This window comes from Rhodococcus ruber, assembly GCF_027270735.1.
Taxonomy (GTDB): Bacteria; Actinomycetota; Actinomycetes; order Mycobacteriales; family Mycobacteriaceae; genus Rhodococcoides; species Rhodococcoides rubrum_A.
This window is the reverse complement of sequence record NZ_JAPWIJ010000001.1, coordinates 1-57,671: the sequence shown is the minus strand read 5'-3', so window position 1 is coordinate 57,671 and position 57,671 is coordinate 1. Positions and strand designations below refer to the sequence as shown.

The 57,671-nt window shown below is 64.0% G+C and carries 46 protein-coding genes (1 of these 46 running past the window's edge); 18 read left to right on the top strand and 28 right to left on the bottom strand.

Going from position 1 to position 57,671, the window contains the following annotated elements; genetic code table 11:
- Window positions 1-4,325: the 3' portion of a MobF family relaxase gene (gene mobF / locus O4220_RS00235; RefSeq protein WP_269601564.1), read on the top strand. Its footprint begins 235 nt before the window's first position; only the last 4,325 of its 4,560 coding nucleotides appear in the window; its start codon lies beyond the left edge, outside the window; the stop codon is at window positions 4,323-4,325.
- 91 nt (window positions 4,326-4,416) lie between these two features.
- On the opposite strand, the gene O4220_RS00230 is transcribed toward mobF, so the two are convergent.
- Window positions 4,417-4,833: a hypothetical protein gene (locus O4220_RS00230; RefSeq protein ID WP_269601563.1), complete on the bottom strand. Its 417-nt coding sequence runs from the start codon at window positions 4,831-4,833 to the stop codon at window positions 4,417-4,419.
- 364 nt (window positions 4,834-5,197) lie between these two features.
- On the opposite strand from O4220_RS00230, the gene O4220_RS00225 reads away from it, so the two are divergent.
- The gene (locus O4220_RS00225; RefSeq protein ID WP_269601562.1) at window positions 5,198-6,298 is read left to right on the top strand and encodes a LysR family transcriptional regulator; all 1,101 of its coding nucleotides are present in this window, start codon (window positions 5,198-5,200) and stop codon (window positions 6,296-6,298) included.
- 354 nt (window positions 6,299-6,652) lie between these two features.
- Complete coding sequence (locus O4220_RS00220) at window positions 6,653-7,033, top strand: hypothetical protein (RefSeq protein WP_269601561.1); 381 nt, start codon at window positions 6,653-6,655, stop codon at window positions 7,031-7,033.
- Between the two features lie 42 nt (window positions 7,034-7,075).
- Here O4220_RS00220 and O4220_RS00215 read toward each other — a convergent pair whose 3' ends face one another.
- The 3 genes from O4220_RS00215 to O4220_RS00205 form a co-directional block, all read right to left on the bottom strand.
- Window positions 7,076-8,254, bottom strand: coding sequence for a protein kinase family protein (locus O4220_RS00215; protein WP_269601560.1), 1,179 nt, complete (start codon window positions 8,252-8,254; stop codon window positions 7,076-7,078).
- 203 nt (window positions 8,255-8,457) lie between these two features.
- On the bottom strand, window positions 8,458-9,180 hold the full coding sequence (locus tag O4220_RS00210) for a CAAX protease (RefSeq protein ID WP_269601559.1): 723 nt from the start codon (window positions 9,178-9,180) through the stop codon (window positions 8,458-8,460).
- A 147-nt stretch (window positions 9,181-9,327) separates the two neighbouring features.
- Window positions 9,328-10,539, bottom strand: a complete 1,212-nt coding sequence (locus O4220_RS00205) for a hypothetical protein (RefSeq protein ID WP_269601558.1) — start codon at window positions 10,537-10,539, stop codon at window positions 9,328-9,330.
- A gap of 133 nt (window positions 10,540-10,672) precedes the next feature.
- Between O4220_RS00205 and O4220_RS00200 the strand changes: the two genes are divergently transcribed.
- The 9 genes from O4220_RS00200 (at window position 10,673) to O4220_RS00160 (ending at window position 20,016) form a co-directional block, all read left to right on the top strand.
- The gene (locus tag O4220_RS00200; RefSeq protein WP_269601557.1) at window positions 10,673-11,047 is read left to right on the top strand and encodes a DUF2384 domain-containing protein; all 375 of its coding nucleotides are present in this window, start codon (window positions 10,673-10,675) and stop codon (window positions 11,045-11,047) included.
- Between the two features lies 1 nt (window position 11,048).
- Window positions 11,049-11,645 carry an RES domain-containing protein gene (locus tag O4220_RS00195; protein ID WP_269601556.1) on the top strand — a complete coding sequence of 199 codons (597 nt, stop codon included), beginning with the start codon at window positions 11,049-11,051 and terminating at the stop codon, window positions 11,643-11,645.
- Window positions 11,646-12,094: 449 nt separating this feature from the next.
- Window positions 12,095-12,625, top strand: a complete 531-nt coding sequence (locus O4220_RS00190; protein ID WP_269601555.1) for a cupin domain-containing protein — start codon at window positions 12,095-12,097, stop codon at window positions 12,623-12,625.
- Between the two features lie 46 nt (window positions 12,626-12,671).
- Window positions 12,672-13,667: a fumarylacetoacetate hydrolase family protein gene (locus O4220_RS00185; protein WP_269601554.1), complete on the top strand. Its 996-nt coding sequence runs from the start codon at window positions 12,672-12,674 to the stop codon at window positions 13,665-13,667.
- 89 nt (window positions 13,668-13,756) lie between these two features.
- Window positions 13,757-14,890: a PucR family transcriptional regulator gene (locus O4220_RS00180; RefSeq protein ID WP_269601553.1), complete on the top strand. Its 1,134-nt coding sequence runs from the start codon at window positions 13,757-13,759 to the stop codon at window positions 14,888-14,890.
- A 146-nt stretch (window positions 14,891-15,036) separates the two neighbouring features.
- Window positions 15,037-16,341, top strand: a complete 1,305-nt coding sequence (locus tag O4220_RS00175) for an MFS transporter (protein WP_269601552.1) — start codon at window positions 15,037-15,039, stop codon at window positions 16,339-16,341.
- Between the two features lie 57 nt (window positions 16,342-16,398).
- A complete protein-coding gene (locus O4220_RS00170) occupies window positions 16,399-17,631 on the top strand; it encodes a thiolase family protein (RefSeq protein WP_269601551.1) in 1,233 nt (410 codons plus the stop codon).
- Between the two features lie 3 nt (window positions 17,632-17,634).
- Window positions 17,635-19,188: an AMP-binding protein gene (locus O4220_RS00165; protein ID WP_269601550.1), complete on the top strand. Its 1,554-nt coding sequence runs from the start codon at window positions 17,635-17,637 to the stop codon at window positions 19,186-19,188.
- Between the two features lie 15 nt (window positions 19,189-19,203).
- Entirely contained in the window at window positions 19,204-20,016 is an 813-nt protein-coding gene (locus O4220_RS00160) for an SDR family NAD(P)-dependent oxidoreductase (protein WP_269601549.1), read from the top strand.
- A 34-nt stretch (window positions 20,017-20,050) separates the two neighbouring features.
- Here O4220_RS00160 and O4220_RS00155 read toward each other — a convergent pair whose 3' ends face one another.
- The 3 genes from O4220_RS00155 to O4220_RS00145 form a co-directional block, all read right to left on the bottom strand.
- Window positions 20,051-21,232 carry a PucR family transcriptional regulator gene (locus tag O4220_RS00155; RefSeq protein WP_269601548.1) on the bottom strand — a complete coding sequence of 394 codons (1,182 nt, stop codon included), beginning with the start codon at window positions 21,230-21,232 and terminating at the stop codon, window positions 20,051-20,053.
- 183 nt (window positions 21,233-21,415) lie between these two features.
- Complete coding sequence (locus O4220_RS00150) at window positions 21,416-22,969, bottom strand: class I adenylate-forming enzyme family protein (RefSeq protein WP_269601547.1); 1,554 nt, start codon at window positions 22,967-22,969, stop codon at window positions 21,416-21,418.
- A gap of 5 nt (window positions 22,970-22,974) precedes the next feature.
- A complete protein-coding gene (locus O4220_RS00145; RefSeq protein ID WP_269601546.1) occupies window positions 22,975-24,207 on the bottom strand; it encodes a thiolase family protein in 1,233 nt (410 codons plus the stop codon).
- A gap of 455 nt (window positions 24,208-24,662) precedes the next feature.
- On the opposite strand from O4220_RS00145, the gene O4220_RS00140 reads away from it, so the two are divergent.
- Window positions 24,663-25,715 carry an alpha/beta hydrolase gene (locus O4220_RS00140; RefSeq protein WP_269601545.1) on the top strand — a complete coding sequence of 351 codons (1,053 nt, stop codon included), beginning with the start codon at window positions 24,663-24,665 and terminating at the stop codon, window positions 25,713-25,715.
- 71 nt (window positions 25,716-25,786) lie between these two features.
- Window positions 25,787-26,413 (top strand): nuclear transport factor 2 family protein, encoded by a 627-nt coding sequence (locus O4220_RS00135; RefSeq protein ID WP_269601544.1) that lies wholly within the window; start codon window positions 25,787-25,789, stop codon window positions 26,411-26,413.
- Between the two features lie 170 nt (window positions 26,414-26,583).
- Here the strand turns inward: O4220_RS00135 and O4220_RS00130 are convergent, their stop codons facing one another.
- The 15 genes from O4220_RS00130 to O4220_RS00060 form a co-directional block, all read right to left on the bottom strand.
- Window positions 26,584-27,189, bottom strand: coding sequence for a hypothetical protein (locus tag O4220_RS00130; RefSeq protein WP_269601543.1), 606 nt, complete (start codon window positions 27,187-27,189; stop codon window positions 26,584-26,586).
- Window positions 27,190-27,193: 4 nt separating this feature from the next.
- Window positions 27,194-28,966: a type IV secretory system conjugative DNA transfer family protein gene (locus tag O4220_RS00125; RefSeq protein WP_269601542.1), complete on the bottom strand. Its 1,773-nt coding sequence runs from the start codon at window positions 28,964-28,966 to the stop codon at window positions 27,194-27,196.
- Entirely contained in the window at window positions 28,963-29,844 is an 882-nt protein-coding gene (locus O4220_RS00120) for a hypothetical protein (protein WP_269601541.1), read from the bottom strand. The genes O4220_RS00125 and O4220_RS00120 overlap by 4 nt, the downstream gene beginning before the upstream one ends.
- Window positions 29,841-31,355 carry an ATP/GTP-binding protein gene (locus O4220_RS00115; protein WP_269601540.1) on the bottom strand — a complete coding sequence of 505 codons (1,515 nt, stop codon included), beginning with the start codon at window positions 31,353-31,355 and terminating at the stop codon, window positions 29,841-29,843. Before O4220_RS00115 ends, O4220_RS00120 begins: the two co-directional genes overlap by 4 nt.
- Window positions 31,356-31,398: 43 nt before the next feature.
- A complete protein-coding gene (locus tag O4220_RS00110) occupies window positions 31,399-32,973 on the bottom strand; it encodes a hypothetical protein (protein WP_269601539.1) in 1,575 nt (524 codons plus the stop codon).
- A 97-nt stretch (window positions 32,974-33,070) separates the two neighbouring features.
- A complete protein-coding gene (locus O4220_RS00105) occupies window positions 33,071-35,365 on the bottom strand; it encodes a hypothetical protein (protein ID WP_269601538.1) in 2,295 nt (764 codons plus the stop codon).
- Window positions 35,365-36,108, bottom strand: coding sequence for a hypothetical protein (locus O4220_RS00100; RefSeq protein WP_269601537.1), 744 nt, complete (start codon window positions 36,106-36,108; stop codon window positions 35,365-35,367). The genes O4220_RS00105 and O4220_RS00100 overlap by 1 nt, the downstream gene beginning before the upstream one ends.
- 55 nt (window positions 36,109-36,163) lie before the next feature.
- Window positions 36,164-36,577, bottom strand: coding sequence for a hypothetical protein (locus O4220_RS00095; RefSeq protein WP_269601536.1), 414 nt, complete (start codon window positions 36,575-36,577; stop codon window positions 36,164-36,166).
- A gap of 68 nt (window positions 36,578-36,645) precedes the next feature.
- Window positions 36,646-38,067, bottom strand: a complete 1,422-nt coding sequence (locus tag O4220_RS00090) for a MinD/ParA family ATP-binding protein (protein ID WP_269601535.1) — start codon at window positions 38,065-38,067, stop codon at window positions 36,646-36,648.
- Between the two features lie 53 nt (window positions 38,068-38,120).
- Window positions 38,121-38,738, bottom strand: coding sequence for a hypothetical protein (locus tag O4220_RS00085; protein WP_269601534.1), 618 nt, complete (start codon window positions 38,736-38,738; stop codon window positions 38,121-38,123).
- Entirely contained in the window at window positions 38,735-39,385 is a 651-nt protein-coding gene (locus O4220_RS00080; RefSeq protein WP_269601533.1) for a hypothetical protein, read from the bottom strand. Before O4220_RS00080 ends, O4220_RS00085 begins: the two co-directional genes overlap by 4 nt.
- A 55-nt stretch (window positions 39,386-39,440) precedes the next feature.
- The gene (locus O4220_RS00075; RefSeq protein WP_269601532.1) at window positions 39,441-41,066 is read right to left on the bottom strand and encodes a peptidoglycan DD-metalloendopeptidase family protein; all 1,626 of its coding nucleotides are present in this window, start codon (window positions 41,064-41,066) and stop codon (window positions 39,441-39,443) included.
- Window positions 41,067-41,150: 84 nt separating this feature from the next.
- Window positions 41,151-43,325 carry a cutinase family protein gene (locus O4220_RS00070; RefSeq protein ID WP_269601531.1) on the bottom strand — a complete coding sequence of 725 codons (2,175 nt, stop codon included), beginning with the start codon at window positions 43,323-43,325 and terminating at the stop codon, window positions 41,151-41,153.
- 3 nt (window positions 43,326-43,328) lie between these two features.
- A complete protein-coding gene (locus O4220_RS00065) occupies window positions 43,329-43,997 on the bottom strand; it encodes a hypothetical protein (protein WP_269601530.1) in 669 nt (222 codons plus the stop codon).
- A gap of 45 nt (window positions 43,998-44,042) precedes the next feature.
- Entirely contained in the window at window positions 44,043-45,368 is a 1,326-nt protein-coding gene (locus tag O4220_RS00060; protein WP_269601529.1) for a hypothetical protein, read from the bottom strand.
- Window positions 45,369-46,484: 1,116 nt separating this feature from the next.
- Between O4220_RS00060 and O4220_RS00055 the strand changes: the two genes are divergently transcribed.
- Window positions 46,485-46,946, top strand: a complete 462-nt coding sequence (locus O4220_RS00055) for a helix-turn-helix transcriptional regulator (RefSeq protein WP_332112789.1) — start codon at window positions 46,485-46,487, stop codon at window positions 46,944-46,946.
- A 95-nt stretch (window positions 46,947-47,041) separates the two neighbouring features.
- On the opposite strand, the gene O4220_RS00050 is transcribed toward O4220_RS00055, so the two are convergent.
- Window positions 47,042-48,046 carry a GAF domain-containing protein gene (locus O4220_RS00050; protein WP_269601528.1) on the bottom strand — a complete coding sequence of 335 codons (1,005 nt, stop codon included), beginning with the start codon at window positions 48,044-48,046 and terminating at the stop codon, window positions 47,042-47,044.
- A gap of 52 nt (window positions 48,047-48,098) precedes the next feature.
- Window positions 48,099-48,914, bottom strand: coding sequence for an SDR family NAD(P)-dependent oxidoreductase (locus O4220_RS00045; protein ID WP_269601527.1), 816 nt, complete (start codon window positions 48,912-48,914; stop codon window positions 48,099-48,101).
- A gap of 346 nt (window positions 48,915-49,260) precedes the next feature.
- On the opposite strand from O4220_RS00045, the gene O4220_RS00040 reads away from it, so the two are divergent.
- Window positions 49,261-50,436, top strand: a complete 1,176-nt coding sequence (locus O4220_RS00040; RefSeq protein ID WP_269601526.1) for a site-specific integrase — start codon at window positions 49,261-49,263, stop codon at window positions 50,434-50,436.
- Between the two features lie 160 nt (window positions 50,437-50,596).
- Here O4220_RS00040 and O4220_RS00035 read toward each other — a convergent pair whose 3' ends face one another.
- Window positions 50,597-51,253 carry a TetR/AcrR family transcriptional regulator gene (locus O4220_RS00035; protein WP_269601525.1) on the bottom strand — a complete coding sequence of 219 codons (657 nt, stop codon included), beginning with the start codon at window positions 51,251-51,253 and terminating at the stop codon, window positions 50,597-50,599.
- Window positions 51,254-51,350: 97 nt separating this feature from the next.
- Here O4220_RS00035 and O4220_RS00030 point away from each other — a divergent pair, with 97 nt between their 5' ends.
- Entirely contained in the window at window positions 51,351-52,049 is a 699-nt protein-coding gene (locus tag O4220_RS00030; RefSeq protein ID WP_269601524.1) for an alpha/beta fold hydrolase, read from the top strand.
- A gap of 13 nt (window positions 52,050-52,062) precedes the next feature.
- Window positions 52,063-52,533 (top strand): DUF6640 family protein, encoded by a 471-nt coding sequence (locus O4220_RS00025; protein ID WP_269601523.1) that lies wholly within the window; start codon window positions 52,063-52,065, stop codon window positions 52,531-52,533.
- A gap of 495 nt (window positions 52,534-53,028) precedes the next feature.
- On the opposite strand, the gene O4220_RS00020 is transcribed toward O4220_RS00025, so the two are convergent.
- The 3 genes from O4220_RS00020 to O4220_RS00005 all read right to left on the bottom strand — a co-directional run bounded on the left by O4220_RS00020 (window position 53,029) and on the right by O4220_RS00005 (window position 57,059).
- Window positions 53,029-54,414 carry an NAD-binding protein gene (locus tag O4220_RS00020; protein ID WP_269601522.1) on the bottom strand — a complete coding sequence of 462 codons (1,386 nt, stop codon included), beginning with the start codon at window positions 54,412-54,414 and terminating at the stop codon, window positions 53,029-53,031.
- 345 nt (window positions 54,415-54,759) lie between these two features.
- Entirely contained in the window at window positions 54,760-54,999 is a 240-nt protein-coding gene (locus O4220_RS00015; RefSeq protein ID WP_269601521.1) for a DUF3263 domain-containing protein, read from the bottom strand.
- Between the two features lie 962 nt (window positions 55,000-55,961).
- Window positions 55,962-57,059, bottom strand: a complete 1,098-nt coding sequence (locus O4220_RS00005) for a Glu/Leu/Phe/Val family dehydrogenase (RefSeq protein WP_269601520.1) — start codon at window positions 57,057-57,059, stop codon at window positions 55,962-55,964.
- Window positions 57,060-57,671 lie beyond the last annotated feature (612 nt).

Sequence of the window (57,671 nt, the reverse complement as noted above, 5' to 3'; positions counted from 1 at the left end):
AGATGAAAGCGCTGTTCGGTAGCGGGCTGCATCCGAACGCCTCGGCGTTGATCGAAAAATCAATTACCAAGGGCGCGAACGAGAAGGCCGCGCTCAAAGCGGCCCGACTCGGCCGTAAGTTCCCCGAATTCTCCAACGACATCGAACTTCTCCGCGAGCACAAGACGGCGGTGGGGGAGTTCCGCAGCGAGCACGGGCACGCGCCGTCGAAAGCGCAATCGCAGCAGATCATGGACGAGGTCGGAACCTGGTTGTTCACCGACGGCCACGGCCGCCCACCGGAAGATCAGCGCGAGCTCCGGTCCTGGATCAGCGCGCAGAAGTCCCGCGTCCGCCAGCCCGTGGCCGGCTACGACCTGGTGTTCACCCCACCGAAAAGTGTGTCGGTGATGTGGGCACTCGCCGACGACGGCACCCGCCGAGAAATCGAGCGCATCCACAAAGAGACCGTCACCGACGCCCTCGACTGGATCGAAAAGGAAGCGTGCTTCACCCGCACCGGCAACACCAGCCAGGAAGTCCAGGACACCACCGGTCTGGTCGCGACCCTCTACGACCACTACGACTCCCGCGCCGGGGATCCGAACCTGCACACCCACGCCGTCGTCTCGATCAAGGTGTGCACCGAGTCGGACGGCAAATGGCGCGCCCTCGACGGGTCGATCCTGCACCGGTACGCGGTGCCGGCCTCGCAGCGCTACAACGCCACCATCATGTCCAAGCTGCACACCGAACTCGGTTTCTCGCTCGCTGCCCGCTCCACCGGCCACGGCCGGCAGGACGTCATCGAAATCGAGCAGGTCCCGCGCGAGCTGTGCGAGATGTTCTCCTCGCGCCGCGGCCAGATCGAAACGCGCAGAGACCAGCTCGTCGCGGAGTACCGCGCCGAACACGGCCGGATGCCGTCCCCGAAAGCGATGTACTCGCTCTACCAGCAGGCCAACCTCGACACCCGCGCCGGCAAGCAGGAACCGCAGACGCTGCGCGAGATGCAGAACGCATGGCTCACTCGGTCCGCGCAGATCCTCGGCACACCCGCAGGCGTCGACGCACTCGCCGCGCAGTGGCAGCAGATCCAGCGGGCCCATGCCGCCGGCATCCGGGGAGTGGGCGAGCACATGCGCCCGCTCGACTCGCTCGATATCGAAGCGGCCCGCGTGGTCGAACGGTTGGAGAACGCACGATCGAACTGGGCGATCACCCACGTTCACTCCGCGGTCGATGCGAATTTCGCCGCTGCCGCGTTCACCGACGACACGGCCCGCCGCGCCGCCACCGCCGCCGTCGTCGACCGTGTCCTCGCCACCTCGGTACACATGCCGCTCCCCGAGCTGCCCGCACCGCCGACAGCGCTGCGTCGCCGTGACGGCGAGTTCATCCTGACCCGCCCCGGTACCGCCCTGCACACCTCCCAGGGCGTTCTGTCCGCAGAACGTTCCCTCCTCGACGCCGCTCAGACCCCGATCGCGTACATCGCCCCGCAGGCCGCGCTCGACAAGGTCATCACCGCCGCCGCGACAGGCAAGGACGGGCGCACCCTCAACGCCGGGCAACGCGAAGTCGCCGAACATTTCGTCGGTAGCGGCACCCTCGTTGCGGTCGGTATCGGACCGGCCGGCACCGGCAAGACCACCGCCATGAAGGCCGTCGCCGACACCTGGAAGAGGGCCGGATATCAGGTCATCGCCCTCGCCCCGTCGGCCGTCGCAGCGGAAACCCTCGGCGAGGAAATCGGGGTCACCGCACACACTCTCGCCACCCTGACGTACCCGTGGCGCGGCGTGGACGGCGGACACGCGGGCACGCTGCCCGAGCACATCGACATCACTGCCGGTGCGATGCTGCTCGTCGACGAAGCGTCCCTCGCCTCGACCAAAGACCTCGCCGCCATCACCGAGATCGCCGCAGCCAAGGGCGCGGTCGTGCGCCTGCTCGGTGACCCGAACCAGCTCGACGCCGTCGAAACCGGCGGCACCCTACGGCTGCTCGCCGAAGAGACCCGCGCGCCCGAGCTGACCACTGTCGTGCGGTTCGGCGACGACACCGAACAAGCCGAGAACTCCCTCGATCTGCGGCACGGCGACCCGGCAAGCCTCGGCATGTTCTACGACCGCGGTTGGGTCCACGACGGCACCGCCGCCGAGATGAAAGACGCCGCAGCATCGGCCTACCTCGCCGACGTCGGGGCAGGAAAGTCCTCGATCGTCATGCTCTCCACCCGCGACGACGTCCGCGAAGTCAACCTCGCGATCCAAGCCCACTTCCGTGGACACGGAGCCGCCGACGCCGTTCACACCGTGAGACTGTCGGACGAGCTCGACGCCGGAGTCGGTGACACCATCCTGACCCGCCGCAACACCCGCGCTCTACGCACCAAAGGCGGTCGGCGTCGGAACATGTTCGTCCGCAACGGCGACCTGTGGGCCGTCACCGCTGTGGGCAACGACGGCTCGCTGACCGTCCGCAGCAAGACTCACGACGGCACGATCACCCTGCCGGCCGACTACGTGCGCAGCAAGACCGAACTCGGCTACGCCGCCACCGTGCACCGCAGCCAAGGCATCACCGTCGACACCTCGCACACCGCCGTGAGCGCGACGACCAACAGAGCCGGGCTCTACGTCGCACTGACCCGCGGGCGCACCAACAACGAGCTGTACGTGCCCGTCGAACCGGGCGTCACACTCGACACCGAGGGAATGCACCTCTCGGAGATCGACACCCCGAACTCCCGCGAGGTCCTCACCGGCATCCTCGCCAACGACAACGGCCACAAGGCCGCGATCACCGCGATACTCGAGGCCGCCGAACACGCGAACAGCCCCGACCGGCTCCGCGAGGCATACCTCGCCGCGCACACCCGATTGCGGGATCACTGGCTCGACACTGTCCTCGACCGGGTACTGCCGGCAGCGCTTCTGGCGACCGCGCAGGCCGAACACCCCGGAAGCCTCGCAGCACTGCGCGCGACCCTCGCCGAGATCCACGACCGCGGCGACAGCGCCCGCCACGTCCTCGTCGACGCACTGGCCGCCGGCGAGCTCCACACCGCACGCGACGTCGCGAGAGTGCTCAACTCACGGATCATCGAGGCACGCAGCTCCACCGACACCACCGACACCACCGACACGGTGGCCGGCGCTACCGGGCGACCGGAACACGAGCTGCCCCCGCTCCCGCCGCGCACACCCGGCACCGACAAAGAGCTCGACGATTACGCCCGACTCGTCGCCGACCGCTACACCACCGTTCGGCCGGCACCCGCCGAGACCGATGGCATCGGCCGACGGATCCGCGACTACGACGCTGCCCGCGCCGAACTCGACGCTGCACGAGTCCAGCGCCCCATCCAGGCCGCATTCGACCCCGCGACCGCCGAACGACTCCTCGCCGAACCCGGTGTGCACCGCCTCGGCCGACACCTGCGCACCGCAGCGCTCGCAGGAATCGAACCCCGCGAGGTACTGGCCTGGCACGCCCAGCAGCTGACCACACGCGGCGACGACGTCACCGCCCGCGCCCTCATCAAAGACCTCGTACCCGCCGTCACCGACGCAGCCGAACGCGCGAACACCAGGTGGCTCGCCGAGCACGAAGACACGATGCGCGAGCACTTCCCGATTGCGATGGCCACCGCAGCACGCGGCGACGATCCCCGGTGGAACACCGCGATCGCCCGAATGCGGGAACTGACCGCACACGGTGGCTATCACCTCGACGAGCTGTGCCGCGACATCCACACCGCCACACACCCCGGCGTCCTCGCCGGAGGCATCGTCGACGCACTCGACGACATTGCGCCCACACACCGGACACCGGTCGACCAGGACGCACCGCACTGGGTGCCCTCACCGGACCTCGACGCCCACCTCGTCGATCCCGTCCTGGGCGAGCAACTCGACAACCGATACGACGACATCGCCGCCGAGCACGCCGCCGCCGTCGACCGGATCGCCGCCGCCGCCGACCCGGCCTCGACCCCGGACCTCGAATTCACCCGCCACCTCGAACAGCGGCCGGACGACGACGCCACCCTCGCGACCGAATGGAATCGCACCGCCGCAGAGATCGCCGCCTACCGAGACTGCTACCAGGTCACCGACACCACCTCGATCGCCGGCGACCGACCCGAGAACCGGGCCGCGCACGCGCCGTACAACACCGTCCACACGAACATCGACACCCTGCACGACCACATCGAGCAGCAACGACGCAACGAGCACGAAGAACAGCAGCGACTACAGCGCGAGGACGAGAACATCGAGCACCACCACACCATCGCGCAGCAGAACATCGAACACCAGCGGCGCGGCCCGCGGTTATGACCTGTGAGTCGACTGCCTCCGGCAATGCAGAAAGCCGGCGGACGAACGGTTTGGCACCGTACGTCCGCCGGCTCTCTGCGGCGGAGAGACGTTAGAGCTTCGTATCGTCCGAGATCATCTCGGTGACCATTCGTCCCGGTAACAACCACATGCCGATCAAAGACAGAGCGACGATTCCGGCAATGACCCCTGCTTCCGCCAGTGCATCTTCGACTACCGCGAAGCGGTATGTCGTCGCCGCTGCTGCGCAGAACGTGGGCAACCACGGAATATTCAGACGCTTACCCGCGACTGCCAGGACGAGACCGAGCACCCCCGCAGCGACGAGGCACACAGCGAACAACGAAGGTGCCATGGTGCGGTAGGAGAAGCCGGGGATCGTATGCAGCACCGTGAGGGCTGCACCGGCACCCACCACCGTCTGCATCGTGGGTTGAATCTGGGGGAGATTGACATCCAGCCTGAGGTTGAACCTCAACAGGGCCTTCGGCGCGTTATTGTTCGACATGGCACACCTTCTTCCGGGAGATGTTGCTATCAGTGGCGTTCCTGGCCCACCAGGAGCGCCACTTCCATGTCTACAGGGTGCCGAGGTATGGCACACCCCCTGTGAGCTGCGCAAACGCGACGATATTCGGTAGTTCTGGGCCACTGCTCCGCTAGGGCGGCAAGGTCGACGGGTTTCGGTAGCAAGCCCACTTTTATACGCCGAATCCCACTCAAAGCCGCTCGATCGGACCTGAAACTGGTCTCAGTTCCGATTTGTCGTTGTCGATTGGCGCTTTAGAGCGCGTAGTTCCGTTGCTACGGGCTTATTATCGTTTTGGGCTTTTCCGGCGGGTTGAACCTGACGGCTACCGGGAGGGTTGAACATGTCGACCATCGGCGGGGGTACCCCAAGTGGGTTCAAGACTGACTTGGAGATTGACAAATCTGTCGACCAGCTCACGGCAGCCAAGATGCGGGTGCTGGTTGATGTAGTCAGGTTCGAAAGCGTCAAGCGCGCGGCGGCAAACCTCAATTACGACACGTCAACCATCACCAAAGCATTACGTGAGCTCGACATGATGTTCGGCCCGCTCACATCCACATCGCGAGGCAACTCGATTGTCAAAATTACGGATCTGGGACGAGAACTCGCAGTTCAATTCAAGGAGATACTGGATCGTCAGCGTGCGGTGGTCGCGCAGCGTCGCACCACTTCGATTCGATACCTGCCTCATCACTCTCCGACGGTGCTGCCAGCGGCTGCTCGCCTGCAAACGATGGGGCATCCGCTCGACCTGAGTGTGCTCGGTGAGCACCACCGGAGCGTTGCGCACTTCGTCGATCGGGCCTTGAGACCGCTGGTGGCGGGTCTTTTCGATGTCGTGGTGGGCATGGACATCATCGATCTGGCGGGCAGGAGTGGTAGCACGGCGTCCTACAACGAGGTGTCGGCTGAGCTGGAGCAGACAACCCTCTACCGTGCGTGGCTACAGGTCATGGTGCCCGAGGACAGCAAGCACGCAGCGGATGGATACATCACCACCAGCGATCTAGTTGATGTTCCGCTTCTTACTGCGCCCAAAGGGACTCGGTCGAGAGAACGTTTGGAGGCGATGTTCGCCAAGATCAAACGCACCCCAGACATCCGCATTGCAGAGTACGAATCGAAGGTTGTCATCATCGGTGCGCAATCCGATATGGGTTGGGCCGTAATGCCATCAGATGTCGCACTGCAATTCGACGGCAGCTGGGAGCAAGCTCCCCTTGCAGGATCGGCCGCCGCCCGATGGCGATGGGTCGACCTCGTGGACGAACCCGGTGCTGAACCGAACTACTACAACGTCGTTGCCCATCTTGCGAAGCCCAAGGGGAAGGCCCCCAACATCGGGGCGCACTTCTTCATCTCCTTGCTTCAACAGGAAGTGCGGGATGTTATGACTGCATCCGGGCGATCAAACGCCTTGGACGATGCGCGAACCGAATGAACATCACCTCGGCCGCCCAGACGGCCTGGTCCTAGCCTCTTGAGCCAAGCTGCTGTTGCTGCGCGAAGGCGCGATCCAATGCCCTGCCAGTCATCAGGGATGAGGACGGGACGGGGTCTGCAAGGCCACTGTCGCGTGTTTCGCCGACGACACAGACTCTGCAGTTCCCGGATTCCAGGTAGAGATCGTGGTCATGATGGGGTCGACACGGCTCGGCTCGCCAGCGGCACGCGCGTTCGCGAACACGGACACCAGCCGCGGTCCCGGCTGCGTAGTTTCAATGGTCGCGGTCATAGCCGCTCCTGTGAGGTGGACGGGACTTGTACTGTCGGTGCCCGGGCCTACTGTGTGGGCATGTCCGGCGATCTACCGACCAGTCGTCAGCCCGATCCGATGCTGGACGATCTCGCGCAGCTGCTCCTCGAGAAGCTGGACGTGTTGCTCGATCGGCTTACCGACCGTGCATTGGCGTCACCGCGCGCCGGATCGGCTGCATGGCGCTCAGACTGGCTCGACCGAAGTACCGACGACGGCCGCAATCTCGAACGTCGGAGGGTCTTGACCCGCATCGGGCTCGCGTCCAGAGCCGGTCTCACGCCCGGCCGCGACGTCGCGATCGCTCGATCGCTGGGTGTCACTGATGCAGAGCTGCGGGCCGGCGGTGTCGATGCTCGGCCGCGAGCGAAGCATCGACCTCGGCACCACCGCGACCAACTGGCAATGGTCGAGATGTGAGGCGCAGGGGCGTCCAACAAGTCCGGCCGCGCCCACACATTCTCACGCGACCGTAGTATCGCCAGGAACCGCGCCGAGACCTTCCACGTCTGCGATGATTGCGGAAACGCTGGGATAACGCCGGTCGAGGTCGTTGGTCGTGCACCTACGAACAATTCGATTTACGTCGTTGTTGTCTGCCGTGGGAAGCGACTCTTTCCCGGTGAAGATGTAGAACAGCACGAAACCGATCGAGTAGACCTCGTTGAGGACCCCGTACTCTTTGAAGCTGGCGAGCATAGGGTCGAGAATCGTGCCGCGCATTTCGGTCTTGGTGCGAGTGAAGTCTGATGCATGGTCCTTCGCCAGCCCGAAGTCAGACAGTTTGACCAGTGCTGCTTTGCTTTCGTACACCTTCAAGAGCACGTTCTGCAGACTGATGTCTCGGTGGAAGATTTTCTGCTGATGGAGGTAGCTGATTCCGTAGAGGAACTGGAGAGCGATTCGCTTTCGAGTATTGAATCCGAGGGAGTTGTTCCGTGTACGTATGTACTTCCGTAGTGTTTCGTCGCAGAATTCCATCTTGTACTCGTCGCGGATCTCGTCGTACAGGTAGACCTCGACAACATATGGAAAACTGAGGCGCTTCAGTATCTTGAATTCCTCTTTGAAGCGTTGTAGGTCCCTGTCTTCGAGCCCTTTTTTTGCACGTTTGACCGCAACCTTGATTCCATAATCCGGGTCGACGAATGAAAATACATGTGCATACGAACCTTCGCCGATCAGCTGGCGCTTCACCGGTGCGTTCTGCTTTGTGAGTTTTACCGAAGTGTCCGAGCAAACGAAGACCGGGGTATAACGAGTGATCTCGATAGGCTGGAAGTCATCCGGTATCGTGCTGCCACCACCCGACGAGAGCCATGGCCTGCACCGCTGTACCGCGGTGTCGTAGTTTTCGTGAAAAGCGATGTCGAATCCGACTGTACGTAAGGTTCTGATGGTCTCGTAGACCTCGTCGATGAGAGCGATGAGTTCTCGGCTGTTGTCGGCCCAGTAGTGGTGCGTGGACTTCGCCCTGTCGTTGATAGCTACGAAATGGGTTGTCAGCCGTTCGTGGAAGCTGGCAAAGGCAAGCCCGAAGCGCTCTTCGTCTGTGTAGAGGCGGGTGAATGCGTCCGATGCGGGCTCGGAGGCGTATTTTTCGGTCAGATCGGTGAGTATCAACTCCACTGGATCCGGCACGGTTGTCGGCCTTTCTGTCGAAATGGGTGCACAGGTACCGGTTGACTACGTCAAGCTGGTCCTGGGCGTCGTCTCGGCCCATCCCCGAGCATGTCGAGTGCGGGATATGAACTGTCGGTGCTAGCTCTCGTTGCAGACGGCAATCCGCTCACCGACAGTTCGGCAGGGGAGGCAGTGGGCAGGTGACCAGCCGAGGCTGGAGTTCATAGACGGCAGTCGCCGTTGCTCAGGGCGTTTGCTCTGGCAGCAATACAGTCGTGAACCGAGTGCGATTTCTCGATGTACCGTCCCAGATCGGCGTCGAGCCATGTGGCAAGGGTGATGATGTTCTCGATTTGGTGGGCTGCGTCCATGTTGTAGATGCGCTCGTGGTGTGCGACGCGATTGCGTAGCCTCTCGAACTTGCTCAGTGCATCGCGAAGTGGTCCAGGTCTACGAGGGTTGCTGTAGCCCGGAAATGCTTTGTGGAGAAACGGAAGCCACAGGCGCTGGTAGTAGTCCAGCCGCCCTCCATCTGTACGGGCTATGCCTTTGTCGACCAGGGACACCCAGAGCCCGAGTGTCGTCGCACCGACAACATCGTCGCCTGTGGGGGAGGAGCTGCCATGTCGATTGAGCTTGTTTACCGAACGGTTGAGTCGGTCGAGATGACGCGGTAGTAGGTGAATACGAGGATGATCCCCCAAGGCCAAGGTGTGCCACCCGGTGGCCGGTGAGACGCCGAAGTGGGTGCACATCGCGTCGTTCATCAGGTTGCGCATCGCCACTTCGACCAACGCGATCGGACCCAGGAAGCACTCCGACAGCTCTACATTCCATATGTACAGGCGTTTCGCCTGCTCCGGAGACTGCGAATATCGGAGAAACGGCGCGAATTTCGCAGGGCTGACCAACCTCTGCAGATCGAGCGCGGCGGGATCTGACACACCCGGAACCATACCGGCCGCAAAAAAAGTGCCCCTGGGGTCCAGCACCGCGAACGGCCGGTATGCCCAGAGGCTTGCGCTTGCGATTATGCCAAGACCTCGACGTAGGTGTCAACCTCGAGACTCGAACCTCTCATGGTCTGTGACTCATGCAGCGCGCCGACTGCGCCCGTCCAGACGGCGTAGATGCGCGACATGCTGGATAGCGGTCATAGGAGAAGTATCGACCCGCGCAAGTCCGAGAGATTCGTTCGCCCTGTTGATCCGGTTGGCCAAGTCCAGCGCCTTGTCAGCTTTCGTCTCCAGCTCCCGCCACTTCCAGACCGGACGTCCCATGGCGGACAGGTGCGACATCGCGGCAACCCGTGCTGCGACGGCGTGGGCTCGAGCATCCGAGAGCAAAGCAGCACCAGCGGGGGGACAGCAATCGGCATCAGCGCATATCAGTCGCGGCCACAAGGTGCGGTCCGATCGAAGGGCGCTGATGGTGGCCGCTGGAATACTCCGACCCAGCGCAGTGATGTAGACAGGTCTACGGCCGAAGCCATCCCCACTGGGTGGCCGGCGGTATGAACTCATGACCGACGGGAGGTCGCACCTTTCCCGCCACCCCACCCCTGTTTCGTATCCGAGTGCTCCTGCTGCCGAACACACTTCACCGTAAGTCCCTTGTTGCCACGCAATGACAGGATACGAGCGCCTGATCCACTCGGTCGTCGTGATCAGATCCATCAAGCGGTCACCGGGCTTGACCCCCGCCGCGACTTTCGAAGCAGCGAGCGCCACTTCGTTCGGTGCCAACACGTCGAGGGCAGCCATGACGTGTGCAAGCGCTTTCGGTCCCTGCACTGGGTGGAGCAGTCGCCAGCCGACGGCCAGGACGGCAATAACGGGCAGGGCGATCGCGTTCTGGTCGAGGTAGCGTCGGGTCCCGGTCCATAGCGCTGCTTGAACGTCGAGCCACCCGCTATTCGCGTTCTCCATGTGAACGTACGGCGCGATGATCGAGGTTGCGCCGTGCTCGACTTGGTACTCGATGCTCTTCTCGATCAGCGCATCTCGGCGCGCAGGCGAAGCTGCCTCTGACGGTGTCGAGATGGCGTGATCACCGAAAGGTAGCTTTCCCCACGGATGTCCCTCGTGCTGAATGTCCTGAAGGAAAAACGTCTGGGGATCGACCAAAAAGGGCACCCCGGCTCGGCGGGCGATTTCGCCGAACGCGGGTGTCTTCGATGCGGAGTGTGCGTCGACGACGATGCGGTCGGGCACCCCCGCACGGCGGCGTACCCCGTCGAGGCCGAAGAGCCTGTGAAGAAATGGCGCGTCCTGGCCGGACGCTCGTATCAGGACCTCTGTCATGGCTGACCCTTCCATCGGTGCAACCACGGTAGCACGAGATACGACAGAGAACACGCAATTCATTACGCAAGTAGCGCGCAACTATGAATCAGTTGGTGCATACTCGACAGATGACCTCAGGAGGAACCGCACGATGACCGACACACAGCGGCGACAGGATGGCCGCGGCGAAACCTCGGGATCGTTGACATATATCCGGGTGATCGAAGAGGTCACCCGCACGGGGATCACGCAAGCCGAGCTCGGCAAGGTTGTCGGCGCCGCAACCCGGTCAGTACAAAACTGGGCAAACGGGCAAAACTCTCCACGAGGCAAGTCCGTCGTGCGGTTGCTCGATCTGCACACCATCGTCCAAATTCTTTCCGACTCCTACACGGACGAAGGCATAGACATCTGGCTGCACGCGCGGAACCGAAACCTCGACATGCAACGTCCAATCGACCTTTTGATCGACGGTCAGATCGACGAAGTTCTGGACCAGGCCCGCTGGGTCGCGGGAGGTATGTGAAATGGACTCACTTCCCGCCAGATTGGCCGAGGCTCCGCTGGTGTCGGTGGAAGGGCAATGGCAGCGGCATGTCCCAGCCCGCTTTGCGCGCGAAGCAGTCGATGGTCGCTCCGCCAGAGGCAGATGGGGCACCGCAGACGCGTTTCCCGTCCTGTACCTGGGCAGACCGAAGGATTCAGTCGTTGTCGAGGCGTATCGACACCTCGTCGATCCTGTCGACGATCCCGCAATGGCAGCGTCGATACGTCCACGAGTGCTCGTGACAGTCGAGGTCGACGTCACCGAGATTCTCGATCTACGTTCCGCTCGCGGCCGGGCTTCAGCTCAGGTGACCATGGGTCAGCTTCAATCTGACACGAACGACCGAAGCGCCTACGAAGTGTGCCAAAACATCGCGGCCGCAGCCCACCAGCTCGGTCACCACGGCGTGATCACACCGGCCGCCACGAAGCGCGGCGACACCCTCGTACTGTTCACCGACATCCTCCCTGCTAGCCAACGGCCCAGCGTGGTCGGTGTCGAGCCATGGATGCAACTGCCCTCCGACCCGCGGGTCGAAAGCTCGCCAAGCCTTCGGATTGTGCGCGGAACCGACTGACAGCGATCTGCTGTGCAGCAGCGGCGTTATCGACCGCAGACACCGTTCGTCTGCTGAGTTCCACCACGATCAGCAGCTCAACGATAACGATTGCCGATAATGATCTATGCCGGGTGAACGTCTGCATATGCTGTGCGGCAACATGTTTCGCTCTTCACTGCCGCTTTATTACGTGCTGTCTGGCTGAGTACACTTTCGGACATCCTCGCCGAGGCATCGTTAGCCTGCAAGGCCTCGCTCTGTCCCGCGGAACGAACTGGGTCGCTCTGTGTTGGGTCCGCGAACAGTGACACAGCGCAAATATCGGTGTCGTATTAGTACGAGTTCGCGGCATCGAAGTTCGCGCCTTCGCGTCGGGTTCGGGTTCGGTTGCGCAGCTGTCGACCCGGTCCGAGTGACGTCGATATTTCGATACGTGATCTGCAACGAACGGATGGGTGGTGTTCTCCATGAAACGGTATGTGATGGGTGCGAGGTCGGACGGCACCTCTGACGTTCTCATCGAGGACAGCTACGACGTGCTGTCGGTAATCATTCCTGGTCAGGCATCGGCCAAAGACGTTTGGGTCAGTAGCGAGACACCTGCCGATGTGAGCGGCATCGAGGACACGGTCAGCGACACCCTTGTCCATGAGCCGCCGGACACCGGATCCATCTTTCGGGTCCTCAAGGTCGAGCCGGGTGAGAAGAACGAAGGCAACGTGGACGAGTTACTGGCGATGCACGACACACTTGCCAGCGATGTTGTTCCCGATCGCGAATATCTCCAGAGCGCGAAGCATCCCTCGATGCACCGTACGAACACGCTCAATTACATGGTGCTGGTGTCGGGACAGCTCACTGCGCTCACCGAGAACCGGGACGTCGTGCTCCAGCCAGGCGATCTGCTCGTTCAGAAGGGCTGTATGCACGGCTGGAGGAACGACGGGGACGAGACTGCGGTGTTGGTGGCCGCGATGATCGACGCCGAAAGCACCTGAGCACCCTCGTCCGCTACATCGCATTCCGAAGAAAGGATACAAACCTATGTTGCTGGTGTCTTACAGTGACGGCCGCGAAGCTCGATTGGGAGCGGTATCGGGTGAGGTCGTCGTAGACCTCGCTCGCGCAAACGAAGTCTTCGAGCCGACTGCAGTCCGACCCGAATTCAGTTCCATGGTGCCATTTTTCGAGAGCGGGCCACGCGGACTGGAGGCAGGACAGCGGCTGGTCGAATCGGCCTTGGCCGAGGGTTCCGAGACGACGACGCGGCAGCTGCAGCCGGTGACCAGAACGCTTGCTGACGTACAACTGCTCTCTCCCGTGCCACGACCGCGCCGAGTGCGCGACTACCTGACCCACATCGACCATTACACAGGCTCGTTCGGCCGAGACGCACCGCCACCGCTGCTCCAGTTCCCGGTGAGCTACAACTGCAATCACGAAGCCATCTACGGGCCCGAGGACACCATCCCCTGGCCCGCCTACAGTGATCAACTCGATTTCGAGCTGGAACTGGGTTTCTTCGTAGCCAAAGGTGGCCGGAACATTTCGGCGAAATCTGCGGCATCGCATATCGCCGGCATCTCGATCTTCAACGACGTGAGCGCTCGAGACATTCAGGTATTCGAGATGAGTGCTCAGACGGGTCCCGCGAAGGGAAAGAATTTCGCCAACGTGATCGGACCAGGGGTCCTCACCTTCGACGAAGTGAACGTCGACGAACTTGCCGTCACCGCGAGAGTCAACGGCGAGGTGTGGGCCAGCGGTGCCGCCGGTGCTGCCAGCTACTCCTTCGAAGAGGTCCTCGCATGGTCGAGCTACTGCGAGGATGTCGTTCCCGGCGAATTCATCGCTACCGGCACCGTCGGTGGAGGCTGCGGACTCGAACAGGGTCGGTGGATGAATCAGGGAGATGTTGTCGAACTCGAAGCCGAGGGGATCGGCGTGTTGCGCAATCGAATCGGGGTACGTGAAATTGTCCCTGCCGATGCCGGATTGCCGACTTACGAGCTGTACCCACCACGGTTCGGATCGGCGTAGGGGCTCGGCTACGGCAGCGCCCCGAACCGGCGTGCACCGATCACGCGCATACGTTTCCCGCCTCCCGGGCCGTCCGCGATCATGAACAAATGACGCTGCCTCGTGCTACTTCGGCGCTGTTGAGAGCGCTGGAAGTCGACGAGCACGTAGTCGGCCCCACTGTGCGGCGCGTCCGTGAGGAGATTGCGGCCTACGCTGCGGTTTCCGACGCTGCGATCGCCGCGTCAGCTGAACGCAATCTACGCCGGGCGGTACGCACGCTCCGGAACGGCACAGTGCCCGAAATGGCGGACATCTGGGAAGCCGACACCTCCATCAAGGAGAGGCTGCGCGCCGGGGTGCCGATCGAGGATGTGATGGCCGGGTTTCGGGTGTCGATTTCCTGCATTCAGGACCGCCTCATGGAGCTCGCCGCAGAGCTGCAGATCGAGGGATCCGAAGTGGTTCGGCTGACGCGTGTGTTGTGGAAGCTCGGTGATGTCTTCTCGGCCCAGGCAGCATCGAGTTACCGGCAGTACGGCGTGGCGAGCGACCTCGCCGAACAACGTCTCAGGGACGAAGCACTGCTGTCGCTGCTGGACGGACCGATGGCGGCTGAGGCCCTCGACCGCGGGATGGCCGTGCTCGGCCTCGACCCCGAAGAATCGTATGTCCCGTTCATCACTCGCCGAACGGATGCCGCGGGTTCGACAACACTTCAACGAGTCATCGCCGAGCGCTATCGAGGTGAGGTGTGCATCGTGGTGCCCACGGGCCAGCAGCTGTTCGGGTTGCTGCCGCGAGTGCCGGACGCGATCGACGATGTTGTCCTCGCTGTCGGCCCAGCGACCACGCCGGCTCATCTTTATCACGCGTTCTCCGTTGCCCGGCGGGTGCTCGACGCGACTGCTCCGACCGAAGTGGGGGTAGCGAGCCTCGACAAGCTCGGTTGGCGACTAGGGGTACCGATGGATTCCGAACTCGCCGCGTTTCTTCGTACGCGGTACCTCGATCCGTTGCACAGTACGCGCGGCGCGGCCGCACCCATCATCGCGGCGGTACAAGCCTTTCTCGAACACAACCGCAGCATCCCCCGTGCCGCCGATGCGATGCACGTGCACGTCAACACCCTGCGGTACCGGCTTGCGCGGTTCGAGGAACTCACCGGCAGATCACTGTCGGACACCGACACGGTGGTCGAACTGTCGTGGGTGCTTCGATCCGTCGACATCGCTACTTCGTAGCCAGTTACGAACTGTGCTGCCTAACCTTGGATCCCTGTCCGTAGTTTTGGGTGTGATCTGGATCGCATAGTTGGTGGCGTCGTGCAGCACCGCCGCTCGACGCCACCAGCGGCCATCGAGGCTGCCATCGCGTACCGGAGATCACTGTGACCGAAGAACAACTCAGCTCGACCAGACCTGTCCTCGTGAAGCCGCCGAACCGAGCCCGTCAGCTCGTGGCCGTGTCGGTCGGTAATGCTGTCGAGTGGTTCGACTGGTACATCTACTCGATCCTCGCGATCTACTTCGCGGGTCAGTTCTTCCCCAAGACGAGCGAAGACAGCCTCGTCCCGCTGTTGTCGACGCTCGCGATCTTCGCGGTCGGCTTCTTCGCGCGACCCGTGGGTGGACTGGTCATCGGTGTTCTCGCCGATCGATTCGGCCGACGACGTGCGCTGAGCGGAACGATCGTCGGCATGGGGATCGGCTCGCTGATGATCGGCGCTGTACCGACCTACGAACAGATCGGAATCGCGGCACCGATCATCCTGCTGATCGCCCGAATCATCCAGGGCGCGTCCGCAGGTGGCGAATATGCGGCCGGCTCGGCATTCGTCGTCGAGTCGGCTCCACCCGGTCGACGCGGTCTGTTCTCGAGCGTTCTGTATATCAGCGCGACCACGGCCAACCTCACTGCCATCGGCCTCAGCGCCCTTCTCGCTACCACGCTTTCATCCGAAGACATGACTTCCTGGGGGTGGCGCATACCGTTCATCTTCGGATCTGTTGCAGCCATGGTCGGACTGTGGGTACGCCGGCACGCCCAGGAAACCCTGCACGAGGACGTCATCGACAAGCCCAAGAGCGCCCGTGTCGGCATGTTCGACTTCTTCCGCGAGCACCCCAAAGCGGCTCTACAGATCTTCGGTCTCACCGCGGCACCAGCTCTCGTCTTCTACGTGTGGACCGCCTACCTTCCGACCTACGCGAGCATCACGGTCGGCTTCGATGTGAAGAAGGGCCTGATCACCGGCGTGATCTCCCTGACGATCTTCCTGCTGGCACTGCCGTTGTTCGGTGCGTTGTCGGACCGGGTCGGTCGCAAACCCCTTCTCATCACCTTCGGGCTGTTCTTCACCGTCGCGACGATCCCGCTGCTGTCGTCCCTGCAACCCACCATGGGGAGCTTGCTGTTCGTTCAGATCACGGGCCTGCTTTTCATCGCGGCATGGGCGAGCATCAGCGCCGCGATCGTCAGCGAACTCTTTCCGTCCCGGCTGCGTAGCTCCGGCATCGGCTTCCCGTACGCCTTGGCTGTGGCGGTATTCGGCGGAACCGGCCCCTACCTCGCGACGTGGCTCGTCGAGATCGGGCACGCCGAGCGCTTCGGCTGGTACATCGCGTCGGTCGCAGCAGTGAGTACAGCCGTCTACCTTTTCCTTCCCGAAACCGCCAAAGCCCCTCTCAGATAGCTGATCTCGATCGATTCGTAGTCGCAGTCGCATCGAAGTTCACCGCGAAGGAAGTACATGAATTCACGAGTATGGATCGCCGGAGTGGGGATGACGCCCTTCGGAATACACCCCAACAGGTCCAATCACGACCTGGCCAGGCTCGCAATCAGTGACGCGATCCGCGATGCCGGCGTGAGCGCCAACATCGGCATGATCGATGTGGCGTTCTATGCGTCCGCCGCCCACGGGTTCCTCGAAGGCCAAGCGACAATATCCGGACAGATCGCTCTGCGCGGAATGGGCATCGGCACGATACCCGTGCACAATGTCGAAAATGCTTGTGCAACAGGTGCATCCGCATTCAATCTGGCGGTGACACACGTTCGTGCGGGCGAGGCGGACGTGGCCTTGGCCGTCGGCGCAGAGAAGATGCACATCGGGGATCCGCAGAAGACTATGTCGCTGTTCGATGCGGGTTTCGATGTCACCGATCGTGCTTCCCTCGAACGAACCTTGGTGGAGCTCGGCGGTGATCTCGACGAACCCGACCTCGGGCACCGGTCGATCTTCATGGACATCTACGCCGCGATGGCCCGAAACCACATGCGCATCTACGGCTCGACGCCGGAACAGATCGCGGCAGTGAGCGCCAAGAACCACGCGCACGCCGTCGACAACACCCGGGCGCACTACCGCCGCGCATTGTCTGTCGAGGACGTTCTCGCTGCACGGCGGCTGTCACATCCTCTTACTGTCCCGATGTGCGCACCGGTCACCGACGGCGGCGCAGCGGTCATCGTGTGCAGCGATGCAGGACTCGCGCGGCTACACACCGAATATCCCATCGAGGTACTGGCCACGGTGGTCGGTACAGGCGCGGACAGAGACACCACCACGTTCGACGGGCACCTGACACAGCATGTCGCCACACGCGCATACGACAAGGCCGGCATCGGACCTGACCAGGTCGATGTGGCGGAGGTGCACGACGCGACAGCGTTCGCCGAGGTCCTGCAATCCGAAATGCTCGGACTGGTCCCACCCGGCGAGGGCGGAGCGGCAGCCGAACGCGGCGACACCAGCATCGGCGGCCGCATCCCGATCAATCCCTCCGGCGGCCTCGAATCCAAGGGCCACCCCCTCGGTGCCACGGGGCTCGGTCAGGTCTTCGAGCTCACCGATCAACTTCGCGGCCGCGCAGGTCGCCGACAGGTCGACGGTGCCCGAATCGCATTGGCCGAGAACGGCGGCGGTTTTCACCGCGGCGAAGAAGCCGTGACCTCCGTCATCATCTTGAAAGGTATATAACCGATGGCCATCATCGACTTCTTCGACCGCGGATGGCGTGCTGGACCACAATCCATCGCCTACCGAACCGACACAGAGATCTGGACGTACCAGGACGCCGGTGAGATGTCCTGTCGTATCGCCAATGCCCTGTTGGACATGGGGTTACAACGCGAAAGCGCGGTCGCGGTGCTCTCGCCGAACGCGCCGCTGGCATGGATCTGTGTGCTCGGCGTCTGGCGAGCAGGCGGCGCGTGGGTTCCGCTCAATCCGGCGAATCCCGTGGCCGAAACAGCAACCCTGCTGGAGCGTTTCGATGTCGAAGTCTTGTTCTACGATCCTTCGTTGCGCGCTCAGGTGGATCACTTGCGACAGCTCGGCACCAGCCTCACCCTGATCGCGCTGGGTGATGACCAGGAAGCACTCGATCTCGCTGATTGGATCGCTGAGCATCCGTCGACCCCACCCGACATCGACTACCGCATGGACGATGTCATCGCAGTATCGCCGACCGGAGGAACCACAGGTGAGCCCAAGGGTGTGATGAATACGCATCGAAGCTTCTCGGTGATGGTGATCCACCAAATGCTCGCGCTCAGCTACGACGCACACGAGTCGGTGGTGAACCTCGCGGCGGCCCCGATGACCCATACCGCCGGAGTTCTGACTCTGCAGACTTCCGCTCGAGGCGGGACGGTCGTCGTCATAGAGCGTGCTGCACCGGATCTCATACTGACCGCGATCGAGACATACGGTGTGACGGAGATTTTCCTGCCGCCGACCGTTGTCTACCGATTGCTCGATGTTCTGTCCGACCGCACGGTCGACACCTCGACTCTGCGTTATCTGCTGTATGCATCCGCTCCGATGTCGAGCGAGAAACTGCGTTTGGGCATAGAGCAATTGGGGCCGGTTTTCATCGAGTGCTATGGCCAGATGGAGGCGCCTGCAGCCATCAGCTTTCTTCGACCCGAGGAACACATCGTCGACGGCCACATCGCGTCCGACGACAGATTGTCTTCGTGTGGAAGACCCTATCCGTTGGTCGACGTCGTAGTGAAGGACCCCGAGACCGGGCAGCGACTGGCAAGCAACGAGACCGGCGAGATCTGCGTGCGCGGTGACCTGGTGATGAAGGGCTACTACAAGGACCCGATCAAGACTGCCGACGTGATCAAGGATGGGTGGCTGCACACCGGGGATCTCGGCCGCTTAGACGGCAAGGGCTATCTCCACCTGACGGACCGCAAGAAGGACATGATCATCACCGGGGGCTTCAACGTCTACCCCGGCCAGGTCGAGCAGGTGATTTGGGGCCATCCGGCGGTCGAAGACTGCGCTGTGGTCGGGGCCCCGGACGACGATTGGGGCGAACGCGTCACTGCAGTCGTCGAACTCAAACCCGGCCTCGACGCGGGCGAAGACGAGATCATCGCCCTGTGCCGGGCGTCATTGGGGGGCGTGCGCACACCCAAACAGGTGATTTTCGTCGACCGCCTGCCACGCAGCGTCAATGGCAAGGTACTCAAAAAAGATGTCCGACAGAGATTTTGGACCAAGGCCGATCGCGCGATCTGAACGAGAAGGAAAAACATGAACGAGTTGGAAAACAAGATCGCCGTCGTTGTCGGAGCCGGATGCATCGGAACAGGATTGGGAAACGGCCGCGCGACAGCCATCACCTTCGCCAGGGAAGGTGCCACTGTCATCTGCGCCGACATCGACACCGAATCAGCCACGGCAACAGCCGAAATGATTCGCGGCGAAGGTAACGACGCCTCCGTCCTGACCCTGGACATCACCGACGAGAGCCATGTCGCCGATGCCGTCCGCACGATCCTTCATCAGCACGGCCGCATCGACGTTCTCGACAACAACGTCGGAATCGCTGCCGTCGGTGGTGTCACCGACGTCGATCCAGCGGACTGGGAACGCGTTTTCAAGGTCAACCTCGACGGCGCGTTCAACACGATGCGCCATGTCATCCCGGCCATGGTTGCCAACGGCAGCGGAAGCATCGTCAACATCTCGTCGGTGGCAAGCATCCGGTGGAGCGGTGTCGCATATGCCGGCTACTACGCCAGCAAAGCCGCATTGAACCACCTATCACGCACCACGGCTGCCGAATTCGCCGACCGTGGCGTCCGGGTCAATGCCGTGTTGCCCGGATTGATCAAGACGCCGATGGTGGAGAGCGTCGCGGGAATCACCGACGCGTACAGCAGCACCGACATCGAACAGATGTGGAGCAAGCGTGACTCCCAGGTGCCCATGGGACGCATGGGCGAGGCATGGGATGTCGCGCATGCTGCGCTCTTTCTGGTCAGCGACCGCGCCAAGTACATCACCGGTGCAGAATTGGTTGTCGACGGCGGAATCTCACTGGGTATGGGCCGAGCGAGTTGATCACCACCGATCGGTCTCACGGATCCTCAGGGGTTCAACGTTCGGGTGCGGACGGTGTCGGCGTTGCAGCTTTCACTTCCAGGGCCCAAGCCAGCTCGACGATAGTGTCCGTGGACTCCAACGAGACCGAGGTGAGTTCCTCGAATTTTCGGAGCCGGTATCGCAGCGTGTTCTTGTGCACGAACATGGCGTCTGCCGCCGCTGGGATGTTGCGGTCGCAGGCCAAGTAGTAGCGGACCGACTGCAACAGCTGTTCCCCGAACTCGCCGCGGTCCTCGAGTGGCGCGATGTACCGCTCGTGCAGGAGTCCGGATATTTCGAGGTCCCCCAGAGCGGTGATTCGCCAACTCAGGTCCGGCATCTCGAGCACCCCCGCTCGACCCAACCGGATCGCAGCATCCAACACCCTGCTTGCGGAGGCGAACGACTGAGCGATGTGTGACAGCGGCATTGGCGCGCCGACGGCCACCACCGCGCCCTCTACTGCATTGGGCACTGCGGAAAGAAGGCCGATGGCGTCACCACGGAATGGAGAGACGACGGCGGTACCGCTCGATCCTGCACCCCGATGCTGCAGGTCTCGGCAGATCGTCGACAGGTTTCCGGTACCCGTGGCGCGAGCACGAACAGCGTAGAAGGATCCGCTCGGATCCAACCCCCGTGTTTCGCACGCTCTCGTCATCTCGGCCATGTTGCCGGTGCCGAACAGCAGCCCTTGCAAGAGATCGGCTTTGGCCTGGTCGTCGAGCAGCGCCGATTCCACCGACAGCCGCTGATACTCCAATGCAACGCAGGTCATGAATGCATCGCTCAACGACCACAACAGTCTCGACGACCGTAAGGCTTCTTGGGCGTCGATGTCTGCTTCCATGGCCAGTTCGATGAAGCGATCGCTGATCACCGCCAGGCTTACCCGGTAGGTCCGCATCATGTCTTCGACCGGTATGCCCTGTGCGATTCGGTGCCGGACGACTTTCTCGGCGAGTTCGGTGAGTCGGTGCCGTGACGGCAGCTGGTTCGTCTGCAGGGTCACCACGGCGTCGGTGACGTTCCTGCCGATGGCCTCGGCCAATTCGGATGAGGACAGCGCGTCGTAGGTGCTCAGTTCGCGAACCTGCCGCTCGGTTCGGCGAATCACCTCCGGCACGTCCGCAGCCAGGCGGGCAAGCACAGCTGCCGACTTCGACTCGCTGTCCTGAACGCCTGGCTGGTTCAATTTGATCCTCCACCTGTCGGCCGACCTTCATGCTCCGTTGTATCTCTGCACAATAGGGCGTGGTGATCGGCCCGCTCGATCCGAGGTACGCCGCCGATACCTGACAGAATATTGGATAAGGGGACCATGGGCGCTCGATCGGATGAACAGTTCGGACCGCCGAACAGCGTTTGCTACCGGTGGTCAGATGGTGCGTCCTGAGTTTGCCCAGAACTGAGCCCTCACCTCTTTTTTGAGGACCTTGCCGTTGACGCTGCGTGGGAGGCTGTCAACGAAAATCACCTGTTTGGGTGTGCGTACGCCACCGAGGTTCTGTCGGCACAGTGCAATCAATTCCTCGGCGTCGGCAGTGTGATTCGGCTTCAGTTCGACGACGGCGGTGACGCGTTCGCCCCAGTCGTCGTCGGGGGCACCGACCACTGCGCAGTCCTCGACGGAGGGATGGGTCCAGATGACTTGTTCGACTTCGTTGGGGTAGACGTTGAAGCCTCCGGTGATGATCAGGTCCTTCTTGCGGTCGGTCAGGTGGAGGTAGCCGGCCTCGTCGAGGTGTCCCATGTCTCCGGTGTGCAGCCACCCATCCTTGATCGCTTCTGCGGTCTTGATCGGGTCTTTGTAATAGCCCTTCATCACCAGGTCGCCGCGTACACAGATTTCCCCTGTCTCTCCACCCGGCACTGGCAGATCGGTTGCCGGATCGACCACCCGCAGCGAGACCAGCGGGTAGGGGCGCCCGCACGACGACAGCCGATCGTCAGGTGCAAGCTGACCTTTTACGAGGTGTTCGGACGGGCGGAGGAACGCGATTCCGGCGGGAGCCTCTACTTGCCCGTACACCTGCACGAACACCGAGCCGAGCCGGTTGACTCCGGCACGGAGCTTGTCCACGGACATCGGTGCGGCGCCGTAGAGCAAGTACTTCAGAGACGAGGTGTCGGCTTGGCGATGTTCGAGGACATCGAGTAGTCGGTAGACAACCGTGGGAGGGAGAAACAGGTCTGTGACACCGAAGTCGGAAATTGCCTCCAGCACCAGATCGGGGGCCGCGCGCTGAATCATGGCCACTGTTCCCCCGCGTGCTGTCGTCTGCAGCGTCAGCAAACCGGCGGTATGGGTCATCGGTGCCGCGACGAGGTTGACGATAGCGTCGTCGGCGTCGTAGGACAGTGCGAGCATTTGGTGCACCACCATCACCGACAGGCTGCGATGTGTGTTCATCACTCCTTTGGGGAAGCCTGTGGTCCCACCCGTCGGCATCAGAGCAACGACGTCGTCCAGGTCGTACTCGACCTCGACCGGGGTGTCCTGGACATCGCCGATCCAGCTGTCGAGCAGCGCTGTGTCGGTCGAGATGTCGAACGGCACCGCCCTGACCCGAGGGTAGGCGGCCTCGATCGCTGTGATGTCGTGTGCAAGGGAGGTGTCGTAGAGAATGAATTCGACGTCGAAGCGTTCGATCAGCGCAGCGTTGTCCGCTGCAGGGCTGCCGGGGTTCAGCGGTACCCACGCGGCCCCGGAGCGCCAGATGCCCAATACGCAGATCCATGCCAGCGGCGCGTTCGGCGACAGCACCGCAACTGGGGTCTCCTTCGAGATGCCCTCCCTGAGCAGCGCATGCGCGATGCGGCACGACATGCGACCGGCTTCGTCGTACGTCCATGCTTGGTCGGCGGTGCGATAGGCAACAGCGGTCGGTGCCGACGCCCAGCCTTTGTCGAAGAAATCGATCACTGCCATTGTTGCTAACGCCCTCCCAGGATGATGATCGATGTCACGGCTTCTTCGCCTCGGTGGAAACCGCCGCCGTTCTCGGCCAACGCAATTCGGGCACCGTCGACCTGTCGGCTACCGGACTCGCCGCGGAGCTGTTCGGTCAGCTCGAATATTTGGCCGAGTCCGCTGGCACCGATCGGGTGACCCTTGGATTCGAGGCCGCCGGAGGTGTTGACCGGTATTCGGCCGCCCAGCGTCGTGTCTCCGCGCTCGGCGGCCGCGCCACCCTCACCGGGGGGAACGAGGCCCAACATTTCCGTTTGCAGTACTTCGGCGAATGCGGTGGCGTCGTGCACTTCGGCGACGTCGATGTCTGACGGCGCGAGTCCGGCCCGCTCGTATGCTTCCGCCGAGACCACCTGGCTGATATGGCCGTCGAACGTGGTGGTGTCTCGGTCGGTGCCGGTACCGATCACAGATGCAAGGACCTCCACCGGCCGTTCGCTGCCCAGTCTGCGTAGACCCTCGTCGCTGCATACGATGACCGCGGCTGCGCCGTCGGTGACCGGTGCACACATCGGGACCGTCAACGGGTAGGACAGCTTGCGTGCTGCCAAGACCTGCTCGACCGACATGGCCTTGCGGTAGTGGGCGCGCACGTTGTCGATCGCATGCGCATGGTTCTTCGCGGACACTGCAGCGATCTGTGCTGCAGTAGTTCCGTACAGCCGCATGTGTTGCCGCGCCATCGCGGCGTAGATATCCATGAAGATCGATCTGGTTCCGACGTCGGAATCATCCACCTCGCCGCCCAATTGCAGAAGTGTCTCGTCGAGCAAGTGAGGTTTGGACTTGTCATATCCCGAGTCGAACAGCGCCATCGTCCTCGGAGCGTCGCCGATGTGCATCTTTTCCGTGCCCACAGCCAAGGCGACGTCGGCGTCGCCGGCGCGGATAAAAGTCACAGCGAGATTGAACGCAGATGATCCTGTCGCGCAGGCATTTTCGACATTATGGATCGGTATTCGTTGAATGCCCATCTCGCGCAGGGCGATCTCACCCGAGATCATGCCTTGGTCGTGCAGAATACTGTTTGTGGTGGAGGCGAAGAAGGCCACGTCGATGGTCTGTGGGCCTATCTCGGGTCCGGCATCCGCCAAAGCGTCGCGTACAGCCCACTGGGCCAGTTCGTAATTGGTCTTGTCTCGATGTATTCCGAACGGGGTCATGCCCACGCCCACGATCCACACACGTCTTGTCACGCCGTTACCTACTTTCCGTCGATGCCGCACATCGCTGCGCCAGGCTGTGCTCGGTTCGGAAGTACGGAGGCGTCCTGACACGAGACGGCCGTCTACCGACCAGAGATGACCTTCATCGAAAAGGATGATCGAGCTCTCAGTGGCTGGCTACGTCTTGTGCACCAACAGAATCGACGTGGTTTCGTATACAGCGACAACCGCGGATGAAACCGCACTCCGCCGAGTGCAGGGCGCACGGCAGGCCTGAGCTCGGGGATCAGTCACGGACCAGTTGTTCGAGGATCCACTCAAAGGGGCGTCGCGTTGTACCCGGCCACAGTGACACGGGCCACACCGACGGCAAGTATTGCAGTTGCCACACACACGACGGCCCGTCGATGTGTATGCGGCAACCCAAGGCCCGTGCCGTTCGTAGCTCGGGCATTGTGAAACTTCGGAAGGGAGCGCCTCGCGCCATGGATCTTCTCCCCGGTGTGCGGTCGGCGACAGTTACCACCTCGCGGCTGCGCATGCATTACCTCGAATCAGGGCCCTCGGATGGGGAACTGGTCGTACTCGTACACGGCAACCTTTCCACCGGGCGGTTCTACGAGCATGTGATGCCAGAACTGCCCTCGCGCTACCGCGTCATTGCACCCGACATGCGGGGCTTCGGCCGAACCGAGCACGCCCCGCTCGATGCAACGCGGGGCCTGTCCGACTGGGCAGACGATCTCGTGGCCTTGCTCGACGCCCTCGGCGTCGACCACCCACCCCATCTCGTGGGCTGGTCCACCGGAGGCGGAGCCATCGCGAGGTTCTCGATCGAAGGCAACGCGGCTGCGTCCCTGACGTTGATCGATCCCGTCGCCCCCTACGGATTCGGCGGCACGAACCCCGACGGGACACCGTGGTATGACGATTACTCCGGCAGCGGTGCCGGCATGGTCAATCCGACATTCCTCGAACATCTCGCCGCAGGAGACCGATCGACCGACAGCCCCTTCTCGCCGCGCAACGTCATGGCACCCACGTTCTGGGGTGGAGATCCACTCGCCTCATCCGAACACTCGGACACGCTCTTCGAGGAATCGATGACGACCTGGGTCGACGAGAACAACTTTCCCGGCGACGTCGAATCCTCGGACAACTGGCCGGGGTATGCACCCGGAACTCGCGGAATCCTCAACGCCCTCTCACCCAAATATCTGCACTGGGACGAGATCGTCGAGCTCGAGAACAAGCCTCCGATCATGTGGACTCACGGCGCACAGGACGCTGTGGTCTCGGACAACTCGACGTGGGATGCAGCGGTGCTCGGCGCCGCCGGCCTCGTCGCGGATTGGCCCGGGCCCAACGTCTGCCCCGCGCAACCGATGGTCACTCAGATCCGAACTGTGCTCGGCGAGTACGAAACTCGCGGTGGCACAGTTGTACACAACTGGATCGACGGGGCGCAACATCTCCCAATCATCGGAGCCAAGGACGAGTGGCTCAGCGCATTCACCACGTTTCTCGAACAACGTTGACTGTCCACACCCGCTGAATCACAACACATCACGACGATTATCACTTCGTGAATCGACAAGGAGCAAACACAATGTCCGATATCGAAACCAGACTCGCGACTCTCGAACGCGACCTCGACGACCTGCGCAGTCGCGAAGCCATCCGCGAGATTCTGCACCGCTACTGCCGCGGCGTCGACCGCCTGGACGCCGAAATCATGAAGTCGTGCTATCACGACGACGCCTACGACACTCACTGGTTCGGCAACGGACCGGCGCAGTCCTTCTCGGAATGGGTCATCGCCGAGGTGCTCCCTCACGCGCACACCACAGTCCACTCCATCACGAACGAACTCATCGAGATCGACGGTGACCGCGCTTTCGTCGAGAGCCATGTCCACGTGCTTCACGAGATGGCGGTCCCCGGCCAGAACCCTGACAAGCCCTACCTCCACCAGCTCGTCGAGTGCCGCTACGTCGACATCTTCGAACGGCGCGAAGGAGTTTGGAAAATCTTCTATCGGCACGTGGTCGCAGACAACACCGTCGAGTTCGAGGTCCCCGTGTACCCCGTGCAGCTCCCCGAGGAGGCGGTGGGTAAGCGCGACAAGCGTGACCCGGTCTATACAGGATTCGACCTGCAGAAGCTCCGGCCGGAGGACATCCGGATGAACTTCTTCGCTCCTTTCGTCGAGCGAAATACGGCCGCAGCCGAGTAGACACCCAAGCAGGCTCCGCAGGAACCCAGTCCCCACGCTCCGCACGACAGAGCGTGGGGACTGCATCGCGTCCGATTCGTGCATAACCGATCCTGGCAAAACGAGTCGTGAACCAAGCTGCCCACACTGCCGGATACCGACATCGGCGCGCCATCCGATGAGGCGCGTGGCTAGCCTGCTGGCCGATAGGTCTCGTTGTCCTCGTCATATTCCCATCGTGCGTCGTCGATGATGACGGCGGTGAAGTCGTCGGCGGGATCTTCTGCGACTGCGCGGTCGGTGTCGATCATGTCGATGACCTCCTCCATCGTCAGTTCCGATCGGCTCACGGCGGGGGCATCGTCGTCCGGGGGCGAATCGATCGGTGCGTCCTCGCGCGCGTCGATGTCGGTAGCGATGAATTCGGCGAAGTCGCCGGCGACGGCCGGCGTCGGCGGGGTTAACCCGCACACATGGGGAGTGCACTGCTCGAAATCGGTGATCGACTTCATCCTGTGCACCATCGGCCAGAGAACTTGGTAGTGCCACGCTGCGGGCCCACCGTGATAGGCGTTCTTGCCCTGTTGGTACGCCTCACGGCGGGCGAACATCGCTGCGGTCAGCTCTTCGACCACTGGGCCGTGCTTGAACCAGCACGGAGGAATGGTGCGGCCGAGCTCGTAGCGGTCGCGTAGCCATTCCACCCAGGTACCGAGCTCGACCCACAGTCGGGCGGCGCTGTCCCGGTCGAGGTACGGCCAGTCGATCGAGCCGGGGGTATACGCCGGAAGTGCCATGACGTCAGCTCTTCTCGTGACCGGTAGCGCAGTACTCATCGAACGCCTTCTGATTGGCCTTCACTCGGGCGGCGAGCACGGGGACGTCCCAGACGGAGGGAACGTGCAGCTTGATCGGTTTGGCCTCCCGGTAGCGCAGTAGGGCTTGATCGGCGGGCATCCGGGCGATGTCACTACCGGCCATCACCGGGACCGACCGGGGCCCGGCCATCCGGGACGCGCTCATGTATTCATCACGCATCCCCAAGCCCTTCGAGATCGTCGCCAGCTCGTCCGCGTCGCCGAGACCCGTCAGATACAGGCGAGTCGGGGACTCGTTGGACAGCAACTGCCCGGCGACATGGCCCCACCGTTGTTCGTTCTGCAGCCGGGAGTGCACACCGGCCCAGATCTGGATTCCACGGCCACCGGAGTCGGTGATGAGCGAGGGCATGTTCGGAATCGCAGCGACGTTGTTCATCTCGTCGAGCACCATGCGCAGCGGAGGGTCGATCTTGTCGTCGGGCTGGGTCAGGCCGTGGGTCTTCGCCACGTGATAGAGCTCGGCCGACAGAACAGTCGTCATCGCGGCCGCCGACGCACTGCCACCCTCGGAAATGAGATAGACAGTGTTGCGGCCTTCGGTGATCAAGGAACGCAGATCCGCCGATTCGCTGAGAGGGACATTGAGCGAGCGCATCAGCTTCGGCGACGCCAACGGCTCGAGCAGGCGTGTGCAGGCACCGATCATGTCGTCGGAGGAATCGGCTTTCGATTCCAGCGCCTGACTCAGGTCTGCGTCCCAATCCGGCAGATCCCTCGACAACACCTCGTGCACGGGCTTGACGTTGCGCGAGGCAGCCCACACCCGCAGTGTGACCAGATCCTTGTCCAATACCGCTGCGGCATAAAGGTAACCGCGCATGAGCATCGCGGCCTTGCCGTTCCAGTAGCTCGAATTCGAGGTGCCGTCCATCGGCATGGCCTGCACCAACGCCGCGGCGCGCCGCATGGCCACCTCGGGGTCGTCGCAGCCGTCGAGAATCGACCACTGCATCTTGTTCGGATACACCGTCAGCCCGTCCGGATCGAACACCTCGACCCTGCCCACAGCCGCGCGCTCGGCCCACGTCGCGCGCAGAAGGTCACCGCGGGTCGAGGTGGCCACCACCGGCCCGATCGCCTCGACGACAGCCTTGTAGAACATGCGCCAGGTCTTACCGGATCCGGTGGGGCCTTCGACCAGCACACCGTCTCGGTACTGGAGAAATACCCCTTGTTTCTTGTCGTCGTACAGCGTGCCGATGCGGGTGGTCTCCGCTGCTGCCTCGATCCGTCGGACCGGGACGTCGGAGAGGGAGAGTCGGGTGGCTTTGGCCTTCTTCACCGCGCTTTTCTCGTCGATCCCGACAGTTGCGAGCGCCTCTCGGTCGGCGAATCCGTTCGCACGTACCCGCCGAGATGCTTTGCGGGCCATGTTCTTCGCCGACACGACCGCTCCGAGCAGGATGCATGCGGCCGCGATGATGCCGATGCACAGCCAGGTCAGGATCGGGCCGCCCGGCTGTGAGCCGGCCGGCCACGCCGACGCGGGGTCGGATGGGTTGCTGAACAGGCCTACCACCACGGGGATCACCCCGTAGATGCCGGCGGGCAGTGCGGGACCGGTGCCGGCGAGCAGCCCGGACAGGTAGCCGCCGCCGACCACGGAAACGAGTGCACCGGCGACGAAGCCGACGACGGGGCCGGTGCCGTAGGGCAGTACCGGGGGAGTGGGGCGAAGTTCTGGTGTGCTCATCGGGGGCGGTCCTCGCTCGAGTCGGGCCGTGGAGCAGGCGCGGGAAGGTATCTGCGGACCACGTCGCTGCCGGCGACGGGAGTGGGCGAGGGTGTCGATCGTCGACGGAGTACGGCCGAGCAGAGGGTGTCGAGCTCGCCGTCGAGGCGCGTGATCGCCGCGATGTCTCGTCGCGGGTCCAGTGCGGCGATGTTGGCGCGCAGTTCGCCGATGCGGGTGTAGCGGGCGACCGCGGCGCGGTCACCGTCGCTGATGTCGGCGCTGTGGTGGACCTGGATGCAGCCCCGTTCGGTCGCTGGTGCGATGTCGCCGCCGAACCGATACGCCAGGACCCCGGCCACCCGCTCCGCGTCGTCGCTGCCGTAGAACCCTATCGATGTTCTGCGGTGCGGCAACGGGTCCGGCCTGATGCTGCACAGGCGAACCTCCACCGTCTCGGGGTCGTCGACCCGTGACGGATGCACAGGCGAAGCGACGGCGTTGCTCAGTGTGTAGATCTCGGCCGTCAGAGCAGCGGGCAGCGGCAACTTCGCGCGCCTCATCCCGAGTCTGTATTCGTCGAGAATTGCCAGAGCGCACGCTGTCTCGGCTACCGAGCCCGCCACGGACACCTCGTCCCACGCGCAGAACATGCCCTCCGATGCCGAATCCAGTGACGCTGTGTCGCACTCGTAGACGGTGAAGTCGAGCGAGACCAACGTGCCCCAGGACTGCGCGGCGTGCGTCAGGGCGAATGCTGTTGCTGCCGAACGAGAGCGGAACAGTCGACCTACGGCGGTACTGCCCGCCGCATCGAGGGTCGTCACGTCCACACCCACCAGAATCGAGCGGTCGGCCGCAGGGTGCGAGAGCGCTGCCCGGAGTGAGTGGTCGGTCATGCTGCTGCTCCTTTGATCACTTCGTCGGTGTCGGTGAGTGCGATCTCCAGATCCGAGCGCACGTGCTCTATCAGGATCGGGTCGGCGTTGCCGTACTTGACCAGGCAGTGGCCCTTGGCGAGGGACATGATGATTTCAGTCGACCCCGGCGGCAGGTGGTACATGCGGGCGGTTTCTTCGGCGTCCTCGACCCGGTCCTGCCCGTAGAGGAAGACGATGCCGGCCTCTTTCATCAGCGCCCGCGCCGGCGAATCGACCGGCAGGTCGGAGATGTGGTGGAACGCCGAGACGGTCGACAGTCCCAGACCGCGCGAGAGCTTCATGTTCTCGCGGAAAACCTTTCCGGTGGAGCCGTCGGCGACGTGCCAGCCTTCCTCGACCAGCAACAGGGTTTGCATGTGCCGGGCGGACCGGGAAGCGAGCACGTTCGCCAACCAGGTGTTGATCACGGTCATGATCACCCGCAGGGCCGGACCCTTGTTCGGCAACGCCGAGACATCGAAGTGCACGAACGGGTGATCGAGAGCCGCGCGGACCTCCGGTGAGGTCGCGCCGTCGACGAGGCCCTTGAGGTCGCCCAAGCACAGCTCCCGCAGCGCCAGACCGGGATTGAGGCCCCAACGCCGCGATTCCTGCGCCCACTGCTCGCCGAACGCTGCGCCGCTGCCGGCGGAGGGGCCCAGGAGCTCGTCGGCGAGTTCCATCAGGATCGGTTCGCGGTTCTCGCGGGCGGCGCGGTCGTTGACCACTTGCAGGGCGAGCCCGAGCGCGGCTTTCTCGGTCTCGACCAGGGGGCGACCCATCGTGTCCTCGATGACCGCGCCGACGAGTGCTTCCTGGCCGGCCGGGGCGACTCCGTCGGTGCGTTCGACGCCGGTGGCGATCGCGGGGTCGAGCAGGTTGATGCGCATTCCTGTTGTGCCGGTGCGGAATCGGATCGAACCAGCGCCCACCGCATCTGCGATTCCGCTGTATTCGCCGCCCTTGTTGCCCTGGCGTTTCTTGTCGATCACCACCACCTGCCGATTCGGGAGTGCGAGTTGGCGCAGGCACATCGCGGTCTTGATGAGCGAGGACTTGGCCTTGCCGATGTCGCCGATGACGGCGATGTTGATGTTCTCGATTTCCGACCCGTAGAGGGCGTAGGGGTCGGTGATCACTCCGGATTGGCTGATCTTGTTCAGCCCGGTCAGCAGGCCCTCGTGACGTACCGAGCGGCGCATCGTGGCCAGGTTCAGCGCTTCGCCCTGCCGGGTGGTCGTCCACGCGCCCTCGACACGGATCTCGTACCAACCCCACCGGTCGAGCCACTTCTTCCGCGTCGGCGGGTGCCGGCGGGTGGTGATCATGCCGGCGGACTGTGCCGCAGCGAGAGTGGCGGCCGCGTCGGCCTGCGCGGCCAGATCAGGGCCGGTGCGCTTGCTACGCCGGGTCAGCGAGAAACGGCGGGCGGTGCGCGGCTTGGCGGCGTGGCCACGGCGTCGGTCCTGCTTGTTGTCGGTACTGGTCATCGTCTCTCGCCTCGTTCTGTGGTCGGCGGACTCTGGGTTCGGTTCATCGGGAGCGGGTCCATTTGGTGGCCGCGAGTCCGCGGCCGAGGGGCAAGGTGACGAATGCGGCGACGTCGTGGCGGTTGTCCTGCCATTCGATCTCGCCGATACCGCAGTCGTCGGCGGCCTGTTCGACGCGTGTGCACGCCCGCAGAGCATCGTCTTCGTCGTGGCCGGTGACCGAAACGGCGAGGGTGTAGATCATTCCGTGGTGCCCGGTTCCGGGCATGAGATCTTCACGGCGACGGGAGGATTCGCTGATCGCGACCTCCGATGCACCGTCGGTGATCTTTCCCTTGCGCTCTTCGGTGATCTGACGGGCCTTGTCCTGGGTGACGTCCTTCTTGGTCGCAGCGCGGGCCTTGGATGCCTCGACGAAGTCCATTCGCGCGGTCACCGTCCGGATGGTCGGTGCTGCGGGGATCTCGTCGTCGCCGGCGTCGGGTTCGACTCCGGTGAGCAGGGTCGCCAGCCACAGCGGGCCGACCTCGACCGGTTCGATGGCGCGGGTGGGGATGATGCCGACTCGGGTGTGCCATGTGCCGGCGACCTCGACCGATTCGTCCCGCCCGACGTAGGAGGGCCAGCAGTTGTCCCACCGGACACCCCTGTGGGCGTCGAGGGGGTAGCTGGGGTCCTGGAATGCCCGCAGGACCGCGCAGGCGCGCTGTTCGCCGTAGACCTCCACTCGGCCCATTCCGGCGCGCTCGAGGGCGCTGACGGCGCGGGCGGTGTCATCGCGGATGACCTGGGCGATACCGCCGACCAGCGGGGCGTCCTTGCGTCGGGCGATGCGGGCGGCTTCGGCGAGGAACGAGGCCGACTTCGGGAAGATCAGCACCGCGTAGGAGCGGTGCTCTTCTGAGTACGGGCTCATGCGGTCGATCAACTGTCCGTAGGACCGGATCGCCGGAACCACGGCCAGATCGGGGTCGCCGGCCGCTATCTGTTCGGTGACCCAGTTCTCGTGCGGGACCATGTCGGCCGGGACGCTGCGGTGCAGCAGTTCCAGGCCGCGGACGAACGAGGATCGTTTGGCGAACCCGGCGAGTACTCGCCCGAACGCCGCCGAGGTGACCGCCCACGCGTCGTCGCCGCGCAGGCCTTCGGCCAGGCCCTGTTTGGCGATGAGAACCGAGTAGTAGTCGTTGTCGCCCGGGGTGCGGTGTTCGAGGATGAACATGTCGTCGAGGCCTGTTCCGGCCAGGTCCACCGGCTCGGTGCGGTACAGCGGAACCGGAATCGTCCAACCCGGATCACGCTCGGGGTCGCCGTAGTGCGGATCGGTCGGTGAGATCCAGACGTGCTCGCCCCTCTTGCGGCGCTGCCGGTTTCGGATCGCTTTGACCTTGCGGGCCGCGTACGACTCGTGCAGGCCGAAATCGAGTGTCGCGCACAGGACACCGCCGATCAGCACGGCATCGATCGCCAACGTCCACGTCGACTGCCCGACCATGAACAGCAGATACAGGGCCACCACCAGCGTGGCTGCCCACGCGGCGACGACCGGCTCGGGGAACGGGAGCACTCCCCGGCGCGCGGTCTGACGGCCGAGAATCGCCGACCGTGGCCCGCTCACCGCCGCGCCCCCCGCCGCGCGGTCGGCGTCCGATACGGACCGAACCAGCCGATGTCAGCCGTGACGGTCATGGTCTCTCCGTTCATGTTGTGGGACATCAGTTGTCGCTGTCGGGGTGTTCGGGGGCGCTCTGCGCGGCCGCCCCGGCTTTGTTCATCGCAGCCCCGGCCGACGCGAGCGCGATCGGAGCGACGACAGTCGCGGCGCCCGCCGCCATTCCTGCTGTCTTTCCGGCCGCGGCGAGCAGCCTCGATTCCGAGCCACCTGCTTTCGCGCCGCCGTGGCCACCGCTCTTGCCCGGTAGACCACCGGACCTCGATGCGGTCTGGCCGCTCTGCTGACCGGCATGGGTGCTCGATGCCGACGAGCCGCCACCCGGCCGGGAACCGCCGCCACCGCCGCCACCTACGCGACCGGGTGCATCGGCGACACCGGCATTGCGCGAGGCCGCGCTCCCTCCGCCCCCGGTCCCTCCACCGCCGCCACCGGCGCGCATCTGATACATCCCCGCGCTCGATCCGATCATCTGACCCGTCGCCGACCCGCTACTGCCGAAGTCGGCGGAATCGGAGGCGCTCGGCAGGATCGGAGACCACTTGAGCAGCGCGAACGGGGCCAGTCCGACCATCACCAGGCACACAGCGATCGAGCCGAGGTCCCCCAGGGATTCGAGCTCGCCGTCGTCCGCGACCGCTCTGGACGCGGAAATGTTGATGGCCGCGAAGATCGCAGCGAGGATGACGAACAGCAGAGGCTTGGACAACACGATGCCCAGGAACACCATCACCGGACGAAGCGCCTTCTTGCGCCAGGTCGGATGCACCCACATGCCGAAGGCGATCGCCGAGACCACGCCCAGGATCGGCAGGGCGTTCGCGTGCATCAAGAACCCGAAGAACAGCGACAACGCGCCGAGGAACATCAACCCGAACCCGACGATGGCACCGACGGCACCGCCGATCAGGGTGGTGTCCGTCAACGGACCCAGGACCGAGGAGATGTTGTCGACCACCTCGTCGGTGGAGCTACCGAGCAGCGAGACCAGACTGACCGAGAGCTCGTGCGCGAGCGAGATCAACAACTGCGCGAACGAGGGCGCGAACAGCATCATCATCACCCCGGCCGGGGCGTAGGCGAACAGGTCCTTGGCCAGCTCCATAGCGGGCCTGCTGCCGTCGGAGGATTTGTAGAGCGCCAGCAGCACCATCAGCGCCATGACGAAGATGCCCAGACCCGTCGACATCGCGTAGACCTCGAGGAATTCGGGGTCGGTGGGGTTGAACTCACCGACACCGGCGAGCCCGTGCAACACCGATGTGGTGGTGCCGACGGCGGCGCTCTTGAGCTTGTTGGCCCAGGAGTCGATGACGTCGGAGGGGTCTTTGACGAAGGCGACGATGTCGCCGACCGCGCCGACGGTGTTGTCCCAGACCCAGGAGAACCCGTCGACGTACATCTTGCCGACCTTGTACTGCGGGGTCGCCTTGAACGCCGACTCGAGGGTCTCGCTCAGGCGGTCACTGAAGCTGGTGTTCTGATCGATCCAGTTCATGGTCCCGCCGAACAGTTTTCCGACCCTGGTATTCCATTCTCGGCAGGTCACCTCGTCGTCGCGGTCGGTTGCTTTGCTGCAGTTGACGTACATCGCGTGCATGCACAGCGAGCCGGGCACTCCCTCGGCGCACGCGTCGGTCCAGGCCTGCTCGGGAACCTGGTCGGCGTTCGGCTGCGCCTTCATCTCGGCGAGCGAGGCCGCATCGGGAGTCGAAGCCCACTCGAAGCCCCAGGTGCTCGAGGTCTTGGTCGTCCACCGGGCGAGATCCTGTGCGCAGGTCGGGGCGGGAGGCTGCATCGTGGCATCGCCGGCGGGATAGACCGGCGGATAGAACGATTCGAGCACCGCATCGTCGGTGATGGACAGCGCGGCCTTGCGGTTCTGCTCGACCCCGAGATCGACACCGGTGGTCTGCGAGCCGACCGCGCCGGCATCGATGAGGACACCGATCAGGACCGGGTCCTTGCGCACGGACACCGCGGCGGTCCACCGCGCGATGCGGTCGTTCTCGGTGGCCGTCCAATACAGCAGGCGGCCTTCGTTGCTCATCACCGATCCGATGTACTGGCCCATATCGCCGCCCTTGTCCTTGCAGGGCCCGGTGAACCACGGTGCTGCTTTGAACTCGTCGGTACCTGCGATGTATTTGCGGAGATCCGCAGGAAAGGTCTCGGGCAGCTTCTTCGCCGTCGTGGTCGCGGTCGACCCGCCGCCGGGAACCGGTGCCGGAACAGCCGAGGGCTGCGCGGCCGCGGGCCACGCGAACCCGACGGCCGCGATGACCGCCACCGCGATCGCCAACAGAATCCTTCGCCACATCGCAGGCCGACCCTTCATCAGTTGACGTAGAAGGCGTAGAAGCCGTCCGCGGCCTGCTTGGCGAGGGAGGACTCATCGGCGGGGAACTGTGCTTCCTCAAGGGTGGGGCCGGACTTGTAGCTCCAGTCCTTGGCCTTCCAGTCGTCGTTCTCCCACACCATCGTCACGGTGGTAGTGGAGTAGATGGCCAAGATGCCGACCTTGTCGCTGTCCTGGCTGACCCGGCTCTGGCTCACTCCCATGCCCCAGACCGACACCGTCGCCGAATCCTGTGAGAAGTTCTCCACTGTGACGATCATCGGAACGCCGTTGACCGTGCCGCGCCCGGTCTCCTGGCGCTCGGACGAGACGTCGAGGACCTCTGTCAACGCCGGTGTCGGTTCTGCCGCTACGGCAACGTCTTTGAGGCGCTGAGCATCGATGCGACCTGCATAGGCTTGGCCGTTGGCTTGGGTGAAGTTCACCGCGGCGGTCTGGGCGCCCGCTTGGTCGCGGGTGTAGCCGGCGGGGACGCCGTCGATGGTGGTGGTCGGGCCGTGCGCGGCGCGGATCGCATCGGCACCGTCATCGGTGGAGCTCTCGCTCCCCCCGGATGTCAACACGACCACGGCAATCACGACGACGAACGCCACGGCGGCGGCGATCATCGCCAGCACCCACTTGGGCAGCCCGAACAGGCCCGATCCTGGCGAGCCGGACGCCGATCCCGTCGCGCTGGTGGTCGAGCCGGAGCTGCCGACCGCGGAGAAATCTCGTGCCATGTCAGTTCTTCTTTCTCATCGAATGGGGTTGAGTCGGAACGTTGTTGGTGATAGGTCAGCCGGGATTGGCGACGAACATGATTGCGCCGACGATGACGCCGCCGATGGCCAGAGCGCCGACCGCGACCCCGGCGACTTTCGCCTCCCCCATCGAATCGCTCATCTCCGCGCCGTATCCGCCGGCTTTCGCAGCGCGCATCTTGTACAGCGCGACAAGCAGTTTCACCGATGCCCCGGCGAGCAGGACACCCCAGATCGAGGCGGCGACCCGAGCCCACACGTTCTGGAAGGCCGGGCCGAGGAACTCGAACGACGGTTTGACACCGCTGATCGGGTTGAAGTCCTGGGCGGAGGCGGGGCCGGCGAAGACGACCGCGAGGGTGAGCGCGGCGGCGGTCATCGCTGCGGCCTTCCCTGCGCGACGAGCGAGGGTGCGGCCCCTATTCGGTGTGGGAGTCGGTGTGATCATCGGTGGTGTCCTTTCACTGGAAACAGTCAGTGGGGCAACGGAGTCGGGTGGGGCAAGGGGTTCGGTGGTCATCGGAACGGGTCCTCTCGGGGTGGTTGGTCTCGGGGTGGGACGGCTCGCGGCCGCCACTGCTCGCGGGGCGGGTGCGGGTCGTAGTCCTCGCCGTTGTCGTAGCTCTGCGGAGCGGGCTGCGGGATCGAGTACGGGCGACGTGCCGGGCGGCGTTCGGCCTGCGAGGGTCGCGTGAACTCTTGCGGGGCATACACATCGGCGTATTCGGCGGTCCGCTCGTACGCGCGATCGGCAAGCCTGTCGGCGATCTCCGCGGCCACGTTCGTGTACGCCTCGACGGTCGCCTGTCCCAGTTCGTGATAGCGGATCCGCTCACCGCTCGCGAACTTCGGCTCGTAGGGCACCCGCATGATGCGGCCGACCCCGCCGAGCGCGGCGAACTCCTGCTCGAGCTTGCCTTCGAGCCGCAATGCTGCGTCGACGGAGTCCTTGTCGCCGGGCAGAACGACGGTCAGGATCAGCGCCGAACGCACCAGATGCTCGTAGCCGCGGGCGATGATGCCGTCGAGCATGTTCATCGTCAGGATCGCCATGTCCCGGCGCAGCGGAAGCGGAATGACCAGCATGTCGGAATGCTGCACGGCCCACTGCCAGTTGCTGGCGGTGGCGTTGTTGCCGGTGTCGACGATGATCAGATCACGGTGACGGCGCAGCACAGCCATCAACGCTGCGCATTCGTCCCACCCGATGCCGCTCTGGCGGCTCGTCGAACTGTCGGAGGCCAGCACCTCGTCGTGGGTGGGCTGCAGGCGCAGGTAGTGCCCCAGGGTGCCCGAAACCGCGTCGGCGGAGGCCAGCGCGCGGGCGTTCTCGAGGATGTCCCACGGTCCGAGTTCAGGATCGGTGGTGCGGTCCGCGCGATCGCCGAGAGTTCCGGAGTTCTCGCACGCATCCCAGGCGACGACTCCGCGGCCGCGGTGAGTGCCGAAGGTGTTCGCCAGCGCGGTGGTGGTGGAGGTCTTGCCGGCGTCACCTTTGAGGCCGATGACCGAGACGACCATGCATCCCGGGAGCGGCTGCTGGACTCGTCGCACCGACTGCCGGAACCGGGCTTCGGCGGACTCGGGTAGAGGTGGTCGGGTCAGTCCCAGCGCGGCGTTGACCCGGCCGCGTAGTCCCCAGAGTGCGGGGCGGTTGTCGAGCTCGGCGGTCTCGGAGTCGAAGTCGCGGCCGCCGTATTCGGCAGGAATGTCGATGGCAGGTTCTTCGTTGGCGGCCAACGCATCCTGACCCACTTGGTAGGGGTCGGCGAAGACCTCGCTGTCGTCGCTGTCGTCGAATGCGTCGCCGGTGTCCTCGTCGACGGCAGGTTCGGGTCCTGGGTCACTCTGGCGGCGCAGGCGTTGCTTGCGGAGGTCGACGGCGGTTTCGGCTTCGTAGTTCTCGCGGTGCTCGCTGTACGGGTCAGGAATGCTCATCGGAGTTCCTTTCGGGGAGGGGGCGGATCCGGGGTGTGCTGCGCGGTCATCGGTCACAGTTGTTGCACCGCATCAACTTTCCAGCGGCCGTCGTCGTCGACGACAAGGACGGCCACCTGGACGGTGTCGACGCCGGCGACCGAGCCGTCGGCGGCGATGGCGGTCTGTTCGACCTGGTACATCCGGTGCACAGCGCTCGCGGTGTCGATCGCTCCCTGGTTGGGCACGTTGGACACCGTCGGCCAGACCTGGGCGTCGACCGCGGCCCATTCGAGCCACTGACCGCCCGGGCTCCCGGTGGGGGTGGTGGCGAGGAGCTGTTCACGGAAGCGGTCGGTCAGAGCGGAGCCGGTACGGGCGGCGGCGTCGTTCGGCCCGGCGTCGACGGCGGTGTTCCAGGTGAACCACGTGGTGACCACCGCATCGGCGACCGCGACAGGATCGCTGTCGTCGACGCCGGCCAGGGTGTCCGGTACCTGAGCGGGGGTGGTGGCCGGTGGCCGCGTCTGGGTGGCGCTGGGGGCCGCGCCGGGGGTCCACTGCTGCGCCGGTGCACCTGCGGTGGTGGTGGTCGGCGACGGGGTGGCGCTGTCGGTGGAGGAGCAACCTGCGGCCAGGCCGACGGCGACCAGGAGGGCGGCGGCGATGGCGGCGTTCCGGGCGGCGGTCACGACGGGTCCTCGTCGACGAACAGGTCCGAGAGCCGGATCGCTTGCCAGGCCTGGAAACCGGTTTCCTCGCACCAGTCGACGGCGCGGTTGTCGTCGGTGATGTCGAGTTCGAGGGAGACCCCGTGGCTGGCTGCGACGCCCGCCAGTGCCGTTCCGTCGACGTGGGGGTTGCTGATGTGCAGCAGCAGGCGCACTGCCTCGACGCCGGCGTCTTCGCGGGCTTTGCCGGCGAGGAAGATCGCTTTCCCGGCGGCGGAGTCGTCCGCGGAGGTCTGGTTGCCTTTGCGGAACACCGTGTCGTTGCGGTGGAAGGTGCCGTACCAGGCGGCGTCTTCGACCGGTCCGAGAATGGCGAAGCTACCGCGGTCGTCGCCCGCGGCGAACAGCTCGATCAGAGGTGCATTCTCTGCGACGGCGGCGATTTCGTTCTTGCGGGCGATCGCTTCGCTCTCGCGGAGCTCGTCGTAGTCGATGTCGAGCTGTTTGACGAGTTCTCGTTTGATCTTCGGCCACATCGAGCGTGCGAACAGGTTGTTCTCCTTCGCCCACGCCCGCAGGTCCGCGCTGGTGTAGTCGCGCAGGGTGTCGGCGGCCGAGTGCACTGCGGCCGCTGCTTGCTCCCATTCGGTTGCTGCCGAAACGGTCATCTTGGGGTTCTGCCTTTCATCGGTGGACGGGTAGGGCGGGCATGGAAGTGTGTTGTCAGACAAAGCGTTTGGCTTTCAGTCCGGACGCGGGCGGGGTCCAGGGTGAGATCTTCACGACGTCGCCGGACTGGGGAGCTTCGACGACGGTGTTGGCGCCCATCCAGATGAAGATGTGTCCGGAGTGGGGTTGGATGATGTCGCCCGGCCGCAGGTCGGCAGGGTTGGCGATGGTCGTTCCGCGGGAGTCGTTGATCTGGGCCGAATCGAGGTGCGGGAGCACGATGCGGCCCGCGGTGGCCTGGGCGACGGCATATTTGACCAGACCTGAGCAGTCGAACCCGACTTTGGCGAAGTCTCCGTACATATCGGCGACCCCGCCGTCTCGGGTGCCGACGGTCGGCCCGTTCTCGTCGCCTCCGCCCCAGGCGTAGGGGGTGCCGAGCCACCGGGTGGCGGCGTCGACGACGGCCGATCCGGACGACGGGCCGCCGGGAACGATCGCCGCGACCGGTGCGGTGAACTCCTCGATCGCGAATTTGCGGATGTTGGTGATGTAGCCCTGGGTTTCGCTGTTGGTGCAGGTGTGGCCCTGGGAGAGAGTGGCACCGGGGCCGCAGTTGTACATCGACAGCGCCAGATCGACGACGTCGCCGGTCAGTTGACCGTCGGCGAGGCCCTTCTTCGACAGCTCGACCATCTTGCAGTCGTAGGAGGCCATCGACATCACCGCGTCCGCGACCGAGTTCATCTCCCGCTTGCCGTCGCCGTCTCCGTCGACGCCTTCCTGCTCCCAGGTGGAGGGGAGGAACTGTCCGGGCCCGGTGGCACCGGATCGGACGTTGTAGGCGTTGACGTCGAACTTGCTCTCCTGCTTGAACTGCCCGGCAATGAGTGGTGCGGTGATCTCCGGGCAGGTGGCCGCTGCTCGGTGGATCCACGGCTCGAATTCCGGTGGGACACTGCCCGGTTTGAGGTCGGATCCACCGACCGCCGGGCGTGCGCATCCGGCACCGCCGATAGGACGGACCGAGGCGGCATTGACGATCGCCGGGGAGGTAGCCGCGTCCGGAGTCGTGGGGGCCGCGGGTGTGGGTTCGGCGGCGCCGGCGAGCCAGGGTTGCGGGTCGGTCGGTGTTCCCGCGCCGTCGGGCAGTCGCCCGCCCTGCCAGACCTCGAAATGCAGGTGTGGGCCGGTCGATCCGCCTTCGTTGCCGATGCCGGCGATGTGTTGGCCGGCGGTGACCTGATCGCCCTCTTTCACGGTGATCGTGTCGGCGCTCATGTGGCCGTAGACGGTGGACAGTCGCTGGCCGTCGATGGTGGTGTCGATGATGACCCAGTTGCCGAACCCCGCAGCCGGACCGGCTTCGGCGACAGTTCCCGACGTCGCCGCGTAGATCGGGGTGCCCAGGGGCCCGGCGAAGTCGACGCCGCGGTGCATCGTGCCCCACCGAGGACCGAAACCCGAGGTGATCTCGTAGGTTCCGGCCAATACGGGTTGGGTCTTGTTTCCTGGCCCCGGTGCCACCTGCCCGGACACCGGGACTGTGGGCAGGCAGTCGTCGACCTTCTTCGGGTTGTCGCTACCCAGCACCAAGCCGCCGACCAGCACCACCGCGGCCGCGATGACCGCGGCCCCGGCCTTCATGCCGGTCCTGGTGGAGCTGGACTGCGTGCCCATTGCCGAATGTCCTTCATGTGGTGGTGAAAATGTGGTGTGAATATGCGGTGTTATGTTCTGGCAGAACAGGTGTCGGTGCCGGAGTCAGCCCCCGATTGCGTCGGTGTAGATCTCGACCATTTCCTGCAGGGCGGTGCGCTTGCCGTCGACGAGCCACTGGCCGTAGGACTCGTGCACCCGCGAGCCCAGGAAGCTCGCTGCGGTCACCCCGGCGTCGACGACCTGCCCCAGAGCTGCGGCGTCCGGGGACGTGACCGTCTTCAAGGCCGAATTTCCCAGTCCGACGAGGTCGCTGCTCTGCGCTTGGGTGCTCATCAGCGCGGTCATCGCATCGGTGGGTGCGTGCAGTTGGTCGGCGGACATCTTCTGGCTCGGCATCAGGACGCCGAGCGCGACGTTGGCGAGATCGATTCCGATGGGCAGCAATTGACCGAGAGCGAGGAGGTTTCCGGTCTCGACGACCTGCCATGCGACCTCTTGGAGCTGGCCGACGTCGCGGGCGAGGCGGATGACGTCGACGTTCGCGAGCAGACCCGCCACCATCGACGTCGCTGCCGCGGTGCCGGACGGGTCCGGAATCAGGCTGATCAACCGCGCGATCGAGGACAGGTCGACGCCGGCAGCCATCTTCACCAGCGGAGAGAGCTGATTGTTCAGCTCACCTGACACTCGGTGCGCTTCTTTGATGTTGCCCGAGAGCAAGAATCCGGGGAGAGCTTGCAGGTTCGCCGCGACGCCGTTGTAGTCGACCGACGTCACCCCGGTCACCACGCCGAGAACCTGGTTGATGATCGTGACCGGCTTGATGGCGGACAGAACCGATGTCGCGGTCGCCAGCTGATCGGCCGGGGTGCTGGCCAGCGGAGACACGCTCGTGCTCAACGTCTGCGCGGGGCCGGACAAGGCTGCGAACGTGCTCGCAGCATCGGTGGGGACCGCGCCGGCCGCGGACGGGGCCGACCCGCTCAGAGCCGATGCCCCCGACAGGACGCTGCTCGCCAAGTTCACAACCTGGTCGGCGGCACCGACGATCTTCGGGATGTCGATCTGATCGAGCGCGTCGACGACTCCGCTGGTCGCTGCTTCCGGTGACCCTTCGGCCGCGGTGCGCAGGCCGTCGCGGGCGGCGGGGTTCGCTGCCATCCACGACTGTGTCTGGGCGACCGGTGCGAACGTGCCGGACAGGAGCTTGGCCTGCTGGCCGATCTCGGCGATGTCGAGAGCCGACGAGGTCGAGGTCGAAGCGCCGGCGTTCTGCAGCTTGTCCACCGATGCTGCCAGCGAGGACGCGGCACCGGGTGCGGCGGAGAGGTCGGCGAATCCGTAGTCGGAGGTGACTGCGTCCAGGAACGACGACGCACCTGCACCTGCACCTGCGCCGGTGGCTGTCGCGGCTCCGGGGGTCGAGGACGTCGACGGAGTGGGGGTGCTTTCGGTGGCGCTGGTCGAGGTGGGCTGCGTCGATGTCGCGGTGGACTGGCCTGTCGCGGATGGTGCGGTGGATTGGCCGGTTGCGGTGGCTGTGGTCGCGCCGGTGCCGGGTGTGACGGTGGCTCCGGCTGCTGTTTCGACGGTGCCGGGCGGGTTGGCGAGGATGCGGCCGAGCGAGGCCAGGAAGGAGTTCGAGGACGTTTCGGTGTTGCAGTACTTGTCGTCGGGGTGGCAGATGTCGAAGACCTTCCCCGACAGGGCACCGAATCCGCGGGCGTCGGGTCCTCCGATTCCCTGACCGGCGAGGGTGGGACCGACGACCTTCGCACCTGCGGTGCCGCGCTTGGGGTTGGCCAGCAATGCGACCGCGAGTACCGAGGCCGGCGGAGTGGGCCCGGACCCGGTCCCGATATCGACCGCGACGTCGTTGGCGATCTGAGCGCCCTGGGAGTAGCCGCCGATGACGAATTTCGAGCCGGGGCAGCGAGTGAGGGCGTCGACCGTGGCCCGATCGCCTTCGGTCTTGGAGATCGCGTACGTCATGCCCGACTGGAGGAACGCCTGTGCCGGGTAGGAGGGGTAGACGACCTGGATCTGAGATCCGTAGCGGCGCTGCAACTCCTGGCCGACATGTCCGAGCATCCCGGCCGGTTTGGTGGGGTTGGCATCGGCGCGGGTCTCGGTGGTTCCCGGTGCCAGGACCGCCACGTATCGCGCGCACGGCGACCCGGTTGCGGGTGCGGCGGAGGCGACCGGGACCACGAGGACGAGTCCGGTGGCCACGGCGGCGGACAGGGCGGCGAGTCGGACGGAGACGGCACTGCGCATGGTCTATTCCCCTACTTCGGTGATCGATTCGATGAGATGACGCCCGTCGACCACGGAGGTGGTGACGCGCTGGGTTCGGTACTTCGGGCCGGGTGTCCCGTCGGGTTGAACGAGACTGACGGTGAGGGTGAACAGCCCTGGCAGAACCGGATCGAGGTCGAGGCAGTACCTCGAGCCGACCGGAGTCGCGGCGATACCCGCGTCGAGGTTCGCCACGCTGGTGAACGGCGGGGCGGCCGGGGAGATGAGCTCGAACGCGGCAGCACCGGACCGTTCGACGTACAGGCGGTGCTCGAATGCCCTGATGGCGTTCTCGCCGCTGTCCTGCCCGCCCGCGGGCATCGAGCAATCGCCCTGCGCGGACTCGGCAGGAGCAGACGTCGGTGAGCTCTCGCTGGGAGCTGAGGTGTCGGTCGACGTCGACGGTGCAGAGGTGACCAATGCATCGGCCGGCAGTGGGCCCTGCGCAGGTGGCGAGTCGTCACCGGTGGCCACGATGACGCCGGTGACGACCGCGGCGACTGTGACAGCAGCGCCGCCGAACAGCAGGGCTGCTCGGCGACGACTGCGGCCACGGGATCCGGACGCGGCGCGCGGTGGTTGTGGACGTCTCGGCGACCGGCTCGGGCCGGTGGCGCTGACGATCGACGAACCGTGGTGCTCACGCGCCATGAGGGTGAATCCTTCCGGGGACAGATGAATCCGGGGAGAGTGAGATCACGCAGGGGCGAAGGCGGCGTTCAATCCTGCGAGCGCGGCGTTGGCCTGATCGACGATCGGGGCCGCTGCGGTGTTGACCGCGGCGACGGTGTCGGCGACGGCAGGCTGCTCGAGGGCCTTCGAGGTGAACCCCTGTGCTGCTTCGACGGCCGGTGCGGTCCACACCGACGCGTCGCTGACGGCCTTGTCGACGATCGGTGCCGCGTTCTGGACTGCCGTGTCGGCGGCCGCGAGCACCTGGCGGCCGTTCGGGTCAGCTGCGAGAGTGTCGCGAACCTGCCCGGGAAGATCGACCGTCGCGGCCGGCGGGATCTCCGGAACGCTGTCGGCGGCCGGGGGAACCACCGCGGGCGCGGGGGCCGGCTCTTCGATGATCTGCTGTTCGCCGCCGAGAACGGTGGCACCGAGGACACCGCCGATGGCAGCGCCAGCACCGGTCAGACCCAACACGATCGGTGCCGACAGGGCAGCACCGACGCCAGCACCGGCAAGTGCGGCCGCACCGGGAACGAAGATGTACCCCACCGGTCCGGCCCAGATGACCGCGGGTGTGGCTGCGGTCGTTGCCGCCAGTCCGAGCGCGCCACCGATAGCGGCACCGGTGCCGGTGATCACCGCGGCCGGGACCACCGATGCAGCCAGGCCGACAGCGCCACCGGTGATGACACCGGTCGCGGTACCAGCTGCGATGCGGTCCGCGCGTGGGGCGTCGGCGAAACCGTTGTCCACGAGCCAGTTACCACCGTCGGCTTGGATTGCCTGGGTGGTGTTGTTGAACTGCTCGACAAAATTGCGGTCCACGATGTTCGGGTCGTACGGAACGAGTTCACCTCCGACGAGGAAGTAACCGTCAGGTGCGTCGATCGGGGCGATGACCTTGCGCTGCACCGTCGGGACCGGCGGCGGGGGCGGCGGAGTCGCCTGCAATGCCGGGGGTGCTTCACTCGGGGCGGCCTGCGGAGCAGGAGCTTCGTAGTAGGTGTTCTGGTAGTACGAGGACTGCTGGTTACCGGCCAGGTAGTCGTCATAGCTACGCGACGGGGTCTGCCGGACCTGTGGTGAGGGCTGGTAGCCGGGTAGGTACTGGCGTTCTTCCGGTGCGGCCGGCGGCGGGGTGGCCGGAGCCGTTTGCGGTGTGCCGGTGACACCCGGCTGCGATTCCTGCGGGGCAATAACGCCCGGCTGCGAGGGTGCGGCCTGCGCAGGAGCGGCCTGCATGGTCAGGCCGGCGATCGTCACCGCGGCCATGGCGGGCAGCGATTTGATCACCCGCCCTCGCGTGTTGGATGAGCGGTGGTGTCCGGTGCCCGGTGTTGCTGGCATTGTGTGTCGATCCCTTCCTGGTGCGACCCGGCGATCGGGTCGTTCTGGTGAATGCGATTGCGGAGCAACCGTTCTGGCAACAATTGGTTCTAGATCAAGTGAGTAGAGAAAGTGGATGGGTGCGTGCGATCCATAGGTTGTGGGCCAGTCGCACGCACCCATCACGCGCTAGAGGCTCAGAGCCAGCCGAAGACCACCGAGCAGAACCAAGGCTGCTGAAAAAGCCACATCGGGTATCGGAATCCTTTCTGTGCGAACGGGTGTGAGTTCTAGGGGTGATGTCCCGGCGGGGCCGCGCAGCGCTGAACATGATGAAATGCGCTCACTGCGCGACCCTCGCGCCGGTCCACCGGTCGAGCTACAGGGCGTCGGGGAGCTCCTGTAGCTCACGAGCGGGACTATCAGCAGAAGCCCACTTGGGTCGGGTTGCAGTCCGAACTGCCAGGTCTACGGCTTACTGGAAGGAATGGACCGATCAATGCACGATGTGGATGGACCCCACTCGGCTAGCAGGGCTCCGTCGTCACCGATGTACTGGTGGCGACCGGAATGCCGGTGGTCGAGCGAGCATGCAATCAAGTCGCCATGTGTCCGATTCACGACGACTGACGCGCAAAACTGTCTCTGTGCGAGGAAATTTGACTTCATCGCATCCCGTGCGGCACTCACCTTGGTCCACCTCCACACCCTCGGCGAAAGTGGCAATGTCGGTCGAATGCACCTGTCGTCGCGCCTCGTCCGTGTTGGCCCAACACTGAACTTCGAAGCTGTCCAATTCTGGGCTTAGCTGTCGACGGCAATGGTGGAGCGGAAAGGGCGAGCGACGTGAACATGTGGAACTCCCGACAGGAATGATCGGACGGAATCTGTGAGCAAACCGTCCTGACGTCCCGCGCTACAAGCGGTGCCGAGAGCGACAAGCACCGAGGAATCCCTTTTGGGCGCGCAACAGGACTGTAGAACAGGTTTGGTGCACCGCGCAATTGGTTGAAGGTTGCGAAAATCGGAACGGCCGAGCGCATAGCTGCAACGGTAGCGCGCAACTATAAAACGCACAAGACGTCGAGGTTGACGTGGATCGAGGAAGATGAAGCTGTCTTGGAAGGTCGATAGAGAGTGGGGACAGTGCCGCGAAGCGGGGTTCGTGGATTTCGGGCGGATCGGTTGCGCGAGCTTCGGGTACGCGCTGGGTTCAGTGCTGACGACCTTGCGGCGACTGTGGGCGCGACTAGGCAAGCGGTATCCACCTGGGAAACGGGGCGTTCAACGCCGCCGCCAGCGACCCTTGGTCGAATCGCGAATGCCCTGCACACGTCGGTCGCAGCCCTAGTTCCGATTCCGGAGTCTCAGCTCAAATTGTCCGACCTGAGGGTGCATGCGGCGCTTTCCCAGGGCGACGCTGCGCGGATGTTGGGGATGTCGGCCACTGTTCTCGCCGACATCGAGCGGGGGCGCAAGCCTGAGACGGAGGAGCGCATCGAGTCGCTTGCGGAAGCGTATGGGGTATCCACCCGAACGGTGGCAGCTGCATGGAGTCGAACTCGCGATGCACGCACGACACGCGCGCAGTCCTTATAAAAAACGCAACTATTAAACGTACGTGCAGTGCAGGCGCTGCGATCGACCTGGGTCTGTAATAGTCTCTGTGGATCCGCATGGATCCGCGAGATTTTTTACTCTTCGCACAATTCGGTCAGAGTGACAAGTGCGGCCGTGGTGTGCTGATCAAGCGAGACCAAAACCGCGTTGACTTCCATCGGCTTCCAATGTCCGTCGAGAGTTCTGAATCGAAGCACGCCGTTAGTGCGTTCGCGTGCGAGTGCATTCGACATTTGCTTCGCAATTGGTACGTCGTCCGGATGAATGGCCGGTACCGGTTCGTCGGGAAGGTTTTCCCAGCAGATATTCGGTGCAGGTTCAGAGTTGTACCAGCGCAACAAGTTCAGAGTCCTGAGGTTGACCAGTGCGCGGTACTCGCCCTCCTTGGTTGACGCCTCCAGGACACGATGCTCGAGTATCGTGGGTGGGGGAGCGATGGTGATTTCACCTGCGGGGCCGATGTCATGCGTGATGCCCCTCAGGATTATTTCGGTGCCCGCAGCCTGGTCTTCGGCAATCATCCGGCACGAGAAGTGCGCGGCCCGAAGATCGCCGTCGTCCCGTCTCACTGTCCAAACTGCTTGATGGGTAGTGCCCGGTGCTGACTGCACGATCTTGGCCATAGCTTCGCTCTCGTCACGGTTTGTGACAAGTCGGGTGAACGCTCCCGCGAGTGCGCGCTGGGTCTCGCGCTCGTTTTGCGGAACGCGGTACAAATCGAGTAGATCATTGCTTCCGCTTGCTGTGCTCTTCGTGAGGTTGAACTGCCACGCCCCGGCGGCGTCTCGCGGAGGTGGAGTCTCATCGCGCCGGCCGAGCCACACCCATGCCCCGTGCGTACGGCCCGCAAAGGTTTGCAGTGGTTCGGCCAGTACTCGCCTGTATCGGTCTCTGGACAGCCGATCCACCATGGCTCCCGTAACAAGCGTCTCCGCTACCGCGGCCAGTGCCTCGTTGCGGCTGGCGGAGCTGCGCAGAACATGACGAGGTGAAACAAAGGACTTGGGCGAGGACCCAACTCCGATCACGGACGGCTCTTCATCTCCGAACGTCTCTATCAGGATCCAGCTATTCGACATGATTGACCGACCCCCGCAGGTCTGGTGAGTGGTTTCTGTTGATGAAGACTTGTTAGGTCCGTCGCAGTGCTCGGAGCGAAGGCAGCAGCCGTTGGTATTGAGGGCCAAGCACGCGCGTTGTCGCGGCGACGAGGCGGGCGTCGTTCCCTATTGTCACCTGCGACTTCCCCCTCCACGCACCCGCAATGATTTTTTGGGCGGCCACTTCGGGGGTGGTTCGGGCTATGCGTCTATCGAAAAAATCGGCAGTCCGCGCGTGATCAACGCCCGGTGCCGCCCGCGCCGTCCGAGCGATCGACGTCTTGAGTCCACCAGGGATCACACAGGTCGCACGCGCGGTTCGTGACGCCAGGCGCAGTTCCTGGTTCAGGGCTTCGGTAAAGCCCCGAACGGCAAATTTGGATGAGTTGTACGCCGAGTAGCCTGGTGCGGACATGACTCCAAATGCGGACGACACGTTGATAATTCGACCTCGACGTGACGTTAGAATGTCCGGCAGAAAAGCGCGAGAGCTGTTGACGACGCTCTCGAAGTTGGTTGCCATTACGAGATCGAAATCAGCTGGGGGAGTGTCGATGACGTCGCCGCTATATAGAACACCTGCGACGTTGAAGACCGCATCAATACCGCCGAGCCCATTGCGCGAAGATGCGGCCCACGAAGTGATTTCGGCCCGGCTGGAGACGTCGACACGGGTCGCTCGCGCGATCGCGGCCGTCGCAGCACATCGAGACTGTGTGTCGAGGAGGGCGTCGTAGTTGCTGTCGGCGAGCGCGAGTGACCACTTCTGTTGTGCTAGCTGCAAGGCGATCTCGCGGCCTACGCCCGAACCCGCGCCGGTAATCGCTGCTTTCCATTCACCTGGCATCTACTCGCCCCTCCTGCGCCTCGCTACCTTGGGTAACTAGGCAGAGTAACGAAAGGCTTGCAGTCGCGCTAGCAACCAGCTGGTCTGTATTTTGTTATGTATCGAGTCGTTCCGGTGCGCTTTGCTCGGAGGCGCTCGGACGAGCGGTGAACCATATGCGTGAGTACGACTCGAGTCCGTAAATGTTGGCAACGCATTTGCGGAACGGTCGGTGTAGAGAGGTGTCTGAAAGGTCGATCCAATGTCGCCGCGGTAAATTGCATTTTCCGCACCGTCTATAACAAAACGCCAGTTCAGCACAGTTTTGCTCCGCAGGTGTGTCAGTGACCTGCGCTAGGCTGCTGTTATGGATTTCCGACCAGGCCGCGCACCTGCGGTGACCCCTTTCGCGGGTACCTCCGTGGGCGCAAGATCGGTCGCGGTCGAGCCGGAGATCCCGCCCGCCGTCGCGAAACGGATCGCGGCCGCCGTGCAGTCCTCCCAGTCCGAGGGAACGCGCAAGACCTACGCGGCCGCGTGGAGACGATTCAGCAACTGGTGCGAGTCGAATGGTCACGTAACACTTCCCGCACATCCGATCACCGTCGCTGCCTACCTCGTCGACGCGGCCGACACCCGAACCGAAACAGGGGAGCGGGCCTACGCCGTCGCCACCTTCGGCACCTGGATCGCCGCTATCAACCACCAACACCGCACCACGGGGCACCTATCACCGTCGGCGCACGAACTGGTCACCGCAACACTGTCCGGGATCAGGCGCGAATACGCCGCAGCCGGAGACCGGCCACGCCAGCCACGCGACCCACTTCTGGTCAACGACATCAGACTGCTCGTCACGACCGCGCGGGAACGTTGCCAGGGCTGGGCCGACGAGGTCCTTCAACGCCGCGACTCGGCGATCCTCCTACTTGGGTTCGCCGGTGCATACCGCCGCAGCGAGTTGTCGGAGATCGTGGGCGGGGACGTCACCGTGCACCGACACGACGGCCTGCACATCCGGCTACGGAAGTCGAAGACCGACCAAGAGGGCAAGGGAGCGGTGAAAGCGCTGCCCTACACCGAGTCCCATGAGACCTGCCCACCCTGCGCGTACGTCCGATGGGTCCAGGTCGTGGCCGCGTTCGACGCCGGCGGCCGTCCGTCTGTGATCCGACTACTCCGGAAGCGAGAACCGTTCGACGCTCACGTGTGTCGTGGGGGAGTACCTCGCACTGCCGCTCGCGTGCCGTTGTTTCGCGCCGTTGCCAAGAACGGCAACCTCGGATCTACGGCCCTGTCTGGAGCAGCCATCCACCAGACCGTCCGCCGCCGCGCCGAACACGCCGGTTTCGATCCCACCGCTCTGGCCAAGCTGGGTGGCCATTCCCTCCGAGCAGGCTTCGTTACACAAGGAACTCGTAACGGCGCCGACGGTTCGGCTATCGCCCGCCAGACCGGACACGCCAGCCTCGACTCCGTCGAGGCGTACCGCCGCGAACACGCGCCGCTGGTGGGCAACGCCGTCACAGAGATCGGACTGTGACAGTCGAACGACGTGCATCTCGCCCCTTGGTCGTTGAGCGCGTGGTCGACTTCATGGAGCAGCGTTCAGATGACTAAGCCTCGATCCGCCGACTGAGGTGATGCACTGTGGTTGCTGACCGCATTCTGGGGTCGGACTTGTTCGGTTGATCCGAGTACGCCTAGAGCCGCGTAAGGGCGGCGATCAGAGTTGTGCCCAGCCAGTGTTCGAATTCGGCCGGTGTGCGGGCAGCCCGGTCGACGACCAGGTCGTAGACCTCGGGGCTGGCTAGCGTCCACAGCGTGAGGAAGACGGCATCAGCGTCAAGCTCAGGACGTAGTGCCGCCGGCGGAATCGCCGCGGCCGCGGCGCGAAGCGCGTCGTCAGCCTGCGACTGCACGGTGAGCCAGTCCTCGGCGAGGGCCGGTTCGACCGCGGCGGCCTCACGATAGAGCCGGCGGTAGGCAGCAGTCCGGGCGGTGACGGCAACAAACACCCGCGCGACTGCGTGCAGGTAGGAGGCGGTGTCGAGCGTGGTCTCGGCGTCGGTTGCGAGCTCGTTACGAACCGCCTCGAGCCAGTCTTCTGATCCGTTCCCCCCGGCGGCCACGGCCGCTGCCGCTCGGAACACGTCCCGCTTGCTGCCCCAGGCCAGGTAAAGCGTCTGCAGCGAGACGCCGGACTGCTCGGCGATCACCGACACGGTGGTTGCGGCGTATCCAAGTTCCTGGAATAGCTGGTCCGCCACCTGCACGAGGCGGGCGCGCGTCCGGCGTCGGCTTTCCTCGCCAGCTTCACGCCGTCGCCGGTACCGGTTCTCGAACTCTGGATCAACCACGATCTCAGCTTAGATCATCACAGTGGCACTCCAGTTGAAGTAGGCTCCACTAGAGCGTGACTAAATCGAGTCTTGCCTCACCCATTCGGGAGATCTCTTGAACCATCACAACCTGGCCGTACAGACTTTCGGATCCGGCGCCAGATCCGCCATCCTCGCCATCCATGGCGGGAGAGGACCAGGCTCGATGCAGCAACTCGCGGCACGGCTGGGGGTAGAGCACGAGGTTGTGCTGCCGACCCATCCCGGCTGGGATGGACAGCCGCGAGATTCCGCAATCTCATCTGTGCCGGACCTCGCCCAGCGGTACCTGACGCTGCTCTTGGACGCGAACCTGGCCGACGTCACCGTCGTGGCCAGCTCGTTCGGCGGATGGATCGCTGCCGAGATGGCCCTGCTGGCACAGCCAGAGGTAATCGGGCGAATGGTCCTGCTCAACCCGGTCGGGCCGGCGCCCACGCCATCCGAGATAGCCCGGCAGAGCCCAACCCGGTCAACCGAGGTCCCGGACCCATATATGGACCTGGTGCGCAGCTACACAGGCCCGATGATGTGCAGTCCGGACTTGTCGGAGCGGCTGGGGGCTGTCGCACAGCCCACCTTGATCGTGTGGGGGGCCGATGATCCTGTGTTGCCGCCGGCATACGGTCAGCGGATGGCCACCGACCTCGCTGATGCAACCTGCCTGGTCGTCCCCGGTGCCGGACATCTGCCACACCTGGAAGCACCGGAGCAGACGCTCACCGCAATCCGCGGATTCCTGGACGGAACATCGATGACGACGGTGACCCGATGACGACGGTGACCCGATGACGCCCGCGACCCGGAGACTTCTGGGGAAAGTGCTCCTCACCATGGGGGCGCTGGTGCCCGCCGTCGGCTCTTTCGTCGCAGACTGGAGCCCGACGCACGTCTACAACCCGAGCTGGCCGGCCCACGCCAAATTTCATCTCGGCCAGACGCTGGCCCTAGCCGCGGGATCCACGGTCGTCAGCCTCTACCTGACGTGGCGACCTGGGGCTGACGTCACGCGGCTGCGCGGCGCGCTGTTGGCCGGTGCGTTCTTCTGGCTCACCCAGCTACCGGCTCTGCTCGTCCCCGGCGCCGCCCTGACCGACCCCGACACACCCATCCAGCCCTTCGACCTCGGGGGACTGCCGGTCAACCAGATCACCGTCACCGGGGTGGTGATAGTGCCCCTGCTGCTTGCCGGGTACGCCCTACAACGCGGTGCGATGGCCGACCGAGCACCGGCGCGACTGCCGGAAAGAGCCTCATGATGCGCACCACATTGCCACTGTGCAGGCCACACGGAGAGCACGCGGTGCGTATGTCGCCGCTGTAGTCTCGTCGGTCCTGTCCAGAGGTGCCCTCTTCGGAAACGTCGCTGGCCCCACCCCGTCGAAGCGGAGCTAAGCCATCGCCGCCATCGAGCAGATGACCCGCGGCAACTTCCGCTTTCTCGAGCGGCTCTCCCTCAGATCAACCGGGTACTCGAGATCGACCAGCTCGACACAATCACCGACGCCGCCAGCATCCTCGTCATCGGTAAACCTGGCGACACACAGGGCTGTTGTTGCCGATCTTGGTAGCTTTCTCGGCTTTGCTGGCATCATCGCCGCAGCGAACTCCTGGCCTCCGTTTGAGTGGCGTCACTGCGAATTTGACGTCACTCGGTAATCGAAAGTCTGAGCCGCGAACGACGCCCGTGGAGGCCATGATGGAGCACTGCACATCACGAGAGCTCGGTCACGGCCGCCTGGGAACGTGTTCGGCTACTTTTCCTCCAGGGCGACGCCAACGAGTAGATGACCTTCCGAGACCGTTCTGGTGCAATGACTTTCGACCATCTCGGAGAACGGTACAAATTTTCCGCGTGCGTCCTGGATCCACAGAGTATGACCGTCGGACACTACGGACCTAGGATTCTCACCCACAATCCACGCGACCACGTACGCCGCGGAGAGCATGGAAACATCGCGCACAACCCCGAGCGGGAGCAGTGAGCCTGTATCGGATAGAGCCGAGTGTTCACCCGCCCGCAAAACGACTCGTACATCGGGTGCGACTGCTTGAGCGACAACAGCTGTCGCAATGTTGTCGCTGTCCTCGGACCCGACGACAGCAACTGCCAGAGCACGCCGAATGCCGACCCGCTCCAGCAGTCGGCGATCGTCGCCGTGCCCGACAACCACCGCCGGAATGCCGAGCGCACGAGTCAATCTGAGACCAGCCGCGGACGGATTACGCTCGACGCCGACGACATCGACTCCAAAAGCAGTGAGCTCACGGCACAACCTCAGGCCAACCTGACCGAGCCCCACGACGATGACGTGGCCCGACCGCGGCAGAACCCTCGATCCGACCAAACCGACGAGGCGCGGCCCGAGTATTCGATCGACCACACCTGCAGTGACCATTGCGGTCAGGAGAACAGTCACCAACATCGCCACCGCGGAGACGGTCGCATAGCCCCCGTGTGCTTCGGGTGCCGGTCCCACGGTCGTGACCACCTTCACCGCGTCGAGCAGCGCCATGTCCGCTGTGGAGCGCTTGCCCAACACCAGCCAAAGAAAGTCGGCGACGATAATTCCCACTACTCCCAACAATCCCCACACCAGCATTCGGGTGCCCGTGTCAGGAGTACGGAACAACCCGCTCGAGCGGACCGCCATCGACCGCCATAGGGGCCTCCTCAGGTCGGCAACCGGCCCTACTTCAGGACCGCGGTGGGCGTCTCTGACTCCGAAGCTGTGCCCGTCGTCGTTGTGTCCGACGGCAAGTAGATCCGCGGCGATGCAGGCCCCGGCCAAGATCGGTGCCGCAAGGTCCGCGGGAGACGTGACCAGGCTATGGGGCAAAATCTCGCGTAGTCGCGTCGCGATGGTGCGGTCGAAGACCGTGACGATCATCGGGGTGGACGGATGCACGTGCGCTGCACTGAGGGCGTACCGAAGTGCGAGAACATCATCGTGTGTGACTACTGCAATCCGGTCGTACTGCACGCGGAATGCTTGGTCGAGAGCTGAGTCATCGGGCGTCAAGAGCACGCGGACAACGAATCCCATCGATACCAGTGAGGCCTCGACATGGCGAGCAACGTTGGAATTTCCGATCACCAAACACGATCCTGCCGTACGTGTTCCGGTGTTCTCGTCCACGACGTGTGCCTCCGATCCTAGTGACAGAGTCTCTGCCCTTCGACAGGTCCCCGACAATAGGGACAGCAAAGTACCGAGCGGTAGCTGCCAGCCGTACGAGTGTTGAAGCCCAGTTCCCTTATGGCGAAATCTTCGTTACGTTGTTCGCGAGGATCAGCCCGAACCTCAGAGCATCCAAATTTTCTGGGCGGAAGACTGTGCACGATGTTGTTTCGCTGCGGCAAAGCCGAGCCGAGCCGAGCCGAGCCGAGCCGAGAACAGCCTTCCATCCGACTCAGCGACTCCCTCAACTGCACGTCGTCACATAAACGGTCCGGTTGCTTGACCCGTATTCCGGTTATGGTGTCAGTCGCTTGAGGTTGGCAGTCGGCCGAGTCGTTCGAGTGCTACCAACTTGATCAAGCGCTCTCTCCCCGACTCCAGAGCGTTCGGCTGTGCGGCCAGTAGCGTGAGCACGCGTTCGAAGAATGCGGGCGATGTGAGGCCGAACTCGACCAAGATGTCTTCGTCCCGCCCTCCGCCGTAAGGACCCCACCGCAGAACGAAGTCCAGCATTGCTCGCGAAATTGCTGATTCTGCTGCCACGGTGAGTCACTCCTTCTTGCTCAGCTGCTGCATGTCGACTGAGGATGCAGAGTTGCGGGTCGCTTCAATTCGATTCTCGGTCGAACGAGTGCAGTTGCCTGGTTCCTACCGAATTGTCATGTCTGCAAATCCTTCCCAATGGCACGTCTCGCATGCCGCATAGACGTTGGTGACGCTGTCGGTCGAACTCACTGCCCGCTGCACCATTTCTGCTTGGCAGCGGTCGCCGCAGAGGGGGCATCGCCGAGCGAAATCGACCTCAGAGATCAACCGGTATGTGGGCATAAGTGTTCCAGCTCCTCGTGGGTCCCGACCCTGAGTACAAGAAAATGTGTTCGGTCGCAGGCATTCCGCGCCGTTCTCCGTTCTGGCCATCGACAAGCCAAAACTCAGACGGCGGGCGGCCTGTGACTGTTCGAGTGCAACCACCGATCCACGCGTATGTCGCACGGGCCAGCAACCTTGATGGTGCCTACCTGCCGATGAAGTCAGGCAGTTGCAGCTCGATTGTGGCGCAGCGGGCGGGGGACGCTCCTACACTGTTCCCAACCTGGGAGATCTAGGACCTGCAGGTTAACGTAGTACGGCTGAGCTCCGCCGCCCACTCCTCCGGTTAGGGAAGGCCGGGAATCCCGGCTTTTCCTCCCGAAGACTCCTTCCGGGTAGGTCTCTTCACGTTCGTGGACGACGATCGGTTCCAGCACTTTGTCAGCGACATCACCCGTGAGCGGGAACAAGTCCCCCGCCTCTTCCGTGGGCGAAAAACACGATCACAGTCGCGCCACACCCTTCAAAAACTTTGGCGGTTTTGCACAACGATTTGCGGTGCTGAAGGAAGGCTCATAGCAATATTCTGGTCGAGATTGACTCGTCGGGCTTGCTACCGAGCAGCAGCTTCATCGTTGCGACCGAGGCGCGACCGTTTCGAATCCCGAGCTGGCGAATCGATCCGGTGGCCGCCGCTATACGTGCGACTGCACGAACTTCAAACGAGCTTCGGCTACGTAATCCGCGGCTTCGCCCGGTGGGATTGATTCGGAACGAGATCTGTCGAGGATCGACAGCACTGTGTCGTAGATCTGTTCGACGTGGTCGCGGGCCCACTGCGCGTCTGTACCGTCTTTTTCTCCGGCCACCTGGATGAGTCCGCCGGCGTTGGCAACGTAGTCGGGAACCCACACCACGCCCTTGTTGTAGAGATGCTGGTCGACGTCCGCAGTCAGGAGCTGGTTGTTCGCTGCGCCGCACACGATCGATGCAGTCATTTCATGGACCGAGGCGACGGTGAGGGTACCGCCGAGCGCGCAGGGGGCGTACACGTCGAGCTCATGGCCGAGAACATCGTCGCAGACGACGACCGAAGGGAATTGTGCTGCGACAGCGTCCAATGCGTCAGCGTTGACGTCGGTCGCGAAGACCTTCGCCCCGTCCCGTAGCAACAGCGCGATCAATTCGGAGCCGACTTTCCCCACGCCTTCGACGCCGATCACACGACCCGTGAGATCGGGAGTGCCCCATGTGGCGGTGGCCGCGGCGCGCAACGATTGGTAGACACCGAGGGCAGTCATCGGACCGCTGTTGCCGGAACCTCCGGCGGTCGTCGATCGTCCGACCACGTGGGCGGTCTGTTCTCCGATAATGTCGAGATCGTCTGTGCCGGTGCCAACGTCGCCAGCCGAAATGTATCGGCCGCCGAGAGTCTCGATAAAACGCCCATACGAGCGCAACAGATCTGGAGTCTTGATGACCCGAGGATCGCCGATGATCACTGCCTTGCCGCCACCGTGCGGAACTCCTGCGATAGCGGCTTTGTAGGTCATTCCACGCGACAGACGGAGCACGTCCGTCAAAGCGGCACCCTGGTTCGCATAGGGGTAAAACCGTGTGCCCCCCAAGGCTGAGCCCAATGCGGTGGAGTGGATCGCAATGATTGCCTGCAGTCCCGTGGTGGGGTCTTCGCAGAAGACCACCTGTTCGTGTGGCGATCCGTCGGCCGTGTCGGCGCGGTCGAAGACTGTAGCGTCTGCAACGTCCGAAACGAGTTCCGTGCTCAGTGTCATGGTTCTTCTCCTTACGAGATGATGTCGTGGTTGATTCAGGTGTGGGGGTGAAGTGCCGCCCGGCGAGTGCGAGGTGTACCTCGCAGAACGCCTCGTTCTGAGTGGAGCGTGCGTAGATGGGGTGTGCCACTTCCTCCGGTGGGCGTCCCAGTTGCCCACCAACTGTGCTTCTCCGATGAGTTTGCCGACCCGTTCGCGGCCATGTGTTTCCCGAGCATGGCACCGCCGGCCACCCGTACGAGCTCGACGCCTCCGGTCGTGCCCAGCATCTACCACTTCCCGTTTTCGGAGAGGTCGTGCACCGCGGTCTCCACCTCGGAATACTGTTCGCGCTATCACTTTGGCGAGCCCGACCATGCCGACTTAAGGGGTGCAGTACCCCACCCGCGAGATGTTCACGTCGTCTACGGCAATCGGGACTCGGCCGGCGATCGTGTCGGCGACGAAGATCCTCTGTGAAATCCTAGGTGGGCGAGTTGGGGCGGTGACTACATTGCCGGCTGCATGGACGCCATCAATACTGCACGAAGATGCTCGTCGGTTTCGGTGAAGCCGACCGGCGGTGTAGGACCGAGGCCATCGATAGCAGATCCGATTGCGTTCCCTCGGTGG

What these genes read in the sequence shown, in the direction of transcription:
- O4220_RS00230 (WP_269601563.1), bottom strand. Translation starts at nt 4,833, where the DNA reads ATGTCGAACAATAACGCGCCGAAGGCCCTGTTGAGGTTCAACCTCAGG.
- O4220_RS00225 (WP_269601562.1), top strand. Translation starts at nt 5,198, where the DNA reads ATGTCGACCATCGGCGGGGGTACCCCAAGTGGGTTCAAGACTGACTTG.
- O4220_RS00220 (WP_269601561.1), top strand. Translation starts at nt 6,653, where the DNA reads ATGTCCGGCGATCTACCGACCAGTCGTCAGCCCGATCCGATGCTGGAC.
- O4220_RS00205 (WP_269601558.1), bottom strand. Translation starts at nt 10,539, where the DNA reads ATGACAGAGGTCCTGATACGAGCGTCCGGCCAGGACGCGCCATTTCTT.
- O4220_RS00200 (WP_269601557.1), top strand. Translation starts at nt 10,673, where the DNA reads ATGACCGACACACAGCGGCGACAGGATGGCCGCGGCGAAACCTCGGGA.
- O4220_RS00195 (WP_269601556.1), top strand. Translation starts at nt 11,049, where the DNA reads ATGGACTCACTTCCCGCCAGATTGGCCGAGGCTCCGCTGGTGTCGGTG.
- O4220_RS00190 (WP_269601555.1), top strand. Translation starts at nt 12,095, where the DNA reads ATGAAACGGTATGTGATGGGTGCGAGGTCGGACGGCACCTCTGACGTT.
- O4220_RS00185 (WP_269601554.1), top strand. Translation starts at nt 12,672, where the DNA reads ATGTTGCTGGTGTCTTACAGTGACGGCCGCGAAGCTCGATTGGGAGCG.
- O4220_RS00180 (WP_269601553.1), top strand. Translation starts at nt 13,757, where the DNA reads ATGACGCTGCCTCGTGCTACTTCGGCGCTGTTGAGAGCGCTGGAAGTC.
- O4220_RS00170 (WP_269601551.1), top strand. Translation starts at nt 16,399, where the DNA reads ATGAATTCACGAGTATGGATCGCCGGAGTGGGGATGACGCCCTTCGGA.
- O4220_RS00165 (WP_269601550.1), top strand. Translation starts at nt 17,635, where the DNA reads ATGGCCATCATCGACTTCTTCGACCGCGGATGGCGTGCTGGACCACAA.
- O4220_RS00160 (WP_269601549.1), top strand. Translation starts at nt 19,204, where the DNA reads ATGAACGAGTTGGAAAACAAGATCGCCGTCGTTGTCGGAGCCGGATGC.
- O4220_RS00150 (WP_269601547.1), bottom strand. Translation starts at nt 22,969, where the DNA reads ATGGCAGTGATCGATTTCTTCGACAAAGGCTGGGCGTCGGCACCGACC.
- O4220_RS00140 (WP_269601545.1), top strand. Translation starts at nt 24,663, where the DNA reads ATGGATCTTCTCCCCGGTGTGCGGTCGGCGACAGTTACCACCTCGCGG.
- O4220_RS00135 (WP_269601544.1), top strand. Translation starts at nt 25,787, where the DNA reads ATGTCCGATATCGAAACCAGACTCGCGACTCTCGAACGCGACCTCGAC.
- O4220_RS00130 (WP_269601543.1), bottom strand. Translation starts at nt 27,189, where the DNA reads ATGGCACTTCCGGCGTATACCCCCGGCTCGATCGACTGGCCGTACCTC.
- O4220_RS00125 (WP_269601542.1), bottom strand. Translation starts at nt 28,966, where the DNA reads ATGAGCACACCAGAACTTCGCCCCACTCCCCCGGTACTGCCCTACGGC.
- O4220_RS00120 (WP_269601541.1), bottom strand. Translation starts at nt 29,844, where the DNA reads ATGACCGACCACTCACTCCGGGCAGCGCTCTCGCACCCTGCGGCCGAC.
- O4220_RS00115 (WP_269601540.1), bottom strand. Translation starts at nt 31,355, where the DNA reads ATGACCAGTACCGACAACAAGCAGGACCGACGCCGTGGCCACGCCGCC.
- O4220_RS00105 (WP_269601538.1), bottom strand. Translation starts at nt 35,365, where the DNA reads ATGAAGGGTCGGCCTGCGATGTGGCGAAGGATTCTGTTGGCGATCGCG.
- O4220_RS00100 (WP_269601537.1), bottom strand. Translation starts at nt 36,108, where the DNA reads ATGGCACGAGATTTCTCCGCGGTCGGCAGCTCCGGCTCGACCACCAGC.
- O4220_RS00095 (WP_269601536.1), bottom strand. Translation starts at nt 36,577, where the DNA reads ATGATCACACCGACTCCCACACCGAATAGGGGCCGCACCCTCGCTCGT.
- O4220_RS00090 (WP_269601535.1), bottom strand. Translation starts at nt 38,067, where the DNA reads ATGAGCATTCCTGACCCGTACAGCGAGCACCGCGAGAACTACGAAGCC.
- O4220_RS00080 (WP_269601533.1), bottom strand. Translation starts at nt 39,385, where the DNA reads ATGACCGTTTCGGCAGCAACCGAATGGGAGCAAGCAGCGGCCGCAGTG.
- O4220_RS00075 (WP_269601532.1), bottom strand. Translation starts at nt 41,066, where the DNA reads ATGGGCACGCAGTCCAGCTCCACCAGGACCGGCATGAAGGCCGGGGCC.
- O4220_RS00070 (WP_269601531.1), bottom strand. Translation starts at nt 43,325, where the DNA reads ATGCGCAGTGCCGTCTCCGTCCGACTCGCCGCCCTGTCCGCCGCCGTG.
- O4220_RS00065 (WP_269601530.1), bottom strand. Translation starts at nt 43,997, where the DNA reads ATGGCGCGTGAGCACCACGGTTCGTCGATCGTCAGCGCCACCGGCCCG.
- O4220_RS00060 (WP_269601529.1), bottom strand. Translation starts at nt 45,368, where the DNA reads ATGCCAGCAACACCGGGCACCGGACACCACCGCTCATCCAACACGCGA.
- O4220_RS00050 (WP_269601528.1), bottom strand. Translation starts at nt 48,046, where the DNA reads ATGTCGAATAGCTGGATCCTGATAGAGACGTTCGGAGATGAAGAGCCG.
- O4220_RS00045 (WP_269601527.1), bottom strand. Translation starts at nt 48,914, where the DNA reads ATGCCAGGTGAATGGAAAGCAGCGATTACCGGCGCGGGTTCGGGCGTA.
- O4220_RS00040 (WP_269601526.1), top strand. Translation starts at nt 49,261, where the DNA reads ATGGATTTCCGACCAGGCCGCGCACCTGCGGTGACCCCTTTCGCGGGT.
- O4220_RS00025 (WP_269601523.1), top strand. Translation starts at nt 52,063, where the DNA reads ATGACGCCCGCGACCCGGAGACTTCTGGGGAAAGTGCTCCTCACCATG.
- O4220_RS00005 (WP_269601520.1), bottom strand. Translation starts at nt 57,059, where the DNA reads ATGACACTGAGCACGGAACTCGTTTCGGACGTTGCAGACGCTACAGTC.